This is a genomic window from Paraburkholderia sp. GAS206C, assembly GCF_050435645.1.
GTDB lineage: Bacteria > Pseudomonadota > Gammaproteobacteria > Burkholderiales > Burkholderiaceae > Paraburkholderia > Paraburkholderia phenazinium_B.
Map to the genome: position 1 here is coordinate 284948 of NZ_JBNDKR010000009.1, position 57671 is coordinate 342618.

The following is a 57671-nucleotide window of genomic DNA, read 5'->3' on the forward strand; positions in this document are numbered from 1 at the left end:
AACCAAGTATTGTGCTGCCGGCCGCAGACTTCGCTGGTGCCCGTGATCATTTTGTGAACGTGTGTGCGCTCGCAAACGTAGTAACGGACTGCAAAGTGCATTAATTGCGGCAGGTTCCGGCGGGGTCCGGAAAAAGCGGCTCACCTCGGGGGCGGGTGCCTGCCGTGCGCTCGATTCCCGTACACCATAATTCCAACAAGCAGGCGATTCGTAAACCAATATGCTCCGTCAATTCATCAACGGCTTTGACTCGGCGATACTGACCTTCCTGACGCACGGTGCGATGCACTCAGCGACTTACGGTCATGCGGTCAGTCACGTTGCGGACTTCTATCTGTTCAAAGGCGTGCTGCCATTAGCCATGCTGTGTGCCGTCTGGTTCGACACAAGCGAGCGCCGGCAGTGGCAACGGGAAATGGTCATCGCCACCGTCCTGAGCGGTGTGCTGGCACTTTTCATTGGCAGGGTTCTGGCGCACTATTTGCCCTTCCGCCAGAGACCGCTCTACGACAGCAGCCTGCTCCTGACGTTTCCAATAGCCGCCACTCCGGAGGCAGTTCTTCGGACCTGGAGTTCGTTTCCGAGCGACCATGCGATGCTGTGGTCTGCCGTCGCGATCGGCATCTTTCTCGTCTCCAGATGGATGGGCGTGCTTGCGCTTCTGCAATGTGTCTTTCTTATCTGTCTTCCGCGCGTTTATCTGGGCCTGCATTATCCGAGCGATGTTCTGGCCGGAATTCTCCTTGGCGTTAGCGTTACGTGTGTTGTAACGCGAAAACCGATCATGGAGCGATTTGCGCCGGCCATCGTTCGACTCATCGATAGGTATCCAAACTTTTCGTATGCGGGCTTGTTTGTCATCTTGTTTGAGCTTGCGACCACGTTCGACGAGCCGCGGGAGCTTGCGCAATCCATCTTTCGACATGTGCTTCACGGATAACGCTGTATCACCCGCGTCCAGGATAGTTAGCGCTTCAACCGCAGCTTCCGGCGAATAATTACTTCGCCGCGACGGTCGAGTTACCGAGTTCAGCCCACTGCCCATTACGCACCACGAGGTCAATGCTCTTGACGCCGGCAATCCGACGCGTATTCGGATCGAAGTTCGCCTTGCCGAACACGACGCTCGGCACGTCGTGCAGTTTCGGCAGCGCATCCCTCACGCCTTTACGATCGAGGCCCCCCGTGCGCAGCGCGTAGGCCGCAATGATGGTGGCGTCATACGCGAACGCATTGAACGCATCCGGTTCGCGATGATATTTCGCCTCGAAGCCGTGCACAAAGCGCTGCACCTCAGGGCGCGGATCGCCGGGGAAAAAGTTGGTATTGGTCGCTACTCCGTTCACCGCGTCGCCGCCCAGTTCGAGGAATTTCGGCGAGTACACCGAACCCGCAGCCACCACCGGCAGGTGGATGCCGCTCTCGCGCGCCTGCCGCACGATCTGCGCGCCGTCGGCGTAATAGGAGATCAGCACGAGCCCGTCCGGATGCGCGCCGTTCACGCGCACGAGCGTGGCGCGGAAGTCCTTGTCGGTCGTCTGATAGCCTTCTGCCGCGACCACCTGAACGCCACGCGAGGCCGCAGCCTTGACGAACACATCCTTGCTTGCACGGCCCCAATCGGTGTTCTGGTACAGCACCGCGACGTGATGGAGGCCTTCTTTCGCGGCGAGATCCGCGATCAACGGCTGCGCGTCGGCCTGGCTGACCGATGGACTCCAGATGAAGTCTCCGCCCTTGGTAAAGTCCGGATGCGAATTCGTGAAACCGAGCTGGACGAGACCGGCGCGCTGATAAATCGGCGATGCCGCCATCGAAGCGGGGCTGGAGAAATCACCGAGTTCGATCAGGATCCGCGGATCGGAGACGAACTTTTGCGCGATCGTCACGGCTTGCCGTGGGTCGCTTTGGCTGTCTTCGAAGACGTATTGCAGCGGATGACCGTTGATGCCGCCATCCGCGTTGATTTCGTCCAGCGCGAGGTCGAAGCCTGCTTTCCATTGGGCGCCGTACTGGGCATTGGGCCCCGTCAGCGGTCCGCTCACGCCGAAGTACACCGGCGTACCGGTTGCGCTGCCCGCTGACGCGAGCGGCGCGTGCAAAACGCCAATGGCGAGGGTGGAAGCTGCAAGCCAGCGCAGCAGTTGACGGCGCGAGCCGCTCGTACGCAACAGGTTCATGAGAACATCTCTCCGCAAGTTCGAGGCAAAACAACGAGTCTGCGATGCGGGCGGCGTGGACTCAACGAATCGATTCAGATATCGATATTCGCGCCGCAGCGTAGGCGCATAAGTATTTCAGACCAAAAAGAATAAGCATTCGCGCGAATCTTGGTTGGCGGGTTTTTTTCCTCGTGTTTAGATGGACGGTTTGCGGCCCGCTGCGTCACGAAAGGGGAATGAAATCGCTATGGGCGCGTGGCTCGAATACACCATCAACGGACTGATCGTCGGCAACATCTATGCGTTGCTGGCGGTGGGGCTCGCGCTGATCTTCGGTGTCTCCCATCTGATCAACTTCGCCCACGGCTCGGTGTACATGATCGGGGCGTTCGTCGGCTGGTTCTGCCTGACGAGGCTGGCGTTGCCGTTACCGGTTGCGTTCGCGGCGACGATCGCGGCCTGCGCGCTGCTCGGCATTGCGATCGAGCGCATCGGCCTGCGGCCGCTGCAGGGCGCGGCGCGCATTGCGCCGCTGCTCGCTACGATCGGCATCAGTTTCGTGCTCGACCAGCTCGCGCAACTGGTGTTCGGCCCCGATCCCCGCCCTGTACCGGCTGCGTTGCCGAACTGGACGGTTGTGATAGGCGGCGCGACGATCGGCTCACTGGACGTGCTGATTGCGCTGATCGGCGGCGGCGCGGCATGCGTACTCTACGCGTTTCTGCGCTACACGCGGCTCGGCTGGGCGGTGCGCGCCACCGCGCAGGATCGCGACGCGGCGCAGCAGATGGGCGTCGACGTGAACGCCGTGAACCGCACGGTGTTTGCCATCGCCTGTGCGCTCGGCGGCCTGAGCGGCCTGCTCGTCGGTATGTACTACAACAGCATCGACCCTTCGATGGGTTTCCAGGCGACGCTCAAGGGTGTCGTCGCCCTGCTGATCGGCGGCCTCGGCAATGTGCCCGGCGCGATCGCGGGCAGCCTGCTGCTGGGCCTCGTCGAGAGTTACGGTGTCGCCATGTTCGGCACGAGCTACCGCGATCTGTTCGCCTTCGTACTGCTGCTCGCGTTTCTGGTCTGGCGCCCGAATGGTCTGTTCAGCTCGAACCGCCGGCTGCCGCCCGAGCCGCTTACGGGCACCTTCCTGTCGAACCGGCTGGCGCTGAAGCTGCCGCGATCAGTGCTCATCGTGCTGGTGCTGGCGGCGTTTGCGCTGCCGTTCGTGGCGCCGTCGGCCTATGTGCTGCAGACGCTTACCAACGGCTGGATCTACGGCCTGCTCGCGCTGAGCCTGACGCTGGTGGCGGGCACGGTCGGGCAGATCTCGCTCGGACACGCGGCGCTGCTACTGATCGGCGCCTATGCGTCGGGCTTGCTGTCGGTCGATCTCGGCTGGTCGCCGGCGGTGACGATTCCGCTCGCGGGCGCCTTGACCGCGGTGCTGGGTACATTGCTCGTGTACCCGTCGTTCCGCCTGCGCGGGCACTACGTATCGATCGCGACGCTCGGCATCGGCGAGATCGTCGGTCTCGTGGTGCTGAACTGGGACAGCCTGACGCGTGGTCCGATCGGCGTCTCCGGCATCCCGCCGCTGTCGCTATTCGGCTGGGCACTCGACGACGCACGCTCTGCCTACTGGTTCACGCTGACGATTCTGGTTGGCTTCGCACTGGTTCAGGTCCGTCTGCTGCATTCGCATCTGGGGCGCACGTGGCGGGCCATCCGCGAGGATGACGTCGCGGCGCGCGCCTACGGCATCCGGCCGAATCGCTACAAGGCGATGGCGTTCGCCTTTGGCGGTCTCGCTGCCGGTGTCGCGGGTGCGATCGCCGCGCATCAGTACAGCTACATCAACTATCAGACCTTCGATTCGCAGGTGTCGATCCTCGCGCTGACGATGGTGATTCTCGGCGGCCTGGGCAACGTGATCGGCGCGATTGCCGGTGCAGCGGCGCTCATCGGGCTACCCGAACTGTTCCGCTTTGCCGCCGAGTACCGGATGCTGGTCTACGGCATCGTTCTGCTGTTGCTAGTCCGCTTCAGGCCGCAGGGCCTGTTCGGCACCGTGTGATGGAGGCGGCGATGGATCATCCGGCCGGGACATCCCCCGACATTCTCTTCGACGTGCGGCGCGTGACGCGCCGTTTCGATGGCGTCACGGCTGTGGCGGATGTGAGTTTCTCTGTCGCGCGTGGCGAATGCGTTAGCGTGATCGGTCCGAATGGCGCCGGCAAATCGACGCTCTTCAATCTGCTGAGCGGCGCGGACGCCCCCGACGAAGGCGTGATCCGCTTCGACGGCGAAGATGTGACCGGCTTCGCGCCGGAGCGCTTCGCGGCGCGCGGCGTCGCCCGTACGTTTCAGCACGGCCGCGTTTTCGGCAACCTGAGCGTGCTCGACAACGTGCTGATCGGTGCGCACGCGCGGCTCGAACTGGCGCGGCGCGGACTGCCAGGCGTGGGGGCGGTGGCGGAGCTGCTGCGCGCGCTGTTTGCGCCGCCGGGCGTGCGCCGCGAACAGGAGCGGCTCGATGGCGAAGCGCGCGCCATCCTCGCGCGTTTCGGCAGCCGCCTGATGCCGCGTATCGATTCGCCGGCGCACAGCCTGTCGTACGCAAACCGGCGACGCGTGGAGATTGCCCGGGCGTTGATGCTGCAACCGCGCATTCTGCTGCTCGACGAGCCGACCGCCGGCATGAACGAGTCCGAAACCGCAGAAATGCTCGCGCTATTGCTGGAACTGAAGGGCGAGGGCACGACGATCCTGCTGATCGAACACAAGCTCGAACTCGTGATGACGTTGTCCGACCGTGTGATCGTGCTGGATGACGGCCGCAAGATTGCATCGGGTGCGCCGGATGCAGTGCGCAACGATCCAGCGGTGATCGAGGCTTATCTCGGGCACCGGCAGGTCGGCCGCGATGCATCGCAGCGCGCGGTGGTGGCGTGAATGTCGAGCGAGTGTCTCGCAGACCGAAGCATGCAAATCATCCAAACCACGCGAACCGTATAAACCGTACCATGGCAGAACCCTTACTGAAGCTTGACGGCATCGATACGTTCTACGGACAGAGCCAGGTGCACTTCGGTGTCACGCTGGAGGTGCCGCGGCACGAGATCGTCTGTCTGCTCGGTGGCAACGCGAGCGGCAAGTCGACCGCGATGAAGGTGATCCTCGGCTTGCACAAACCGCGCGCCGGTACGATACGATTCGAATCGCAGCCGCTCGACGGGCTATCGACCGCACAGATCGTGCGGCGCGGCATCGCTTCGGTGCCGGAGGCGCGGCGCCTGTTCGGCGACATGACAGTACGCGAGAACCTTTTGATGGGCGCGTTTACACGCCGCGACCGCAAGGCGATCGACGAAGATTACGAGCGCATGCTCGAGCTGTTTCCGCGCGTGAAAGAGCGTCTGTCACAGCGCGCGGGTACGCTGTCCGGAGGCGAGCAGCAGATGCTGGCAATGGCGCGCGCGCTGATGAGCCGCCCCTCGCTCGTCTGCATGGACGAGCCGACGATGGGCTTGTCGCCGCTTTACGTCGACCGCGTGCTGGAGCTGATCCGTACCATCAACGCGCAAGGCGTGACGTTCTTCATGGTGGAGCAGAACGCGAGCCTCGCGCTGCAGATCGCGCATCGCGGCTATGTGCTGCAGACAGGACGCGTGGTCCTGTCCGGCGACGCGCAGTCGTTGCTTGGCGACGAGCGGATTCGCGACGCCTATCTTGGCGGTCCGCTCGCGGCGAATACAGCATCGTGAATCAACCTCAGTCAATACTACTCAAGACCATCCAGCACCCAACCAGACCACTAGAGACCATCATGACGACTGGAAAGAAGACGCTTCGATTGCTGCTTGCCGCTTCGCTGCTAGCAGCCGGATTCGCCCACGCGCAGAGCACTGGCACGCTACGGAAAATCAAGGAGAGCGGGACGGTCGTCCTCGGCGTGCGCCCCGCCGTGGTGCCGTTCTCGTATTTCGACGATCAGCAGAAGCCCCTCGGCTATTCGCAGGACGTCGCATTGGCGATCGTCGACGGCATCAGGAAGAAACTGAATCTGCCGAACCTCACCGTGCGCACGGTTGCGATCACGCCGCAGAACCGTATTCCGCTGCTGCAGAACGGCACGATCGATATCGAATGCACGACCACGACGAACAACGTAGAGCGGGAAAAGCAGGTGGCTTTTTCCAATACGATTTTCGTCATCGGCACGCGCCTGTTGACGAAGAAAGACTCGGGCATCAAGGACTTCGCCGACCTCAAGGGGCGCACGGTCGTCACCAACGCCGGCTCGACCTCGGAGCCGATCCTGCATAAGCTCAACACCGAGCAGAACCTGGGCATGACGATCACGACGCAGAAGGATGTGGCGGAATCGTTTCTTTCCCTGTCGACGGGACGCGCCGACGCCTTCATGCTCGACGATGCGATGCTCGCGGGCGAACGGGCAAAGTCGCCCGATGCAAACGACTACGTGATCGTCGGCAAGCCGCAATCGAGAGAGGCCTACGGCTGCATGTTCCGCAAGGACGATCCGGACTTCAAGCAGGTGGTCGACGATGCCGTCACACGCCTGCAGACCTCGGGTCAGGCCGATGTGCTCTACAAAAAGTGGTTCGACGGGCCGATTCCGCCGAATGGGCTCAACCTGCATCTGCCGGAGAGCGACGATCTGAAGACGCTCTTCAAGGCTCCGAACGACAAGCCGCTGAGCTAACCAGAGTGCGTGCGCGATTCGCCGGTCGTCCCGGCCGTCATGACGTGGAGCGGGCATGAGCTATCGTTGGGATTGGGCGGTGTTCGTGCAGCCTGTCGCAACCGGCGAGCCGACCACGTATCTCGGCTGGATTGCCGCCGGGCTGGAAGCGACCGTCGGTATCGCGCTGGCGGGCTGGATCATCGCGCTGGCGATCGGCACGGCGATGGGCATCGTGCGGACGTTGCCCGGCAGGTGGCTGTACGGGTTCTCGGCCACCTATGTGGCGGTGTTCCGCAACATCCCGCTGATCGTGCAGTTTTTCATCTGGTTCTGGGCGGTTCCCGAACTGCTGCCGGGACACCTTGGCACCGCGATCAAGCATATGCCGCCCACGGAATCCGCCGCGCTGGCGTCGGTTGTCTGCCTCGGCCTGTTCACCTCGGCGCGCGTATGCGAACAGGTGCGCGCGGGTCTGCAGGCGCTGCCGGCCGGGCAGTGGGCGGCAGGGCTGTCGCTCGGGCTCAGCCGGTTCCAGACCTACCGCTATGTGCTGTTGCCGGTGGCAGCGCGTAACCTCGTGCCGCCGCTGACGTCCGAATTTCTCAACATCGTCAAGAACTCCTCCGTTGCTTCCACGATCGGTGTGCTCGAACTCACCGCGCAGGCGCAGCGCATGGTCGATTACACGTCGCAGTCGTACGAATCGTTCCTCGCCATCGTCGTGGGCTATGCGCTGCTGACCGGCATTATCATGTTCGCGGGGCGGCGCATCGAGCGGTCGGTCCGGCTCTCTTTTGGTTCGGATGGTCGATGATGGCTTATCGCTTCCACTGGTCAGCCATCCCGAAGGATTTGCCCGAACTGAGCCGCGGGTTGCACATCACGCTGGAAATCACGGTGGTCGCCCTGATCGCGGGGTTTTGTCTTGGGGTGCTGCTGACGTTGTGCCGTCTGTCGCGTTCGCGGCCGCTTGCGGCGTTTGCGCGGGCCTACGTGACGGCTTTTCGCGCGGTGCCCCTATTGGTCGTGCTGCTCGGCTTTTTTCTGGTTGCGCCGCAACTGCTGCAGGCGTTGCTGCATCTTCCCGCGAGCACCGACATTCGCCGCGTGTCCGCGCTGATCGCGTTCTCGCTGTTCGAGGCCGCCTACTACGCGGAGATTATTCGCGCGGGAATCAACAGCATCCCAGCAGGACAGAATCAGGCCGCACTGGCGCTCGGCATGACGCCGTTGCAGGGCATGTTGCTTATCGTGCTGCCGCAGGCGTTGCGGGCGGTGGTGCCGCTGCTGCTCACGCAAGCCATCATCCTCTTTCAGGACACCTCGCTGGTCTATGTGATCGGACTCGGTGACTTCTTCACGATCGCATCGAACGTCGGCGCACGGGATGGGACGACGGTCGAGTTGATCCTGTTCGCTGGTGCATGCTATTTCGTTGCATGCACGGTGATGTCGGCCGTGGTCCAGCGTTTGCATCGCCGCCTTGGCGTCGCTGCGGATAGCCTGACGTTGTGAGCCGGCATGCCGCCGCCGCGCGACCGTAGCCGCACTGCGGATTGCCGGCGCGCATGGTTATCCGGCAGACGTTTTCAGATTCAAGCCGCGCATTCCGCGTAGTACCGGTTGGGTGCTGGAAAGACACCGGTCACTACTTCGATCAGGAATGGACCGTCGGATTGCGCGGCCTCGTTCAGCGCATGTTCCAGGTCGTCGAGGTGCTCGACGGTACGCGCCGCAACCCCGAGTGAAGAGGCAAAAGCGGTCCAGTCGTGACGCGGGAGCCGGGTGAATTGCTCCGAAATGGAGCCGTTGCTGATCGCGTCGATATGGATCGCGCCATGCGCGGAATTATTCAGCACGACGTAAAGTATCTTTACCCCGTAGCGGGCGGCGGTCTGGATCTCCATTCCGTGCATCAGCATGCATCCGTCTCCGGTCACGACCGCACACGGGCGCTCGGGGGCAGCGAGCTTGACTCCAATGCCGGCGGCGATTGCCCAACCCATCGGGGCGAGGGTGCTGGAGGAAAAATAGTTGCCCATACCCGACGAGAGCCAATAATGGGCCATGTATATCCGGTGGGCGCCGGAATCCACGACGACGTTTGTGTCCTTTGGCAGCAGTTGACACAAACGTTTGACTACGTCGCCAGGGTAAAGCGATCGATCGCCGCTTGAACCCGCAACACCGATTCTCTCGAGCTGATGGTCGTACAACGGGGTTTGGTTGACCTCGGCGACCCACGCTTTTCTTCTTTCCAGCACGGTGTGAAAGTCGCTGCTCCGGTCCGTGTCCATCTGGCCCAGCAAGCGGAATGTAGCGCGAATCCCGGAGAAGATTCTGCCGCGCGCGAGGTGCCCCGTCGCAGGCGCCTCGAAGCTGTCGTCGAAGATGATCAGCTCCTTGTGGGCAGCCAGCTTCTCAGTCCAGTTCATGCTGTCGCGCTGATTCAGGTCGCTGCCAAAGACGACCAGCGCATCGAGTTCGTCCGAGTTGATTACGCGAACGGCCCGCGAATGGCTTGAAAATCCGTAGATGCCGAGCGAAAGCACATGGTCCTCGGGAAACGCGCCTTTTCCCGCGAGGGTGGTTGCAACGGGGATGCAAAATTTCTCCGCCACCTCGAGGAGAACTTTGGCGGTTTCCGCGTCATTGCCGCGGCTACCGATCAGGAAAGCGACTCGCTTCGATTTGAGCAGATACTGGTTGCACAAGGCATCCAGCGCGGCGCGGTTCGCAGGCACCTCGCATGCATTGAAGTCACCGTGATCGTACGGTTGCCGTGTTACGTCCTGGCCCGGCAGAACTTCCTGCTGCTGAACATCGACAGGAATGCTGACGAAAGACCGCGCCCGACGCATCCAGTTCAATCCGTCAGTTGCACGGCGCATTTCGGCCTGCAGATTTTCCCTGTTCTTGAGTTCGACGACATCTCCCACCAGGCTTCTCACCACGCCGCTTTCGAAAATGCCGCTCAGCGTAGCGTCCTGGAACGCACCTTTGCCTTCTGCGCGCGACGAGACACCTCCGGCGAGATAGAGCATGGGAATCCGGTCTGCCTGAGCCGCCGCCATACCGGGCACGAAATTCATGGTGCCGGGCCCGGAAATCGCCACGCACACGCCGAATTTCCGGCTGGCGCGCGCATAACCGTCGGCCATGAAGGCACTCCCGGTCTCATGAGCGCAAATGATTCCGCGAATGGACGGCGAGTTGCCAATGGCGTCCAGCAGCGGATAGATCATCTTTCCCGGGACGATGAAGACGTAGTCGATGTTTGCCGACTCCAACGACTTCACAACCGTTTTCGATACGTTTGATAGCGAGTGTGATTCCATATTTTTCGAGTACGATCCGAGCAGAAACCGTTAATCGGATCTCACTATCCCTCATCCGGTCGTCACGTCTGGTCATCGGACAGCAACGTGACGAAGCCGGTGGCAACCGGCATGTGGAGACGGCGAGACGGCCCTGAACGCGCTGCAGGTCGGCTGCAACCGCGTCTCGTGCTGCTTCGTCGGGCCCGTTTGCAGCGGACCCGTGTCTCCATCCGTGAGTACTCTTCGCTGGCTATGACGTCGCTCGCATTGACTGCCCCAATGGCTGGGGCGAGAACTGCGAGGTGTTATTCGGCGTTCAGACCGTTCAGAATGTCTGCCAGCCGGAAGACTCACCGGCGCTCGTCGTGATTCCGGCTTTGCTGCTGGCTGTCTGAACGGGGGGCGTGGTCGGCTTTGGCAACATCGCAGGGGCAGACGCGCGAATCCGCGGCTCCGCCCGACGCGGTTCTTTCCGCGGCACGCTCGCGCGCGGCAAAGCGATTTGACGGCCGTCGAGCTTGAAGAAGGCGACCGCGTTGCGCAGCCCCTGGGCCTGTTGGGCCATCGACTGGGCCGCCGCCGAAGCTTCTTCCACCAGCGCCGCATTCTGCTGGGTGACCTGATCCATCTGGTTGACGGCCTGGTTGACCTGCTCGATGCCGGTGCTCTGTTCTTGCGACGCCGATGAGATTTCACCCACGATGTCGGTGACACGCCTGACCGAGTCGACGATCTGCTTGATCGTATCGCCCGCCCGCTCGACAAGCGACGAGCCCGTTTCCACCCGGTTGACCGAGTCGGCAATCAGGTCCTTGATCTCTTTTGCCGCACTCGCACTGCGTTGCGCGAGCGCGCGGACTTCACCGGCCACTACAGCGAAGCCCCGTCCCTGTTCGCCGGCGCGAGCCGCCTCGACCGCTGCATTGAGCGCGAGGATGTTGGTCTGGAAGGCGATTCCCTCGATCACACTGATGATCTCGGTCATTTTGGTCGAGCTGATGGCGATCTCGCGCATCGTCTCAACCACCTGCCCGACGACCTCGCCGCCTTGTTGAGCGATGCCGGAGGCCGTACCGGCAAGCGTTGCTGCCTGCCTGGCGTTGTCCGTGTTGTGACGGACTCCGGCAGTCAGTTCTTCGATGCTCGAGGCGGTTTCTTCCAGCGACGCCGCCTGTTCCTCAGTGCGGCTCGACAGATCCAGATTCCCTTGCGCGATCTGCGCACTCGCGGTGGCCACGCCCTCGGCGTTTTCGCGAACTTCCGCCACGACCTGCGAGAGGGCATCGCGCATCGCCTTCAGCGATGCCATGAGGCTGTCGGTGTCGCCAGGCCGCAGCTCGATGCTGACGCTGAGATCACCGGCTGCCACGCTTCTGGCCAGATCGGCAGCCGTGGCCGGCTCGGATCCCAGTTGCCGGGTGAGACTGCGTGCCTCCCAGACACCGACTCCCACGCCGATCAACACAGACAGGGCCACCAGAACAAGCATCAGATTGCGGCCCTGGGCGTACACGGCGTCATTAGATCCAGCCGTTGCCTGTGCGTCGGCCTGCTTTACGTCAACCAGGTTGCCCATCAGGACCAGGGTCTTGAAACCCTTCTCGTGATATTCGCCCAATAAATATCCAGTCAGACCGGCCTGATCTTGCAGTCCCGCGGCGTTGATCCGGCCTTTCATTTCATCGAAGGCCTGAATGTAGTCGTGCCAGCTCTGATCGAGATCGGCGAAGGTCGCTTTCCCTTTCTCCGTGTAGACAAGGGGCTCGGCCTGATCGAGGTGCCCGCGTGCCGAGGCCAGGGCCTTTTCGGCCTGAGCCAGAGAGGCTGTCCGCTGATCGGCCGTGGAGGCCAGAATGGCGTTGCGCAGATAGGTGCCGACCCGCAGCACATCGGCATTCGCCTGCTGGATCAGATTAAGCCCAACGAGATCCTGCCGATAGGTCGTGTCCGCGTTAGCGCTGATTTGCCCCATATTGCGGACGCCGATCACGCTGACGATGGCGCTAAGGGCGGATACCAGAATAAAGGCGCTGATCAGTTTGGCGCCGAGTTTCATCTTGCCGAAATTCATAGTCGCTGTGTCGAGTGGAAAAAACGAACAAAGAAACAGATCCAACGGCGCTCGCGCGTCGCCGGATAGTCGGCAATGCCGTTGCCCCGCTCAATCCGGATCGGACTTGGTGGGGTGACGGGTGCTTCATACTAGGGTTAACGGCAACAGAAATGGATTCTTCAGAGGAATTGTTTCTGGCAAACGATTGCGTCTGACTTTTTGCTTTCAGGTTATTAATTTGTAAGCGATTGGATCGATGCCATTGCGACACCTCATCCTGCGCGAAACAACTCCCGCGCCAGCGAACAGAGCAACGTAGTCGCCGGCGATTCATCCTGCAGTCGCCGGCTCATGATGATCGGCGACACAGCATGCGCTGCCGGAATCGCCCGGTAGACCACCCCATGCGCGCGCAACCCTTCTACGCTCTCCGGTACGAGACACACCCCAACCTGGGCTGCGACCAAGCCCAGTGCGGTTTGCAATTCCCTCACTTCATGAACCGCTTTCGGCTCCAGCGCGTGATCATGCATTGCCGATAGTTGCTGATCCGCGTAACTCGGCCGCGGCGTGCTCGGATAGACAATCAAGGTCTCCTGCGCAAGCGCGGCGAGCGTCAAGGCTTTCTTCTGCCGCGCGAGCGGATGATCTTGCGGCAGCGCGGCGATCATCCTTTCTTCGACGAGGACTTCGCGCGCAAGCTGCGCGTCATCGAAACGCAGGCGGCCAAAGCCCACATCGATACGTCCGCCCTTGAGCGCACCGAGTTGCTCGATGGTGAACATTTCGATCAGAGACAGTTCGATCAGCGGCGCCGCTTCGCGAAACGCGCGAATCACCGCGGGCAACGCCCCGTATAGCGTCGACGGCACGAAGCCGATCACGATCCGCTCGGCCAGTTGCGCGAGCCGCCGCGTCAGCGGTGCAAGCTCGTCAGCCTCGCCGATCAGCCGCTTCGCCTGCGTATAGAAAATGCGCCCGGCTTCGGTCAGCCGCAACGGCCGCGCGCCACGCTCGAACAGCGCGAGCCCCACGCTTTCCTCGATCTGCTGGATCTGCCGGCTCAACGGCGGCTGCGTCATATGGAGGCGATTCGCGGCCCGCGTAATGTTCATTTCTTCCGCGACCGCAACGAAGTAGCGGAGTTGGCGAATTTCCATGCATACCCCTAAGGTATGAAAGTAGTCGGAATCGGTGTTGGACTGCTACGTGGCTTTGTTCCTAAGATGGAGACCTCAGCAAAGCAGTGCAGGAGTGCAACGAATGATAGCAACACCCGTGATGATCGAGAGCGTCGAGACGATTCTCGTCGATGTACCGACGATTCGGCCCCACCGGCTCTCGGTTGCAACGATGAATCACCAGACATTGGTGCTGGTTCGGATTCGCTGCGCCGACGGCGTGTCAGGGGTAGGCGAGGGCACCACCATTGGTGGCCTCGCGTATGGCGAAGAGAGCCCGGAAAGCATCAAGGTCAATATCGATACTTACTTCGCACCATTGCTAAAAGGTATGGACGCGACCCGGCCGGGCGTTGCCATGGCGAAGCTGCGTACGCTGTATCAGGGCAACCGGTTCGCCAAATCCGCCGTTGAAACCGCGTTGTTCGACGCCCAGGCGCAGCGCCTCGGCGTGCCCCTGTCCGAACTGTTCGGCGGCCGCGTACGGGATGCGGTAGACGTCGCATGGACGCTCGCAAGCGGCGACACGCAGCGCGATATCGAAGAGGCCGAGCGTGTCTTCGAAGCGAAACGTCATCGTGTATTCAAGCTGAAGATCGGCGCGCGTGCGCTCGCCGATGACGTGGCGCACGTCGTTGCGATAAGGAGCGCGCTGGAAGGACGCGGTGAAGTGCGGGTCGACGTGAATCAGGCATGGACCGAAACCGAAACGATCTGGGCTGCCCGACGTTTCGCGGATGCCGGTGTGGCCCTGATCGAACAGCCGGTCGCCGCGGAGAATCGCGCCGGTCTCAAACGCCTGACCGATCTGGCTCATGTGCCGATCATGGCTGATGAAGCGCTGCACGGTCCCGCCGATGCGTTTGCTATCGCCAGCGAGCGGGGCGCCAATGTGTTCGCGGTGAAGATCGCCCAATCAGGCGGCCTCATCGGCGCGGCGCACGTAGCGGCGATCGCGGCCGCTGCGGACATCGACCTGTATGGCGGCACGATGCTCGAAGGCGCGGTGGGCACGATCGCATCCGCGCAACTCTTCAGTACGTTCGGTGAACTGAAGTGGGGCACCGAACTGTTCGGCCCTTTGCTGCTGACCGAAGAGATTCTCACCGAACCGTTGCGCTACGAGAATTTTTCGCTGCAACTTCCAGAAGGGCCAGGTCTCGGCATCGTGCTCGACTGGAGCAAGATCGAGCGACTGCGGCGCGATACGTCCAGGGGCGCCAGCGTCGCCATGAGCTAGCGTTTTTGAAACACATTAGTCATCCATAACATTGAACCAGGAGATACCCCATGAACAGGCAAGCCATCGACGCGCTGCTGAACAAGATCAACGACAGCGCCACCAGCGAAGGAAATCCGCGCACCAAGGAGATCGTCAACCGTATCGTGCGCGATCTGTTTTGCACGATCGAAGAGCTCGACGTGCAGCCCGACGAATTCTGGACCGCGCTGAACTATCTGGGCGATGCGGGCAAGAGCGGCGAGTTGGGTTTGCTGGCCGCGGGCCTTGGTTTCGAGCATTTTCTCGATCTGCGTCTCGACGAAGCGGAAGCGAAAGCCGGTATCGAGGGCGGCACGCCGCGTACGATCGAAGGCCCGCTCTATGTGGCCGGCGCGCCGGTGTCCGATGGCCATGCACGGCTCGACGACGGCACCGATCCCGGTCAGACGCTGGTGATGCGCGGCCGGGTGCTGGGCGAAGACGGCAAGCCGCTCGCGAATGCGCTGGTTGAAGTGTGGCACGCGAACCATCTCGGCAACTACTCGTACTTCGATAAATCGCAACCGGCCTTCAATCTGCGCCGCTCGATCCGCACGGACGCGAGCGGCAACTACAGCTTCCGCAGCGTGGTGCCGGTCGGTTACAGCGTACCGCCGCAAGGCCAGACTCAACTGCTGCTCGATCAGCTTGGCCGTCACGGGCATCGTCCGGCGCATATCCACTTTTTCGTCTCGGCACCGGGGTTTCGCAAGCTAACCACGCAGATCAACATCGACGGCGATCCGTATCTGTGGGACGACTTTGCGTTCGCCACGCGCGATGGTCTGGTGCCGGCCGTCAAACAGGCCGAAGGTGTGCAAGGCAAACCGTATGGCGTGGACGGCAACTTTGCGCTGATCGATTTCGACTTCACGCTCTTCAAGGACCGCGATAACCTGCCGGGCGCCGAAGTCGAGCGCTTGCGCGCCGAGGCTTGAGGCGCACAACCACCGCGTTGATTTTTATCGGCCCCGCCGCATGCTTCGCCGCGCAATCGGGGCCGTCTGCACATCAAGGAGCTAACGATGCTGTTCCACGTAGAGATGACCGTCAATCTGCCGCATGACATGGACGCCGAGCGCGCGGCGCGGTTGAAGGCCGACGAGAAGGCGATGTCGCAGAAGCTGCAGGAAGAGGGGGTGTGGCGGCATCTATGGCGGATCGCCGGCCACTACGCGAACATCAGCATCTTCGACGTGGAGAGTCCCGCGCATCTGAACGACGTGCTCAGCCAGTTGCCGCTCTTTCCGTATATGGATGTGGACGTGCGGGCGCTATGCCGCCATCCGTCATCGGTTCGCGACGATGACCGTTGATCGGGCGTCCTGAGTATATTCTCTACCGCAACCAAAGATCGGCAAACGGCGCGAGCCCGAACGCCAGGTTCTTGACCCCGCCCACGTGCGCTGCGGCCTGAACACGCAGGATTTCATGTGAGATCGGTATCAGCAGTCCTTCCATCACCAACTGCTTACCGATCCCGGCATACGCTTGCATGCGCGCTTCGCCATCGGCGGTTGCGCGGATCGCCCGCAACTGTTTATCCATGAGCAGACGGCGCGCTGGCGGGCTCCATTTCTGGAGAATAGGGTTCGACGAGAACCACCCATAGCAGTCCAGATCGGCGTAATTGTTGAGCGGTTCGATTTGCAATACCAGGTCGGCGGAGTCAAGCCATTCATACCGCAGATATTCCGGAACGCTCAACGCGACCACGTCCAGTTCAATCTTTGCTTCCTTAAGCCTTTCCTTTATTGACTCGGTCAACGCCGCCAGACGGCCGATAATTCCTATCGTCACCATGGTCAACCTGGTGTGTTCGGGGATGGGTGGCCGGCCTCGCGGAGCGGCTACCCGATGTTGCCAGTCTGGAAGCAAACCTGACGCAGGCTGTCGTGACTCGTCGTCGGTCGCGATCAGAACGCTCGGGGCGAGCCAGTCAGCCAGCGCCAATCGTTGCTCGGCGGATGCCAGAAGCGGGCGGCTGGAATTGCAACTCACACTGGTACACCCGGGCAGAACTTGTGCAACCTGGTGCTCTGTCTTCGAGCTGGAGCCGGTGTAGCCGAAATGGAGATCGAATGCCGATCTTTCTTCCGATGGCGCAATGACCCAAAGGTCGATCTCATCGAGCAGCGCACGCTCACGATAGTAGTCTTCGAACACCGTTAGCGTTAGCCGGTACTCGCTACGGCGCGTCACTTTGAAGGGGCCACTGCCCACCGGCATGAGCGAGAAGTCGCTGTTCCGGTTTCTCGGGATGATCGATGCCGAGGGGGCAGCGAGCGAGTGGGGCCACAGATAGTCGGTGAATTTCAGATGGCACGTGACCCTTCGGCCGTCGCCAATCTCTATCGCGTCGAGATGCTCGTAGAGGTAGGCGGCATCTCCCGCTTTGTCGCGTACGCGCAATAGGGTCTGTCGTACGTCTTCCGCTTCCACTTCGCTGCCGTCGTGGAAGCTGAGGCCCGGTCTTAGCCAGAAGTGCCAGGTTTTCGCGTCGTCTTCGGGTTCCCAGTAATGGGCAAGCCCGGGCATCAGTTGCTGCGTAGTCCGATCGAATTCGGTGAGTCGCGAGAATATCTGGCCGACCAGATGACCTTCCATGTTGGTGGTAATGCCGGTTGGATCAAGCGCCTCGATGGGGTAGCTCAGGGGTATCCGAAGCCGGTTACGCGAGCCGCTGGCCTGCGGTGCATGCAGGAAGTCCGGAAGTCGTGCCATTAGCAGCTTGCGCTGTTCGCCATCGAGGCTTGCGAATGCTTCTTCCAGTTCACCGTCGGCCAGCAAGCCCGATAAATGATCCAAAGCCACCTGTTGGGGCGAGGCGAGCATCGTCAGGCGCGAAAAATGGCCCCGGCCACGCGCCGCTTCCCAGTGCAACCAACCCTTCTCCTCCATCTTGCGCAGCAACAACCGCGCGTTGCGCTCGCTGCAGTTCAAGGTCTTTGCGAGCGCGGGCAAGCCGGGCTGCTCCGGCGTTTTTGCCAGCAACGTGTGTAGTTTCTGGAACTGGTCGATAAGGCGCATAAAAGAGGAAATTAATTTCCTGAAGTCGTCCGTTTTTATTTTCCTCTTTGTCGACCATGATGTCGATACCGTCAACAGGCAGTGGGTTCGAAGGCGGCGAGCGTGCCGCAAAGCGACGCGTGGCCAACTGCGATGTGGGTCTTCGCGCGGTGGAAAAAGGAAAGGACACGATCATGAATCGGCAAGAACTCTACATTGACGACAAGAGCGGCGTCGCCCGGAGCGCGCGAGGCCCCCTAGGTCACGAGATTCGCAGCGCGAGCGTTACGCGCATCGGAGCGTGGCTGACCTATGGTTTTAGCCTCGCCTGTGCGCAACCCTTGATGTGGCTTGCAACGATTCTTGCCAGCGCCGATCTCGCAACGGCGCTTGCACTTGCCGCGCCGTTTCAACGGCTAGCCGTGCTGCTGCCGGCGGTGCTTGGCGGAGCAATCCTGCTCACGCCGGCAGGCATCGGTGGTGTGCAACGGCAGCGCTTTGGCTCGACTCTGGCGGCGCTCGTACGTCATCGCGATGCGCTGCTCACCGTGGTGCTGGCTGCCGCGGCGATTGTGGCAGTGGGATATGTGCTTTCCTTCGCACTGCTTCATGTGAAGCTGACGGCGTCGATGATGCCAGGCGGCGCGCACAGCCTGTCGATCATCTTTGGCCATGCTAACGACCGGACGGCTGCGCTCTGCCCGGTTCTGCACGCGGTCGCTTTTGCAGTCGCCATTGCGGCAGTGTGGTTTGCGCCGGCGCTGATCGTTCTGCAGCAACGTCCGCCGTTCGAGGCGATGCTGACGAGCTTGCGCGCCATGTTCCATAACGGGCCGGTCGCCCTGATGTACGCCGCAGTACTGGCTGCCGACGCGATGCTCGTGCCGGTTGCGCCGATGCCGATCCGCGCGCTCGTGCTGACACCGCTGATCAGCGCGTTAATCCTGCTATCCATGCACGGCAGCTACCGCGACATTCTGTCAATCGACCCTTCGAGAGAGGACTAACGCGGTCGACGGTCTTCCGAAAGGCCGTCGACGCAGCGACCCGCGCCACTCACGCCGAACCCCAACCTAAAGTATCCTCTATCGCTTCGAGACCTTTTCCAGCGATAGTCAGAATGCCTTCTTTCCCCTTCGACGCGGTACTTTTCGATTGCGACGGCGTGCTCGTCGACTCAGAACTCATCACTAACCGCGTGCTCTCGCAGATGCTCGGCGAGCTTGGCTGGCCCATCAGCGTCGCAGAAACGATGCGCGTGTTCATGGGCAAGGCGGTGCGCGACGAGGCGTCGCTTATCGAGGCCAACACGGGCGTCGCCATCTCGGAGGCGTGGCTGACGCAGTTCAGGGAGCGCCGCAACGCGGCGCTTGAGCTGGAGCTCGTGGCGATCAATGGCGCGGCAGCGGCGGTAAAGGCCCTCCACACAGCGTTGGATGGCTGCATCGCAGTTGCGTCCGGCGCGGACCGGCACAAGGTCGAGATGCAATTGCAGAAGACCGGCATGCTCGATTACTTCGAAGGCCGCGTCTTCAGCGGACACGAAATGCCGCACACCAAGCCTCATCCCGATGTGTATCTGGCGGCGGCACGCAGCCTGGGGGTGGACCCCAAACGCTGCGCGGTGGTGGAAGACACGGTGACCGGTGCGACGGCCGGCTTGGCAGCGGGCGCGACGGTGTTCGGCTACGCACCCTCCAACGTTGGCCACAGCACGCCGGACGCGTTGCGCGAAGTCGGCGTCGCGCTGGTGTTCGAGGACATGGAGCAGTTGCCGGCCTTGCTTGCGCAATGGCGGCTGGTGAACGCCTGACGGATAACAAGGAACAAAGGAATAGCCTCCATAAGAAAACCCGGCGTCTGAAAACTGGAATCGTGGACGACGGGATCGGGATTGCCGGGCGGATGGGCAAAAGGCATCCTTGGCATGCAGCGAACTCATAATTGTTTCTAGGGTTAACCCTTATTATGTTGCTTTCTGCAACGATCGCCCGGGGAATTGTGACCACGGCCGCGATTGATGTGCCGCTCCAACCCAGTTCTTCGATTCCAGGGCGCAATGTTTGGTCATTTTCAGCGCAGGGCAAAGCATGCGGCTAACCGCCGGTTGAATACCTTGCATGCGGTCGCTGACTACGCGTCGCGGCGGCGCCCGGTGTGGATGGTGTCGTTCGCGGTGGACGAGGCGAACCTGTCCGAGGGCCTGCGCGCCGCGTGCGCATCGACTGCGATGCTGGTGCTCGGCAATCTGCTGCATGACCCGTTGTTTGCATGGGCGGCCATCGGCGCCTTCTGGACCTGCCTCGCCGACGCGGCGGGGACCAACCGCATGCGCTTCGCCTCGATGATGAGCTTCGCGCTGCTCTCCACGCTGTGCGGCGGCCTCACGGCATTCGCCTCCGGCGCCGGCACATTGGCCGCGACGGCGGCGATCCTGCTATTCGCGACGGCCGGCGCGCTCGCCCGGGTGTGGGGCGCAGCGGCCTCGCAAGTGGGCATTCTCGCGGCGACCGCCTGCGTGGTGATGGTCGACAGGCCGATGCACAACCTGCAGCACGGTCTTCTGTTTCTCTCTATCTATCTGTTCGGATGCCTGTTCGCGGTGGTGCTGAGCCTGACCGTGTGGCGCATCCATCCGTTTGGACCCAGCCGCATGACGTTGCGCGCCGTCTACAGCAGGCTCGCCGATATCGCGCTCGATAGCGCGCGTCTGCTCCGACGCGACACCGCCGACTTCGGGCAATGGGCGCGCCATGCCGCCACCTATCGCGGCCAGGCACGCGCGGCGCTCGAAAGAGCCCGCAAGGTGCTGGCCAAGGTGCCGAACCTGCGCGTCGACAAGCGCGAAACCTACGAGCACCTGCTGCTCGCGCTCGCGGATACCGAGCGCGTGTTCGCCTACCTGATCGCCGTCACCGACGCGTGCGAGCGCGGCCACCACAATCTGCGCGAACCGCAGCGCGCCGCGCGCACGCTGTCGGCAGTGGCCGAGGTACTGCTGCGCATTGGCCGCGCGGTCAGCGAAGACGCCAGCACCCAGGCGGCTCGAAGCAGCCGCGCGGACGATCAGGCCGGCAGCGACGCGAGGTCCACGCCGGCCGCGCTGCAACGCCGTCTGCACAAGCTGGCCCGCGCGCTCGAAGTGGCGCTCGGCGAGCCGCTGGCGCTCAAGCTGCGCTCGGGCTCACTGGAATTCGAACCGCCCCCGCGGCGCGAGACCGGCTGGTTCGAGGCTGCCGTCGGCAACCTGTCGCGCGCCTGGATGACGCTCAAGGCCAACGCATCGTTCGAATCGATCGGACTGCGGCACGGCGCGCGCGTCGGCGTGGCCGCCACGGCAGGCTTCGTGATCGTGCGGATCCTGCACGTGCCGTTCGGCTACTGGGCGACCATGGCGATCCTGCTGATCCTGCAGCCGTCGATTGCCGGCACCTGGCCGCGCAGCATCGAGCGGGCGGCGGGCAGCATCGCCGGTGGACTTCTGGCAGCGGCGATCGGCCTCGCGATTCATGCACCGATCGGCATCTCGCTGGTGGTGTTTCCGCTCGTCTGCGCGACCATGGCGCTGCGTACCGTCAGCTACAGCCTGTTCGTGCTGTTCCTCACACCGACCTTCGTGCTGGTGGCGGACTTCGCCGCGCCAGCGGGCCACGAGTGGATGTATGCGGTGACCCGGCTCGGCAATAACGTGCTTGGCTGCCTGATCGCACTCGTCGCGACGTTTCTGTTATGGCCGAGCCGCGAGCCGGTGGATTTTCGCGTTCGCCTCGCCGACGCGGTCGGGGCAAACCTGAACTATCTGGTGAGCGCGCTCGAGCATGCGGGCGGCGAAGATACCGAAGTGGAGAAAATGCGTCGTGCAGCGGGCCTCGCGAGCAACAACGCGGAAGAGGCGTTCAACCGCCTGCGGCTCGAGAAGCTGGAAAGCTCGCTGGCCGACCGTGCTGCGATCACGGCACTCGCGCTGTTGCGGCGCGTTGCAGGAACGGCGACGCGGATGCGGCTTGCCGCCAACAAGACCCAGGCGGACGGTGCGTTGATCGCGTGGATTTCGGCGGTAAGCAAGGAGCTCGACGCGTATTTGCTCGACCGGGCGCAGGTCGAGCCGCGCTCGGAGTTCGAAGCGTTTCCGCGCCGGCACCTGTCGCTGGTCGAAGCGGACGCGGTGAATCAGGTCTCGCATCTGCGCCGCCTGCTGGTGGAGAACACGGGCGTCATCGAAGAGGTGGCAGGCAAACCGGTGCTGTCCTGAGCGTTTGTGCGGGACGCACGCCGATGCAAACGGTGCGCGAGGGATAGGCTGTGCCGGATTGGCCTCTGAGTCGCGCGCGGTAGCCCCGCAGCGCGCGCCTGCCCATACGCTCAACGATCCCCGCTCTTCACCAGCTGCAAAGGCGTTTCAACAAGAGGCGTCAGGTCCTCCTGGCGGGTCATCTCCGTAAGCGCCTTGAGCGCCACGTCGATGCCGAACACGGCCTGGCGTGCCGCGAACTGATCCACCGTGGCGAGAATCTTGCCGCTATTGAGCAGCGGCCTGATGTCCGGGTTGTTGTTGTAGCCAGTGATGTACACGCTGCCGGTGCGATGCGCAAGGCGAACCGCGTCGACCGCGCCCGTGGCCATATTGTCGTTGGCGCACAGCAATGCGCGAAGTCGCGGATGCTGCGCCAGCATCGTCGCAGCGGCCGCTTTGCCTTTGGCATAGGTATAGTCGCCCGGCGCAACCGCCACGACTTTCATGCCGGCCGCGTCCATGGCAGCCTTGAAGCCCTCGGTGCGTTGCTGTGCGTTGCGGTCGGTCGTGACACCTTCGATGATCCCCACTTCGTCGCCGCGAGCGAGCTTGGTGGCCACGTAATCGCCTATCGTCTCCGCACCCTTGCGGTTGTCCGGACCGACGAACGGCACCGAGAGGTGGAGCGCATCGAGGGCCGCTTCGTCGAGCGGATTGTCGATAGCGATCACGATGATGCCCGCGTTGATGGCGCGCGCTACCACCGGCACCAGCGCCTTCGAATCGGTCGGAGCGAGCACGATGGCGCTGGTGTGCGCGCCGATCAGATCGTCGACCATGCGAATCTGGGTAGCGGTGTCGAGTTCCGTGGACGTGCCGAGCACGTTCAGGTCGAACTGCGAGGCAAAGTGCTTCTGGTAGTTCTGCGCGGCGCTCGCCATGGCGACCGTGAACGGGTCCGCGAGCGACTTCAGAACGAGGGCGATCGTCAACTTGCCAGTCGGTATGGCCTCGGCAATTTTCGCAACTGTCAGGCCGGCGGCTGCGAGCGCGCCGGCTACGAGCACGCGCCGGCGTGTCTTCTGTACCATTGGCTTCCTTTTGTCGTGCGCGATGGTTAGCGCACAGGAATGATACAGCCTAGCCCGGCGTGAGCATCTCCGGCAAAACCTCGGTTCTTGGCTCGATCGACTGGTTGCTGATATAGGCCCACAACTGCTCGGCTGCCTGGCCGCGTTGCTTGACCGGCCGGTACAGGCGGATTTCAAGTTCGGTCGCCCAGGCGTTGGAGCCGGCTCGCACCAGCGTGCCTTCGTGCAACTCTTTGGTGATACAGCTTTCGGGCAGCCAGCCGATGCCATGACCCGCTACCACCATGCCTTTCAAGGCCTCGGACATGTGGGTTTCAAAGCAGCGGTACAGCGAATAGGGCTCGGTGGCATTCATCAACAGCATTTCCACGACGTTGCCGAGGAACGCACCCGACGAATAGGCGAGCAGCGGCAGCGGCCGCCCGGTCTTGCCGGGCAGCTCGAACAGCGGTTTGCCGTCGGGACCGGCGGCCGACACCGGCACGATCCGTTCGACTCCGAGCGTCAGAAACGGAAAGTGATTGGGGTCGAGCGCAATCGGCAATTGCGGGTGGTGATAGCCGATCAGCAGATCGCAGTCGCCCGCCACCAGATGCTGCACGCCCTCCGGCACATTGACCGCCTGGACCCGCGCCATGATGTTGCCGAACTCGTTGGTCAGGCGTTTGAGCCAGTCGGGGAAGAGCGTGAACACAAGCGTGTGGGCCACCGCGAAGTGCACCACGTGATCGTTCTCCGCAAACTGCTCATAGCCGCCCACCAGATTGCGGGCCGCGTGCATGCTGCGCAGGATGTCCGCGGCCAGGCTGCGAAACATCCTGCCGGCGGGCGTGAGGGTGATCGGATTGACGCTGCGGTCGAACAGGCGCGTGCCCATCCACGTTTCGAGCGCCACGATTCGTCTACTGAATGCTGACTGGGTGAGATGGCGGCTGCGCGCCGAACGGGAAAAACTCTTCGTGTCAGAAAGAGAAAGAAAGTCTTCCAACCACTTTGCTTCCATATTTATCACTTTTATTGGATCAATCGACAACCGCCATCCGTCGGATACCGGCGACTCTCTAGCCTACCGCCTCGCGCTTCCAGCATACCGATGTTTTTTTTCGATGGGTGTTAGTCGAAATATGCATGAGCGTTGCCGCCATAAATTGGGCTACATACCGTTCGACTGCCTGCCCATGTATTACGCAGTGCTGACACGAGGCAGTGCCGACATGATAAATGCGCGCTGAATGGATTCTGTAACCGGCAATTGTTAATTCCGGTAAGAGACGCCGTGCCGGTTCGTTGAAATTCATCTGTGCGCCATTGCCTATCAACCCGACGGACTATCTCCGGGATTCCGAAACAGCGAACCCGCCTCAAAGGATGGAACTGATTATGTCCACACTGGAAAACCAACCGCATCCCCCCGGCAGCGGTGAATTGGATAAGAAAAGCTGGCTGGAATCGCACGAAGCGGGATATCACAAGACTTTGGGTAACCGTCAGGTGCAGATGATCGCGATTGGCGGCGCGATCGGCACGGGCCTGTTTCTCGGCGCCGGTGCGCGTTTGCAGATAGCGGGTCCGTCGCTGGCAATTGTTTATCTGGTGTGCGGCGTATTCTCGTTTCTGATTCTGCGAGCGCTCGGCGAACTGGTGATGCACCGTCCGAGCAGCGGCAGCTTCGTATCGTATGCGCGCGAATTTCTCGGCGAAAAGGCTTCGTTCGTGGCCGGCTGGATGTATTTCCTGAACTGGGCGATGACCGGTATCGTCGACATTACGGCCGTCGCGCTATATATGCATTACTGGGGCGCCTTTACGTCGGTGCCGCAATGGGTGTTCGCGCTGATCGCGCTGTGCATCGTCGCGGCGATGAACCTGATCGGTGTGAAATGGTTCGCCGAGATGGAGTTCTGGTTTGCCCTCATCAAGGTGGCCGCCATCTCGCTGTTCCTCGTGATCGGCACGATCATTCTCGGCACAGGCGTGCACGTGGCCGGCAACAGCACCGGCGTGCATCTGATCAGCGAGAACGGCGGCTTCTTTCCGCACGGTCTGCTACCTGCGCTCGTGCTGGTGCAAGGGGTGGTGTTCGCCTTTGCCGGCGTCGAACTGGTGGGCACCGCCGCGGGCGAGTGCAAGGACGCGCGCAAGGTGCTGCCGCGCGCCATCAATAGCGTGATCTGGCGGATCGCCTTGTTCTACGTAGGCGCGGTGGTGCTGCTGGTGTGCCTGCTGCCGTGGAGCGCGTACAAGGCAGGGCAGAGCCCGTTCGTCACCTTCTTCGGTCAGCTCGGCGTGCCGGGCGTGGGTTCCGTGATGAACATCGTCGTGCTGTCCGCCGCGCTGTCGAGTCTGAACTCCGGCCTGTATTCGACCGGCCGCGTGCTGCGGGCGCTGTCGATGGGCGGCTCCGCGCCGAACTTCCTGTCGCGTATGAGTTCGCAGTCGGTGCCGTATGCCGGCATCCTCGTGACCGTGGCGATCTACATCGTGGGCGTGGTGCTCAACTACTTCGTGCCGTCGAGCGTGTTCGAGATCGTGCTCAATATCGCTTCGCTCGGCATTCTCAGCACCTGGGGCTTTATCGTGGTCTGCCAGATGAAATTCCGTCAGGCGGTAGCGCGCGGCGAAGCGGAGCCGGTGACCTTCCGGATGCCCGGTGCGCCGGTCACCTCGTGGCTTACCCTGGCGTTTCTGCTGGGCGTGCTGGTGCTGATGGCCTTCGATTACCCTAACGGCACGTGGACGGTCGCCTCGATCCCGGTTGTGGTGCTGCTGCTGGTGGCCGGCTGGTACGGCGTGCGCCGCCGCGCGGGAGCGATGATGAAGCCGACGATCCCGTCGGTCACCCTGACACAGAGCGTTCTCGAGGACAACCCCCGCTAGTCGCGACCACTATTTCGGCCAATTTCGCTATGCCGCCAGACCCGCTACACTGGCAATACACGCACGACCTGCAATAACGACGGAGAACCGAAGTGACGCCATTCGACGAGATGCTGATCTCAGCTGACGGAGTACGCGCGCCGTATGCACGGCTCAAGCAATGGCTCGATGCCCAGAATCCCGCGAACCTCGCACAAAAGGCGCAAGACGCCGAAAGCGTGTTCCGCAGGACCGGCATTACGTTCGCCGTGTACGGCGAGGAAGAGGCGGCCGAGCGCCTGATTCCTTTCGACATCATTCCACGCATCATCTCCGGGCAGGAGTGGACGCGCCTGTCGCAAGGCATCGAGCAGCGCGTAATGGCGCTCAACGCATTCCTCGACGATATCTACCATCGTCAGGAGATCGTGCGGGCCGGCAAGATTCCCAAGGAGCTGATCTCGCAGAACGAGGCGTTCCTGCCGGAGATGATCGGCTTCCGTCCGCCGGGCAATGTTTATACGCACATCATCGGCGTCGATATCGTACGCACTGCCGAGAACCAGTTCTACGTGCTCGAGGACAATGCGCGCACCCCCTCGGGCGTGTCCTACATGCTGGAAAACCGCGAGACCATGATGCAGCTCTTCCCCGAGCTGTTTCAGCAGGTCAAGGTGCAACCGGTGGAGGCGTATCCGCAGTTGCTGCGCCAGTCGCTCGCGGCCGTCTGCCCGCCAGGCGGCAATCACGACAATCCAACCATCGCGGTGCTCACGCCCGGCATTCACAACTCCGCCTACTACGAGCATGCGTTCCTCGCGGATCAGATGGGCGTGCATCTGGTTGAAGGCAGCGATCTGCAGGTGGTGGACGGTCATGTGGCGATGCGTACGACTGAAGGCTTCCGCGCAATCGACGTGCTTTACCGGCGCCTGGATGACGCCTATCTCGACCCGATGACGTTCCGCGGCGATTCGGTGCTGGGTGTGGCCGGCATCATGGATGTCTATCGCGCGGGCAATATCACGATTGCCAATGCGCCGGGTACCGGCATTGCCGACGACAAGGCGATCTATTCGTATATGCCCGAGATCGTCGAGTTCTATACGGGCCGCCAGTCGATTCTCGAAAACGTGCCGACGTGGCGCTGCTCCGAGCCGAGCAGCCTCAAATACGTGCTGGACCATCTCCACGAACTGGTGGTGAAGGAAGTGCATGGCTCGGGCGGCTACGGCATGCTGGTGGGACCGGCGGCATCGAAGAAGGAGTGCGAGGACTTCGCGGCCAAGCTGCGCGCGCGGCCCAACAACTACATCGCGCAGCCGACGCTTGCGCTCTCCACCACGCCGATCCTGACCGACAAGGGACTCGCCCCGCGCCATGTGGATCTGCGGCCGTTCGTGCTCGTGTCGGACCGGATTCGCATCACACCGGGCGGCTTGACGCGCGTGGCGCTGAAAGAAGGTTCGCTGGTCGTGAATTCGAGCCAGGGCGGCGGCACCAAAGATACGTGGGTGCTGGCCGACTAAGGGCCGACTAAGGGCCGACCAGGGGCCGCGAGGCCGGCAGGAAGCACGCAAGGCATCAGGCAGGCAACAGGCAGCAACAAACAGAAACAGGATCGGGACAGCACATGCTTCTTGGACGCACAGCAAGCGGGCTCTACTGGATGCACCGCTATATCGAGCGCGCGGAAAACATCGCGCGGGTGGTCGATGCGGGACTGCGCATGTCGCTCACGCGTAGCACCGACGCGCCGGCCACGTGGTCGTCGGTGGTGGTCACCTCCGGCACGGAAGCGGGCTTTCGACAGAAGCACGACGTCTGCACGGCCGAGACGGTTTCCGATTACCTGCTGCGCGACATCGACAATCCGTCGAGCGTGCTGGCGAGTATCGAAGTGGCGCGTTCGAATGCGCGCATGGTGCGCACGGCGCTCACGCGCGAGACGTGGGAAAGCGTGAACGAAGCGTGGATGACGATCAGGCGCCTGCTGGCCGCGCCGGTTCCGTCCAGCGAATTGCCGGGCACGCTCGACCGCATCAAACGTCAGGCCGCGCTGATCCGTGGTTCTTTTCACGGCACCATGCTCAGAAACGAGATTTTCAATTTCGCGCGCATTGGTACTTTCATCGAGCGCGCCGACAACACTGCGCGCATCCTCGACGTCAAATATCATCTGCTGCTGCCCTCGGTGTCGTACGTCGGCTCGACGCTCGACAACTACCAGTGGGAGTCGATCCTGCGCTCGGTCGACGCGCACCGCTCGTACCGCTGGGTCTACGACGTGCAGTACAAGCCGGTCAACATCGCCGACTATCTGATTCTCAACGGCCGCATGCCGCGTTCGCTGAACTTCTGCTACCAGAACATCGTCGAGAACCTGCGATTCCTGGCGCAGGACTACGGTGCGACGCACAGTTGCCATTCGACCGCCGACAGGACTCTCGCCACGCTCAGGGACAACTCGGTCCAGCGGATTTTCTCGCGTGGCCTGCACGAGTTTCTCACCGGCTTTATCGCGCAGAACAACCGGCTCGGCTTTGAAATTGCCGAGACCTATAACTTCGATTGAGTACGGCCATGCGTATCGCCATTCGCCACACTTCTCACTACCAGTACGACCAACCGGTTCCTTATGCCTTGCAGCGGCTGCGGCTGCGTCCGCAGTCCGGCCCGGGGCAGAACGTGCTCGACTGGCGCGTGACGGTCGACGGCGTCGAACCGAACGTAAGCTGGACTGACGGTCTGGGCAATCGCGTCGATCTCGTGCGGCACGAGCGCAACAAGAGCGAGATCGTGATCGTCGCCGAAGGCACGGTCGAGACCCAGGACATGGCCGGCATCTACGGCTTCATCAACGAGATTGCGCCGCCCTGGATCTTCGAGCGCGAGACTCCGCTCACCCAGGCAGGCGAGCGCGTGCAGGCGCTCGCCGCTACCGTGCGCGCGGGCGACGGGCAACTGGACATGTTGCACAAGCTGACCAACGCCATCCACCAGCAGATTGCCTATGTGCCCGGCGCCACCGGGGTCGGCACCGATGCCGAGACGGCGTTGCGCGAAGGACACGGGGTTTGCCAGGACCATACGCATGTCTTTATCGCCGCGGCGCGCAGCCTCGGCGTGCCGGCCCGCTATATCTCGGGCTATCTGCTGATGGATGACCTGGAGCAGCACGGTGCCAGTCACGCGTGGGCCGAAGCGCATGTGGACGGTCTGGGATGGGTGGGGTTCGACGCGGCTAACGACAAATGCCCGGACGACCGCTACGTACGTATCGCGACCGGCCTCGATTACCGCGATGCGATGCCGGTGTCGGGCGTGCGGACGGGGCAGGGGGCGGAGTCGCTAACCGTCACGGTCACGGTATTGCCGGCGTCGGGCCAGAGTCAAAGTCAGAGTCAGGGCTGAGCGCATCAACGCGGGCCGCGTCTGGGCGGCCCCGTCAAGCCGACCTCATCAACACCAAACGAAGCAAAGATCGGCAATTCCCCGTACGCTTACGCCTGACGATTTCACACTGAGCCGTCATGCACCTGCCTACTGCATAGGGGAAGAGTGTCGTGAAAGATCCGCTCGTTATCGGTTTCGCGCTGCTGGCGGTGGACATTGCGCTCTGGCGCGCCGGCTTGCCGCGCCAGGGCACGCTGCGTCTCGTCTTACGCCTCGTGATCTTCGCCTTCTACAGTGCCGTGCTGTTCGGCTACGGCATGAATCCGCTATCGCCTGCACCGTGGCCGGAGTCGTGGCTGCGTCATCTGGGCGCGCAGATTCTGGAGGTGCTCTGGTGGCTCAATGGCGCGCGCCTGCTCACGCAGTCGCTCGACGCGGTGTTCGTCTCGCGTAGCTGGCACAAGGAACGGCTCTTCCAGGACGTACTGGGCGCGCTGGTGTTTCTCGCCGCCGCGGTCGCTTCACTCGCCTTTGTGCTGAACATTCCGGTGCGCGGCCTCGCGGCCACCTCGGGCGCGCTCGCGATCGTGGTGGGTCTCGCCATCCAGAGCACCTTGAGCGACGTGTTCGCCGGCATCGTGCTCAATACGACCGAGCCCTACCACATCGGCAACTGGGTGAGCGTCGACGGCGTGGAAGGCCAGGTCATGGAAATGAACTGGCGCGCCACGCACCTGCTGACGTCGCAGGGCAACATCGTGATCGTGCCGAACAGCGTGGCCGCCAAAGCCAAGATCGTCAACAACAGCCGGCCTTCGACGTTGCATGGCGTATCGATTACGCTGGAAATTTCTCCACAGGAGCGCCCTGCGCGGGTGCTCGGCGCGCTGGAGCAGGCTCTCGTGGGCATCGGCACGGTGCTGAAAACGCCTGCGCCGTACGCGCTGGTCAAGTCGGCCTCGGTCGATTCGATTCGCTATGAAGTGACGGCATACGTCGACGACATGGCGAAAAAATCCGCTGTCACAAACGAACTCTACGATCTTTGCTACCGGCATCTCGATGCAGCCGGCATCGAACTGCGGCCATTGGGCGTTCCTGCACCGCCGCAATCGGGTGTCGACCGGTTGCAGCGTCTGCTTGGACGCGTCGAACTGTTTCGCACGCTGCAGGTCGATGAACTGGCGGGGCTGTCGAGCAAGATGTCGCGTCACGAGTACCAGGCCGGCGAGCTGGTGGTCGGATCCGACGCGGTGACCGATTATCTGATGATTGTCGAATCGGGCGTCGTGTCGGTGGAAGTGACCACGCCTTCGGGCGTCGTCGAGCCGGTCCGTCTCGGCCCGGGCGACGCCGTCGGAGAGGCCGGCGTGCTGGCAGGACTGCCGGTGCGCGCCAAACTCATCGCCTTGACGCAGACTGTGATCTACCGTCTGAACAAAACGGATCTCACGCCCGTGTTGAAGCGCCGCCCTGATATCGGGCAGCAGATGTGTCAAGTGCTGTCACAGCGGGAAGACAAACTGCTTCAACTCGGCAGCCCGCCCGAAGCTCAGGTGGTGACCGAGCGTTCGCTATTCGACTGGTTGCGCGACGGCATGCGCAAGTTGCATGATCTGACGATCTAGGAACCCCGCAAGTACTCTGAAGGTAGCAAGGTGTGAAGTTCCCGGGCCGGGCGGCTTTGCTGTCGGCCCTTCCTTACCATCCACTAACAGGGCCGCCCACATCAGGCGCGCGGGTTGATTCGCACGGCTCGATCGACGCGGTCGTCAAGGAGTAGCTTATGGCCCGCCACACCATCGCCGACTATCTGGCGAAAACGCTCGCAGCCGCGGGCGTCGAGCGCATCTGGGGCGTGACTGGCGACAGTCTCAACGGACTGGCGTACAGCCTCGACCAGCTCGGCTCGATCCGCTGGATGCATACGCGTCACGAAGAAGTCGCTGCATTCGCAGCGGGCGCAGACGCCGCCTCGACCGGCAAGCTCGCTGTCTGCGCCGGTAGCTGCGGCCCCGGCAATCTGCATCTGATCAACGGGCTGTTCGATTGCCACCGCAATCATCAGCCGGTGCTGGCGATCGCCGCACATATTCCGTCGACGGAAATCGGCCTCGGCTACTTTCAGGAAACTCATCCGCAGGATCTGTTCAAGGAGTGCAGCCACTTCGTCGAACTGGTCTCCAACGCGTCGCAGTTTCCGCGCGTGCTGGAGCGAGCAATGCGCACCGCCATCGAGGAACGCGGCGTGGCCGTGATCGTGTTGCCCGGCGATATCGCGCTGAGCGAAGGGCCCGCCGAAACGCCGCGCTGGAGTACCAGCGAACCCTCCACCATCGTGCCCGCGCAAGCCGATCTCGAGCGGCTTGCGGGTATGCTCAACGGATGCGAAGCCGTGACGATCATGTGCGGCAGCGGCGTGGCGGGAGCGCATGACGAAGTGGTTGCGCTGGCCGACACGCTCGGCGCCCCGATTGTCCACGCGCTGCGCGGCAAGCCTTTTATCGAATACGACAATCCGTACGACGTCGGCATGACCGGCCTGATCGGCTTCAGCTCCGGCTATCACGCGATGATGTCGTGCGACACGCTGCTTCTGCTGGGCTGCGATTTCCCTTATCGGCCGTTCTATCCGCCCGAGGCCAAGGTCGTGCAGATCGACCACAAGGGCTCGCAACTGGGCAAGCGTGCGCCGCTCGCGCTCGGCCTCGTGGGTACCGTCAAGGAAACGGTGAGCGCGCTGTTGCCGAAGCTGCAGCGCAAGACGGACCGCAAGTTTATCGACAACGCGCGCAAGCACTATGTGTCGGCCCGCAAGGGGCTCGACGAACTGGCCACGCCGGCAGGTCCGGGCCGGCCGATTCATCCGCAGTATCTGGCCAGAATGATCGACCAGGTGGCGAGCGAGGATGCGATCTTCACCGCGGACGTCGGTACGCCGACGCTATGGGCAGCGCGCTATCTGACGATGAACGGCAAGCGGCAACTGCATGGCTCGTTCAACCATGGATCGATGGCCAACGCCATGCCGCAGGCGCTCGGTGCGCAGGCGGGCCATCCGCAGCGCCAGGTGGTGTCGCTGTCGGGCGATGGTGGTCTGTCGATGCTGCTCGGCGATCTGCTCACCGCGCGCCAGCTCGACCTGCCGATCAAGGTGGTGGTGTTCAACAACAGCCTGCTGGGCTTCGTTTCGATGGAGTTGAAGGCGGGCGGCTACCTCGATACCAATGTCGATCTCAGCAAGACCGACTTCGCTGCGATCGCTCAGGGCGCGGGTATTTTCAGCATTCGGGTGAACGAGTCGGAAGGCGTCGAGGCGGCCTTGCAAAAGGCGTTTGCGCATCCGGGACCGGCACTCGTCGACGTCGTCACGTCCAAACATGAGCTTGCCATGCCGCCCACCATCGAGCTGTCGCAGGCGAAGGGCTTCAGTCTGTATATGCTGCGCGCGATTCTGAGCGGACGCGGTGACGAGATCGTCGAACTGGCAAAAACCAACTTGCGTTAATACGACGGGGCGGGTGGTAGTACATCCGAACATTAATCCAGACGAAAGCGGACACCGGGTTGTCATGCTGGGAGTACAGCCTATACTGAACTTGCTGGCGCCTGACAAACCGGCGCAAGAATCGTAGCCGTTATCACGCTTTCCCTGCTTTCCGCGTTTTCCACCGTTGCCAATGCCACCGGCGCCGCCTTGAACGGCGGCGCCGGCCATCACCTCGCACACAGGAGTACGTTCCATGAATTACGTTACTACCAAGGATGGCGCAAAGATTTTCTACAAGGACTGGGGCACGGGGCAACCTGTCGTGTTCTCGCACGGCTGGCCGCTCAACGCGGATGCGTGGGATGTGCAGATGTTATTTCTGCAGCAAAAGGGCTACCGCGTGATTGCCCACGATCGCCGCGGCCACGGCCGTTCGAGCCAGACTGGCACCGGTAACGATATGGACACCTATGCGGACGATCTGGCCGCTGTGATCGACGAACTCGATCTGAAGGATGCGGTGCTTGTCGGCCACTCCACCGGCGGCGGAGAGATCTCGCACTATGTAGGCCGTCATGGCACGAAGCGTGTCAAGAAAATGGTCCTGATCAGCGCGGTCCCGCCGCTCATGCTCAAGACCGAAGCCAATCCGATTGGCCTGCCGAAGGAGGTCTTCGACGGTATCCGCGCCAGCACCGCCAGCAATCGCTCGCAGTTCTTCAAGGATCTGGCGATGCCTTTCTACGGCTATAACCGGCCGAATGCAAAGGTCGTGCAAGGCGTGATCGACGAATTCTGGCGCGAGGGGATGCTCGGTTCGGTGCTCGGCGAGTACGAGTGCATCAAGCAGTTCTCGGAAGTCGACTACACCGCCGATCTCCAGAAGATCGATGTGCCGACGCTGATCCTGCAAGGCGACGACGACCAGATCGTGCCGATCGATGCTTCGGGCCGCAAGTCCGTCGAGATCATCAGGAATGCCACGCTCAAGGTGTATCCGGGCGCATCGCATGGCATGTGCACGACCGAAGCCGACAAGGTGAACGCCGATCTGCTCGCGTTCCTCCAGTCGTAAACCGACATAAGCAAGTTCAACGCAGCATCGACCGTGCTGTGCCGTATTGTCCGCATTAGCGTCAAATGATCGGCGGCCGGAGGAGTCCGGCCCATTTCCCCTTGGTTAACTGAGAGGCATACCGACATGGAACAAGTTACCCCGTGGAGCCAGGTCGTCTCGCTTCTATCGCATGGCATCAATGATGAAATGTTCGCGGCGCAGCCCTGGCACGCAGGCTGCGGTTCACACCCGGCCAACGGTGTGGGCAAACCGCGCGGCGCGCAGCAGGGTGCACCGGCCGCCGACTGCGATAGCAAGATTACGTCGATCGAGCGTCAGGACGAGGGCCTCGCGCTGGTGTCCTGGTGCGATCCAACAATGTGCCATTACATCGATCAGGTCTGGAATCAGGTCGTGGCCCGCAGCTCCGGTTATTGCGCGTTGACAGGGCAACGGATCGAGCGGGGCGACACGGTCTTCAAGCCTCGCGCGCGCGGGCGCAACCGCCCGGCCAACTGCAACGAAATGGTGCTTGCCGCAGCACTCGCGCAGGACGACGGCACGCCGGCCTGACAAGGTGTGCCCTTTGGTTGTGTCCTCCAGTTGTGATGCTGTGACGTCCTTTTTCTATCAGGAAGAACGATGATGAAAAAATCGAAACTCGCGATGGCTCTCCTGCTTACTTCCACGCTGAGCGTGGCATGCCTTCAGGCGCATGCCCAGGTGGCGGGCTCACAAACGGTCGGCATCAGCGTATCGGAGTCGGAGTTGATCGTACGCGGATGGAGCGTGAAGAAGGCGATTCTCGGCAAGCCGGTAGTCAACGACAACGGCGAGCAGATCGGTGTGGTGCACGACATCATCATTGCGCCGGACAAGTCGGCCTCGTTTGCGATTATCGCGGCGCATCAGTTTGCCGGCGTCTCACAACACGATGTGGCGATTCCGATCGACCAGCTCGACTTCGTGAAGGGCAAGCTGACGCTGGCGGGCGGCACGCGTGAAGCGATCAAGGCGATGCCTGCGTTCCAGTACGCGCACGTCGCTTCGATGCCGGTGACACGTTCCGAGTATTCGGAGCACCACTGAGGCGGTGTATCGGTGAGGGGTGGACGGCCCGGGTGCTTCAGGCAGCCCGCGTGATCCAAGCTTATTTCGCGGGCGTCTGCTCTGGCTCCGACTCTGGCTCCCAGCCACCGCCCAGCGCGAGGAACAGATTGGCCTGATCGACCGCCACCTGTCCCTCCGCTGCTGCGACCTGGGCGCGGGTCGAGGTCAGCGTGCGGGTTGCATCGAGGTCCGAAATAAACGACTCGCGGCCGCCGACATACAGGCGATGCGTTTCACCCGCCGACTGCGTAGCCGACTTGAGCGCCGCCCGTAAAGCCTCGGCGCGCGTGTAGTCAGCCACGTAGGTGGCGAGACTCGTCTCCGTTTCACGCAGTGCATTGAGTACCACGCCGTCGAAATGCGCGAGCGCCGCTGTGCTGGCGTCCTCCGCTTCGCGCACGCGCCCACGCGCACCGTTGGTCGGGAAGGTCCAACTGATCAGGGGTCCAAATCTCCAGTAATCGGTTTGCGACGTCACGAGATCTTCAGCGAGGCCAACTGTTCCAGTCGAGGCGCCGAAACTCACGGTGGGATACAGCGCGCCGGTAGCGACGCCGATCCGCGCTGTCGACGCCGCAAGCTGGCGCTCGGCTTCGCGCACGTCTGGGCGGCGCTTGAGCAAAGCGGCGCCATCGCCGACCGGCAGCGCCTGCTTGATCTGCGGAACCTTGTTGCACGCGAGGACAGCAGGCGGCAGATCGGAGGGGGCGCGCGCGAGCAGCATCGCGAGCTGATATTGGGCGATTTTGCGCCGCGCGGTGTAGCGCGGAATATCCGCTGCCAGCGACTCGACCTGCGTCTGTCCGCTGGTCACGTCCGGCTGATTGCCGCGGCCGGCATCGCGCAGACGCCGCGAAACGTCCACGCGTTGCTTCTGCAGCGCCAGCGATTGCTGCGCGATAGCCAGCTCATCCGCCGCCGAGCAGTTCTCGATGTAGGCGCGCACCACTTCGGCCACCACGGTGATACGCGCGAGATCGCCGGCTGCCCGGGTCGCTTCGCTCTCGGCATTCGCTGCTTCCACGCCGCGGCGCAGTTTGCCGAACAGATCGAATTCATACGAGACACGAATGCCTAAGTCGCCTTCGTTCGAGACCGGGATCTTGCCGAAGATCAGGTATTGCTGTCCGGACTCCTGCGCCCGTGCGAATGCGGCCTCCGCGCCGCCGGAGAAACCGCCTTGCGCCTCGGCAACGCCGAGCGCTTCCTGCGAACGCGCGAGATTCGCGGCGGCGACGCGCAGGTCGGTGTTCGATTTCAGCGCGTCGCTCACGAGCTGTTCGAGAACCGGGTCGTCGTACAGATGCCACCAGTCGGACGGCACCGGTTGTTGCGAAACGTGCTGACCGTCGACGTCGGGTAACGCCGCGTCGGCGAACGGCGCGTTGATGACCGCAGCCTTTGGCAACGAATAGTTTGGACCGACGGTGCATGCGCACAAGGCCAATGCGAACAACGGCGCAAGTGCCGCCAGCGGTGCCAGCGGCAGAGCGGGTAGGGTGCGCAACGGCTTCATCGCGCGGCGCTCGCGGCGGATTGCGCGGCCGCCGCCGAGGCGGGCGGAACTGCAGCGGGCTGCGCCGGAGACGGCGGTGTCGAAGCCAGTTGTGATGCGGCTGGCTGTGATGCGGCCGGCACACCCGAAGCAGTCCTATGGTCCACCGCGCCCTGCGAACCGATGGACGGCGCGAGTCCGCGCACGGACACGGTCGCCGTGCGTCCGGCGATCATGCGGAAGTCTTTCGGCACATCGTCGAGCGCGACGCGCACGGGGATGCGTTGCGCGAGGCGCACCCAGCTAAAGGCCGGGTTCACGTTCGGCAGCAGGTTTGCTCCTTCGCCGCGGTCGCGGTCTTCGATCGCGGACACGATGCTCGCCACGTGCCCACGCAGCACACCCGGCTCGCCCATGATCTTGATATCGACGGCCTGGCCGATATCGATGCCGCTCAGCTTGGTCTCCTCGAAGTAACCGTCCACGCGGAACGAATGCATGTCCACGACCGACAGCACCGCCCGGCCTGACGACGCGAATTCGCCGGTGCGCGGCGCGCGGTCGTTCAGATAGCCGTCCACCGGACTGACGATGTGAGTGCGTTGCAGATTCAGACGCGCGGTATCGACGGCGACCAGCGCATCGTTGAGCGCCGCCTCGTCCGTTTCGACGCGCGAGCGGCTTTCTTCCGCTACTTCGCGCGCGACGAGGTCACCCAGCTGACGGTTGCGCACGTCTTCGCGACGGGCCTGATCGAGCGTCGCGCGCCGCTGTTGCGCCGTGGCCAGTGCCTGCTGCAGCGCGAGCGTGTAACGCGCCTGATCGATCACGAACAGCGTTTGCCCCTGCCTGACCTGCTGATTGTCGACGACGTCGACCTCGGTGATCAGACCGGACACGTCGGGCGCCACCTGGATGATGTCGGCACGGATGCGGCCGTCGCGTGTCCATGGCGAGAACATGTAGTAGTTGATCATCTTCCACAGCACGAGGCCCGCGATCACGACGACGATCAGGGTCAGCAGGATCTGACCGATGGAGAACCATGTTTTTTTCACGTTATGAACCGGTGCGAAACGAGGACGACAAGACCCAGCAGCAGCACATAGATGCCGAGATCGAAAATGGAACGGTGCCACACAAGACGATAAAAGCCGGTACGCTCGAGCACCGTGCGAATCGCGAGGCCGAGCACATAGGCGACGAACATCAGCACCAGCACGGCCGGCACGAACACGCCGAAGACATCGACTTCGCCGATCATGGTTCGTAATCCTGAAGTGAGGTCAGTGGTCGCGTCATGTGGCAGCTTCCTGGTTGGGCGCGGCAGGTGGGCCAAGCGAAGCGATCGTGGCCGGAAACAGTGACAGGCGCAACCCGACCAGCGCATGCTGCGCATCGCGCAACTGCTTGGTATAGAGGGCCGTGCTGTTCGCTGTATTGAGGAGCCCAAGGGCGCCGACCCGAGCGAGCGCCGTGTCGATCGCGGACATCAGGCTCTCGGGCACGGGCTGGCGCTTGCGGCGCGCGACACAGGTTTCGAAGTGACCGCGGATGCCGTCGAGCACGTGGTCGATCGAAGCAGACGTCTCGCTGCCCAGCTTCAGACGCAGACGGCGCAAGTCGACCGCGTTAAAGGCAATGCGCAGATCGCGGAAGCTCTCGATGGACGGATGGCGGTTGTCGTCAGTCGCGGCGAGACGCGGGATCAACTGCATCAGGCGGTCCAGCATGCGCGCCGCCAGATTGCGTTGGTCTTCAATCGGCCTGGTCGAGGCGCTCAACACCACGTCGGCCCAGCTCGAACGCATCAGACGGGAGGCCGCAAGCTCGGCGCCGAACGGCCGCGTCACGCGGGTCCACAGATACGCGTACAACAGACCCGCGAGGCCCGCGAGGTTGCTGTTCACGAAGATAAAAAAGTCGGCATCGTAGGCGTCCTGAATGCTGATGAAGGTCGCGGTATTGACGGCCACCAGCATGGTCGCGAGATTAAACTGCGGACGCGGGATCAGCGTGCCGACGAGGATGAACGGCCCCGCGAACAGGATCACGAGCATCGGGAAATCGTGCACGTTCGGCAGCACAACGAACAGATAAAGTCCCGCCAGCACGACACTGGCCGAGGTCGCAGTGAAGAATTTGAACACTTGCGGCGCGGGCTCGTCGAGCGCCGCAAAAAAGCAGCATGCGATGGCGGCGAGCGTGACCGCGCCGGCGCCGTCGTTCCAGCCGGAACTGATCCACAGTACGCAGCCAAGAACGATCGCACCGACCGCCGAACCGGTGGAGAACAGCATCATGCCGCGGTCGAAATAGCGCTCCGTTCCGCCCACCCGCCAGTGCCGGAAGCGCGGCTGCCAGGTGCCGTCCTCTTCCACGACGATGCGCCGCAGCGTCCGGCAGTCCTGCCAGACGTCGATGACCTGCTTGAGCCGCCACAAGGCATTCGAAAGGACCGCGCCTTCCCAGGTGGCGAACGCCGCAGGCGGCGGCTGCAACGCGGCGATACGCTCGCGCAGGAGGTCGGCTTCGAGGTCGGGCCGCTCATGCTCCTTCGGGGGACGCAGCGGCGTGTTGAACCACTTGACGACATCGGCGAGCAGCGGCTCGAGTCCGGCAGGAGGCGTGCGGTGGTCGCCAAGCAACGCTATCAGAGGATCGGCCAGCGACGACATGATGGGCAGCAGCAGTTGCATGCGGCCGCGCAGGTCTTGAGCACGGCTTAGCACGTCGGGCCGGGTGTGATCGTAAGCGAGCTGGCTCAGCAGCAGTTCGAGGCTATTGACGGTGGCGGCGAGGCGCTGGCGGCAGGCCGAGATCGAGGCGCCCGCAATGCGCCCCGACAGCGTCTCGGTGGCGTAGATGGCGGCGTCGCGGAACCAGCCTTCGGTGCGCTCGATGATGGTCGGCGCGAGGCGGTTCGGCAGAACGACGCCGCCTACGACGCTCGCGCACACGATGCCGAGCAGGATCTCCTCGGTGCGGGTGACGGCGAGGTCGAAGACGGCGGTGGGATTGAAGACCGCCGGCAAGGCGATCAGCGGCATGGTGTAGCCCGCCAGCATGAAGACGTAGCTACGCGCGGTGCGGTCCGAGATCGCGAGATACAGCAGCGTGCCGGTCCACAGGGCGACGACCACGCTGAACAGATACGGGGATTCGACGAACGGCGGCACGAACAGCACCGCCGCCGATGCTCCAAGGGCGGTGCCGAGCGCCCGGTACAGCGCCTTCGAACGGGTCGCGCCCACGAAGGGATTGGAGACGATGTAGACCGTCGCCATGGCCCAGTAGGGCCGCGGCAACTGGAAGGCGAGCCCGAGGTAGAGGGCGAGCATGGCTGCCGCAAAGGTCTTGACCGAAAACAGCCAGTCGCGCAGTGAGGGGTAGACCATGGCTTGTTATGCGGTGGCACGCCGGGTGGAGGTGCATGAAGCTTGCATGATAAATGAGTCTGTCGCGATCGTGCGACATTGCAGCTAATGGAGGGCAAGCTGGTCAAGTTCTCCAGCGGTAATGTATCCGGTAGCCGCCGGGGCCTCAAGGGTACTGAAGACCTGGGCGGCGGCCTGGCGGCAGGCGATTCGTCCGCCGCGCGGTGTAGACCACCTGAAGGGTCGCAGACTACACTCTCATGCGGCGAACAAGGCGGCACGCTATCCCTCCACGCTGTATGGCTCGAAACGCGCATAGGCATTTAACAATGAGCGACAGGACTGCCCAATCCATCTGGCAACGCTGTATCCAGCTTCCAGGCCTGAGCGTGCGCTTCATGCGCTGCTGTGGTCTTCTGCTCGTCATGGCGAGTGTGCCTCTGCAGGCATGGGCGCAGCAGGCGCCGGCGAATGCCTCGTCTGACGAAACCGCGCTATTGCCGGGTCTCGTGCGTGAACCCATCGCACTGCAGATCACCTTGCCGGATGGCACGAAGCCCAACCTCGAAGCCCTGGTGGTACGCCCGGACCGCCCCGGGCGCTGGCCGCTGGTGCTGATGACGCCCGGCACGCCGCGCGTCGCTGCGACGGGTGTTGGAGACCGTGCGCCGGAACTGCTGCTGACCGCCGCGGTGGCGTTTGCGCAACGAGGGTACGCCGCCGTGATCGTCTTGCGCCGCGGCTTCGGGCACTCGGACGGTCCGTATGCAGAGAGCGGAGGTCCGTGCCGCAGCCCCGACTATCTCTCGCCCGGTAAGGCGTCGGCCGACGACTTGCTGGGCGCGCTGGACTCGTTGCGTGCGCAACCTTGGGTAGACGCTCAGCGCGTGCTGTTGCTCGGCAAATCGACCGGCGGTCTTGCCGTGCTCGCGGCGTCGGCGCGCAATCCGCAAGGCGTGGTTGGAGTGCTCGATTTCGCCGGCGGCCGTGGCTCGAGCCGCCCTGACTTTGTGTGCCGGCCGGATCAACTGATCGAGGCGGTCGAGCAGTATGGCTCGACGGCGAAGATGCCGAGCCAGTGGGTGTGGTCGGAGAACGATCATTATTTCAACCCTGATCTCGCGCGGCAAATGCTTGCGGCCTATACCTCGCACGGCGCGTCGGCGCAGCTTGCGGTGTTGCCACCGTTTGGCGACGACGGTCATGAACTGCTCTACGATGCCCCCGCTGAAGTCTGGTGGCCGACGGTCGAACCGTTCCTGAAGACGTTGAATCTGCCGACCCAGATCGTCGTGCAGTTGCCTGCCCCCGCTGCGCTGCCGCAACCGCCTGGTCTGAATGAGGGCTGCCGGGACCGGTTTGCGCTGTATGGCGCCTCGCGCAACGAAGGCAAGGCATTTGTGATCGCCGCAGGCGGGCATTGCTCGAATACGCTGATCGAGCGCACACCGCAGGAAGCCGCCGAGCATGCATTGGCGTATTGCAGATCGAGGTGGTCGGAGTGCGAGGTTTATGCGCTGGGGCAGCGGGTGGTTCAGTAGGGACGCGTGGCGGTCTGGCCCGTACGCGGCCCGTCTCCCTCGTGCTACGATGGCTCGCCAAGCTCGACGGAGAGATCGATATGAATCCGGAGACCGTAGCCAGGTTCGACCACGAATTCGCCCCCCGCATTGCAACGACCATCGCCGCCTTGTTCGACACGGGTGTGCACGCGGAAGTGTTGCCGTATCACGGCCACGGCCATCCGACCAGCGTCAGGGTATGGGCCGAACCGATCGAAGTGGTGCGGCATTATCCGCACAAGCTCAATCTGCATCTGACCTGGGACAGCGACGAAATCGAGCGTCTGATGGGAGAGGGCGGCGAGGCGCGCTTCGCCAGTTATCTGAATGCGATTCCGCGTAAGCTCGATGCATGGCACAACGCGCGCGAGGTCGATTTTCGCTCGCATACTCAGGCCGAGCCCGAGATATTGATCGGCGGTCTGGATTTCGAGTCCTGACGCCGGTGCTGTGAAGCAACCGGCGCCGTACCCGCCGGGTCTGTCGGGTTCAGAGGACGAGTCCCGTCCTCCTGGGCCCGTTAGAACCGATTCCCGTTCGTGGCAATGCTACCCGGCGTGAACGACACGCCACGCAGCACTTCACCGAAGCCGGCACTACGCAGCGTCACGAACTTCTCCCTGGCGGCGCCAGCGGCGGTCGTGTTCTTCAGCACATCGCGCGTCACCACCAGGCGGTTCGGATCAGCGCCAATATCGCCATTGCCGCTGACCGTCGACGTAATCGCCCAGATCGTCACCGTGCCGTCGCTTTCGACGCGGCCGGTCAGATTGCGCAGGCCGTCGGTAGCAGGCGCCCATGGCAGGCCTGTGGCCGAATTCGAACCCGTCGGATAGCCCGGTACTGTGTACTCCGTACCAAGATTCAGACCGGCCTGAAGCGTATAGGCCAGCGTCCACTTTTTCGCCGAGGCGTTGTAGATCCATTTCTGCAGCCCTGCACCCGTTTGCGCGGCGGCATGCGTGAACAGATCGGTGCCGCCGGTGTAGCCGTCGCCTTCATCCGCAACGTACAGCGTCGTGGCGTTGGCGAACCACATGCCGAAGGGGAAGGCGGGCGTCGTCAGCTCCTTGGTGAGCGTCGTGGGGAAGCCTGCCAGGATACACATATTGCTGGGCAGGCCGCTCGTTTGCAGCGTCGCGAAATCAAAGGAAAGCGGCGTGGTGGGCAGCTTCGCGTTGGCCGCCGGCACGCCTGTGCCGGACGGGCAGGCCTTGCCGGTGGTGTCGAGGAAGTACACCGTATTCACGCCGTTGCTGCCGCTGCCCTTCGTGTAGTACAACACATTGTTGTAGATCGTGATGCCGCGGAAGTTGTCGTCCTTGCCGATCTTGTCGGCTTTGGCGCCGAGTTCGGTGACGGAGAAGCTGCCGAGCGGTGTCGGTGCGCCCGGGTTTTGCTGCGCCTCGGACTGGTTCGACGCTTGCACGATCTGCGCGCCTGTGCCGATGATCACGCCGTCGGGTTGCGGGTTCGAACCGTTGCCGGCATTGCCGGTGGCGTAGAAAAAGTCGTGGCCGTTGCTGTCGTTCAGAATGGCGGCGCGTCCGTTATCGCCGCTGAAGGCATTCGTTTCGGTGAAGCGGAAATTGCCCAGACCATCCACGCGTGCAATCCCGCGAAACACGTTCTGCCCATCCGGATTGGTCGGGTCGACTTCGCCGGGCGTATTCGCGTTCGAGGCATCGATCGCGTTCACGGGCGCAACGTAGCCGACAAAGCTCAGGTAGCGGCCGTCGGTAGACAGATGCAACGCCAGTTCGGATTTCGAACTAAAGCTCGTGACCAGCTGGCCGTTCGAATCGCGCTGGGGATGCAGACTGTTGGGGACTTCGAGTGAGCTGACCATTTCGCCCGAAGGCGTCAGCTGATCGAGATAGATGCGCGACGTGATACCGAAGTTCGAGTCGGACAGCACGTTGTTCCAGACGTACGGATAGGTGCCGTCGACCGTGGCGCCGGTGCTGCAGCCTCCGGTCGTGTTGGCACAGTTCGGCGGCAGGATCGTGCCCACCTGGACATTGCTCGACAGATTGTCATACACACTGCGGCTAACCACCAGCAAGCCGGGAAAGAACGGGGTTTGGCCGCCAAAAGGAAATTGCTGCGCACATGCACCGGCGCTTGCAGCGATCAGCGTGAGCGCTACCAATGGGTTTCGCGCTTTGAGAACAGAACGGGAATTGAAGCGGGAAAGAGCGCCGGTGAGCAGGCGCGAGCGGGCAGCGGTTTGCATCTGTAGTCTCCGTACAGCATTGGGGGAATATTAGTGACGGACCTGCAGGACAACCGCGCTACCGTAGCAGCGCTTCGTGAACGATTATTGACGTAGCGCTTTCAGATTCGTCAGGCAGTCTCTCCCAATCGAAAGAAACTGACGCTTTCCACGAGGCCAGACGCCTTGTTCTGCACTGCATCGGCGGCCGCGGCGGCCTGCTCGACGAGTGCCGCGTTGCTTTGTGTGACCTGATCCATCTGGTTCACAGCGTCGTTCACCTCGGCAATGCCGGTGGCCTGATCGACCGTAGCGGTTGCAATCGCTTCGACAATGCGCGTGACGCTACCCGCGCTTTCCACCACGCCATCCATCGTGTCGCTCGCGCGATGGATCAGTTGTGTGCCGACTTCGATGGTCGACACCGAGTCGCGAATCAGTTCCTTGATCTCGCGCGCGGCGTCCGCCGAGCGCTGCGCGAGACTGCGCACTTCGCTTGCGACCACGGCGAAGCCGCGTCCCTGGCTGCCCGCGCGAGCCGCTTCGACTGCGGCATTGAGCGCGAGAATGTTGGTCTGCGCTGCAATGGCTTCGACCACACCGGTGATGTCGACGATCCGCTTCGACGCCGCGTTGATCTGCGCCATCGTGCGCACTGCGTCGCTCATCACGACGCCGCCGTCACGCGCCGCTTGTGCCGCGGTTTGTGCAAGTGTGGTTGCGTTGCGTGCATGACTTGCGTTCTGTTGGACAGAGTCTGTGAAATGCTGCATCGATGCGGCGGTTTCTTCGAGCGACGCCGCCTGCTGCTCAGTGCGTGCGGACAGATCCAGATTGCCCGCGGCAATTTGCTGGGTGGCGGCAGAAATGGTCGTGGCGCCCTCGCGGATTTCGCTGACGATATGGCGCAGCCGGTGATTCATGTCGTTAAGTGCAATCAGCAACTGGCCTGTTTCGTCGCTGCTCTCGACGATCACGTCGGCACGCAGATCACCTGCGGCCACCGCTTGCGCTACGCCCACGGCTTGCCTGACCGGCACGGTGATGCTGCGGCTCAGAAACCAGACCGCCGCGGCGCCGGCCACGAGTGCCGCCAGCACGACGACCAGCAGCAGGGTGCACGCGAGGTGGTAAGCGTTGAGGGAGGCCTGTTCGATGCGCTGGTTCGAAGCCTGCGCCTGTTGCATGACCGAAGCGACAATCGCGTCGATCGCATTGGTCGGCGCACGGTCGATGCCTTTGACGAGTGCGTCGACAATATGCGGGCTGTTGGGGTTGGCGACGTCGAAATGCTGAAGTGCGCCAAGATAGCTCGTCTGCAGCGACTCATGCGTGGCAATCGCATTGTCGACGCCATCGGGATTCACGCTCAACGCAGCCAACTGGCTTCTGAGTTTTTGCAACGCGGCGGTGGTCTTGTCGCTCTGTGCGATGAACGCCTGCCGATGAGTGGCGAGCGCGGTCGCATCGGCGCTGCGCAATAGCAGATCTTTCCATTCCTGAACCTGCTTCTTGAACTCGACCTGGGCGACGCGGGCGGTGTCGGCCGCCTGGCTGTATTGCTCGAGGGTCAAGGCGGATTCGGTCTGCAGCGTGTGCGTCTTCGAGAGCGCATGCCATCCTTCCAGCCCGACCACCATCGTCGCCGCCAACAGTACGGCGCCTAGCAATGCCAGCTTGGCGGCAATTTTCAGATTTCTAAAAAACGACACAACTACTCCTGGATACGTTAAACGGATTGCTGCTTGTCGCCCACGCTTGTGGCATCGGCGCAGCAGCTGGGACCGGTAGGGGCGGTCGGATGTTACGGCACGGTGAAGTGCGCCGCGAGTCCGGAAGGGCCGTGATGAGTATTTGAACTGTTTATGGCGGGGCGGTAGCGTCACGCCCTGCAGCGAGTCAATCTTCAGACTATTGAGCGTGTCTTGCATCGTCATTGCTGATGCGAGGCACGACGTCTCATGCGGGTATACGGCGGCGGCGCCGCAAACTTGAGCGGGCTTGGACGTGGCCCACTTTCGGCGTGTTACGGACGCGGCCTTTTGATTGGCTTTCGGCGCTGCGTTTAGCGCCTCTCTTTGCGCTCGCGGCTCACATGATTGCTGAATGCAGATGATGCGGATGCTCGAGCGTTTCGGCGATGATGCGCAACGCTTCCTCGCACTCTTCGCGATTCTTCGAGCCACCAAGACACACGCGCACTGCATTAGGCGGATTGCCATCGGTCGAAAACGCGGCGCTGGCAACGGCCGCGATGCCCTGGTTGCGCAACTGCAGCGCCAGCTCGGACGAACTCCAACCGTCGACGCCCGGAATCGGCAGCCACAGATGAAAGCCATCCGCATGCGCATCGTAAGACCAGCCATCGAGGACGCGTGCCGCGATCGTCTGACGGGCTCTGGACTCGCTGCGAATGGCGTTGAGCATCTCTTGCGCAGTGCCGTCGATCACCCATTGGGTCGCGAGCGACACCGTAAACGGACTTGCCATGACAGTGGTTGCGCGCAGTGCGCCGGCGAGGCGTTGCGTCTGACGTGGCGTAGGCGCCTGCAGATAGGCGACCCGCAAGCCTGCCCCAAGGCTTTTGGAGAGACCTGTGACGTAGTAGGTCAATTCAGGCGCGAAACTCGCCAGTGTGTCGGGCGCCTGCAGGGGCAACATGGCGTAGGCGTCATCTTCGATGATCGGCACGCTGTAGCGTAGCGCCACATCCGCGAGCGCTTCGCGGCGCTTGTTGGTGAGCGTGAGGGTACTGGGATTCTGCAGCGTCGGATTGCAATAGAACGCACTGGGTTTGTCGGTCTTGCAGAGTGCTTCGAACGCATGCGCAAGCGGCCCTTCGTCGTCGCGTGCAAGCGCCTGCAGGCGCACGCCTAGTTGCGCGGCGATCGCCTTGATGCCTGGATAGGCGAGCGTGTCGAGACAGATCATCGCCCCTGGCCGCGCGAGTTGCGAAACGAGCGCCACCAGCGCGCTATGAATGCCGGGGCACACCAGCACGTTTTCCGCCGGGCAGTCGGGCAGGCGGCGTTTGAGCCACCCGGCGCCGGCTGCCTTGTCGGCCGGCGAGCCGCCGAAGTCCTGATAGCGCAGCAACTGATAGGGATCGCTATCGGCCATTAGACGGGCGGCCGATTCGCGCAAACGCGCGGCGTATTCCGCCGGCTCGGGTGGCGTGTTCATCGTCATCTCGATGCTGCTGCCGCCGGAGAGTGGCAGCGTGGCGGTGCGGCCGCGCACGAAAGTGCCGCTGCCGGCGCGCGAATCGAGCAGGCCGCGCTTCTTCGCTTCGGCGTAGGCGCGTGCCACCGTGGTGTAGTTGAGCGACAGCTCGTCGGCCAGATCGCGCAGGCCCGGCAGCCGGTCGCGTGGCCGCAGCCGCCCGGTGGCGAGATCTTCTTCAATCAGATCGGGAATCGCGAGGTAAGCCGGTTTGCGGATTTCGGCGAGGCGTTTGATCCAGTGATGTGTCGGGCTACTCATCGTTTTTGTACGGCTAAAAAGTGATCGCTTTCAATGATCGGATTGATCGTTTCTGGTGAATGACTGCACCGGCTGTGCGCATTTACATCGTGCTATTGCCCCTGGCTGGTGCGGTCAACGCGGTAAACGGCGCTTCTATTGGCTGCGCTCGCTATACGCAAGCTTCAGGCCAAAAAATTTTTCGGGGCGCTTAACGAATGATCGTCTGTTTGATTGGAAAGTGATCGCATCGGCCCACGCTTTCAATGGCACGGCCGTTGCGTTAGTAAGCGCGGCGCAGACGTCTTGTGGCGCCGTGCGACCACGCGACATTTACCGTTCACGCAAACCACATTGGAGAGTGCCATGCCTGCCGTCAACAAACCGCTGCATCAGAAGGGCGATTACCTCGTCGACTACGAAGAGAAGGTCTTCGAGGATGTGAAGGCCGAGCCGGGCGAAAAAGCGCTGGTCACGTTTCACACGGTGGCCTTTGAAGGCTCGATCGGCTTCGTCAACCTGCTGCAGGCCACCCGTTTGCAACGCAAAGGCTTCGAGACGTCAGTGCTGCTCTACGGGCCAGGCGTCACGCTCGGCTTGCAACGCGGCTTTCCTACGCTCGGCGACGAAGCCTTCCCTGGTCATCTGAACTTCAACAAGCAGTTGACCAAGTTCATGGAAGAGGGCGGCAAGGTGTATGCGTGCCGTTTCGCGCTGCAGGCGCTGTATGGACACGGTGAGGCTTCGCTGATCGAAGGCATTCGCCCGATCAGCCCGCTTGACGTGCTCGACATCCAGCTTCTGCATCGTAAGGACAACGCGCTGATTATCCACACCTGGACGGTCTGAGCACGGGCGGCCATCACCATGTCTGAAAAACGCATCGTCCGTGCCGCCGCGGTCCAGATTTCACCGGACTTCGAGCGCAGCGACGGCACACTCAACAAGGTCTGCGAAGCAATCGATCAGGCAGCACGCGAAGGCGTGCAACTGATCGTGTTTCCTGAGACCTTCGTGCCGTATTACCCGTACTTCTCGTTCGTGCGGCCGCCGGTGGCCTCCGGTGCCGATCACATGAAGTTGTACGAAGAGGCGGTCGTGGTGCCGGGGCCTGTGACACAGGCCGTCGCCGAGCGGGCGCGCTTGCATCGCATGGTGGTTGTGCTCGGTGTCAACGAGCGCGATCACGGCAGCCTCTACAACACGCAGCTGATCTTCGACGTGGACGGCCAGTTGCTGCTGAAGCGCCGCAAGATCACGCCGACGTTTCACGAACGGATGATCTGGGGGCAAGGCGATGCGGCAGGGCTGAAGGTGGTGCAGACTGCCTATGCGCGTGTCGGTGCGCTCGCTTGCTGGGAGCACTACAACCCGCTCGCGCGCTATGCGCTGATGACGCAGCATGAGGAGATTCATTGCAGCCAGTTTCCGGGCTCGCTGGTGGGGCCGATCTTTGCTGAGCAGATCGAAGTAACGATCCGGCATCACGCACTGGAGTCGGGCTGCTTCGTCGTCAACGCGACGGGATGGCTGACCGAAGCGCAGATCGCTTCGGTCACCAGCGACACGGGTCTGCAGAAGGCGCTGCGCGGCGGCTGCAATACGGCGATCGTCTCGCCGGAAGGGCAGCATCTCGCGGCGCCGCTGCGCGAAGGCGAAGGCATGGTGATCGCAGATCTCGACATGGCGCTGATCACCAAGCGCAAACGCATGATGGATTCGGTGGGCCACTACGCGCGGCCCGAACTGCTGAGCCTCGCGATCAACGAACGGCCGGCCACGACCGTCTCGCCGATGCCTTCATGGGGCGCTTCTGCCAGCGCTTTTGCCCCTGAAACAGCCACTGATTTCAACTCAACCATTGGATGCCGCGATGAACGCCAACGAGACCCTGCCAGCCGCGAGCCGGCAATTGATGACTGAGTTGCAATCGGTGGGCCTGCGGCTCGCCGATCCGGGTACAGGCGTCGCCAGCCGGCGCGGCGGCGCTGGGCCGTCGGACCACAAGGCCGTGACGGTGGATGGCGTGACGATCATGGTGCCGGTGCATACCAACACCGCGTGGCATTCTCCCTTCGTCGCGGCGCCCGCCGACGCGAGCGGTACCAGTTCGCTGCTGCGCGGCACGATTCCGATCGCCAATATCAGCTTCCCGAAGGCGCCGCGTTTCTATGGCATGCAGACGCTCGATGGCGTGCCGTATTCGCACATCGCCACGCTGCATAGTGCCGACGTGCTGGCGACCACGGTGCTGCAGACCTGCATCCGCTACGAGAGCCGTCGCAAGACCTGCAAGTTCTGCGCGATCGGCCAGTCGTTGGCGGCAGGCCGCACGATTGCCCGCAAGACTCCCGAGCAGCTCGCCGAGGTGGCGCGCGCGGCCGTGCTGCTCGACGGCGTGAAGCATATGGTGTTGACCACCGGCACGCCGCCCACCAGCGACCGCGGCGCGCAGATCCTGTGCGAAAGCGCGTTTGCGATCCGCGCGGCAGTCGATCTGCCGATTCAGGCGCAATGCGAACCGCCGGACGACGACCGCTGGTTCGCCCGCATGAAAGCGAGCGGTATCGATACGCTTGGCATGCATCTCGAAGTGGTGACACCTTCATTGCGCGAACGCATCATGCCCGGCAAGTCGAGCGTGCCGCTGTCGCGCTACATGGAGTCGTTCAAGGCGGCTGTGGCCGTATTTGGACGCGGCCAGGTCAGCACTTATATCCTCGCCGGACTCGGCGATACGGCTGAAGCCATTCTGACGATGTCGCGCGAGCTCATCGAGCTCGGTGTCTATCCGTTCGTGGTGCCATTCGTGCCGATCAGCGGCACGCCGCTCGAGGATCATCCGGCGCCTACGCCTGAATTCATGAAGTCGGTTCTGCAGCCGCTCGGGGCGATGCTTTCGGAAGCGGGCCTTCGCTCGAGCGACATCAAGGCGGGTTGCGGCAAGTGCGGCGCGTGTTCGTCGCTCTCTTCGTACGAGGTGTGATCATGTTTGGCGAAGCGATTGCGGGCGCATCCGAAGAACTCGATCTCACACCGGTGTTGTACACGCCGACCGAATTTCGCATCAAATGGACCACGCTGCCGTGGGAAGCTGAGGAAGCCTACAAGCTGCGGCGTGCGGTGTTCTGCATCGAGCAGGGCATCTTTGTCGGCGACGATCGCGACGAGGTCGATGAACGTGCCCAGCAACTGGTGGCGGTGAGCTGTATTGCGGGAATGCCCGAGCAGGTAGTGGGCACGGTGCGCATCCATCAGGAGGCGCCAGGTGTGTGGTACGGCTCACGGCTAGCGGTGCACGCGGCGTTTCGACGTCACGGCAAGATTGGCGCGACGCTGATACGGCTTGCCGTGACGAGCGCTCATGCGCTAGGTTGCGAGACGTTTCTCGCGCACGTGCAAAGCCAGAATGTGCCGATGTTTCAGACGCTGCATTGGGATGCGCTGGCGCAGGAGACGATGCTTGGACGTCCGCATCATCTGATGCAGGCGCAACTCGAGCACTACCCGCCGTGCACCACTCCGCGCAGCGGCTTTGTTGCGAAATCGCGGAGCGCGTCATGAGCGTGGCGGATCTCGTCGCCAGCTTGCGCGAGAGCCGCGGCTTCCGGCACAAGACCGATATTGCCGGCGTGGTGTCGTCGCTTGCGCGTCAGCTGCCGGGCGGCGCCGGCGATCTCGGTCAGGCGGTGGCCGTGGGCGACGATTGCGCGGCCTTGCCGGATGGTGACGGTTATCTGTTGTTCGCCATTGAAGGGATGGTCAGCGACTTCGTGCAGGCGATGCCGTGGTTCGCGGGCTACAGCAGCGTGATGGTCAACGTCAGCGATATCTACGCGATGGGCGGCCGTCCGCTCGCGGTGGTGGACGCGCTCTGGAGCAATGGCATCGAGGCGGCGCATGAGGTGCTCACGGGGATGGCGGCGGCTTCGGTGGCGTACGGGGTGCCGATTGTGGGTGGGCACACCAATGCACGCAGCGATCAGGCGCAACTGGCGGTGTCGATCCTCGGCCGCGCCAAGGCGCTGCTGTCGAGCTTCAACGCGCGTCCCGGCGATCGTCTGCTGATGGCGGTTGATCTGCGTGGCCGCTTCGAAGAACCGTATCCGTTCTGGAATGCTTCGGTGGGCGCGCCGGCTGCGCGTCTGCGAGACGATCTGGAGTTGCTGCCGCGGCTGGCGGAGAGCGGACTGTGCGACGCGGCCAAAGACATCAGCATGGCAGGCACGCTTGGTACGGCATTGATGTTGCTCGAATGCTCGCGGGTCGGCGCGCGTATCGATCTCGATGCAATTCCTAAACCGGCTGACGTGCCGCTGGCACGCTGGGTTACCGCGTTTCCGAGCTACGGCTATCTGCTCGCGGTGCGCGAAGAACACGTCGAGCGCGTGCAGGCCCAGTTCGTGGCGCGTGCGCTTGATTGCGCCGTGATTGGAACGGTGGATGCAACGCGCGAGGTTGTTGCGCATCGCGGCGATGACGCCGCCGTGTTGTGGGACTTTAGCGGTGAGCCGTTTATCGTCCCGACGGATCAGGTGCTGCAATGAACACGGGCACATTGCGCATCGGGCTGCTGACGCATTCGGTCAATCCGCGCGGCGGCGTTGTGCATACGCTCGAACTCGCGAGCGCACTCAGCGCGCAGGGCCACGATGTCACGGTGTTCGCGCCAGCAACGAACGGCGAGATGCTATTTCGTACGCCGCCTTGTCGTGTGGTGTATGCGCCCGTGATCGGGTCGCAAGCCGGTACGGTAGCGCTGGTCGATGCGCGCATTCGTGCCTTGAAACGCAGTGTGCTTGAGCACGGCACGACCGCGTTCGATGTCTTGCATGCCGAGGACAGCATCAGCGGCAACGCGTTGGCGGAACTCAGGGAAGAAGGTGCGATCCGCGGTTTCGTGCGCACTGTGCACCACCTGGATCACTTCGACGATCCACGCCTCGCGGCATGGCAGGAGCGCGCGTATCGCGACGCGGATCAGGTTTTGTGCGTGAGCGACACATGGACGCGTGAAATGCTCAGCCGTTATGGAATTACTGCGGTCACAGTACCGAATGGCGTCGATCCAACACGTTTCACGTCATATACATCGTCTGCCGACGAGGTCATGCAGCAGCAACTCGGACTCGGAGCAGGCCCGCTGATTCTCGCGGTGGGTGGCGTCGAAGCGCGCAAGAACACGCTCGCGCTACTTCATGCATTTGCCGCAGTGCGCACAGTGTTTGCCGAGGCGCAACTGGTCGTCGCGGGCGGGGCCAGTCTGCTCGATCACGATGCATACACGCGGCGCTTTATCCAGCGAGCAGCGGAACTAGGTTTATCTATCGGACCGCAGGAAAGCATCGTCGTCACCGGGCCTCTTGAAGATGCTGCGATGCCCGCGTTATTTCGCAGCGCCGACGTGCTGGCGATGGTATCGATACACGAGGGCTTCGGACTCGTTGTCCTGGAGGCGCTCGCCTGCGGCACGCCGGTTGTTGCGTCGGCGATCGCACCGTTCACGGAATACCTCGATAGCGCCACTTGCTGCTGGGCTACGCCGACCGACACGAAGTCAATTGCCGCAGCGCTGCTGCACGTGCTCAATGGCGAGCATGCCACCGATTTCACCCATGCGGTACCCGCGCTGCTCGCCCGCTTTAGCTGGGCCGCGAGCGCGCACCGTCATGTCGACGTCTACCGCGCATGGCTGGCACGCCAGCCGCTAGCGATGCACTAAAGTCACTTGCACAAAGGAATTCCCATGCCTGTCATGCACTTTCGCATTCAATGGCCCGATGGCGAGGAAGCGAACTGCTACTCGCCGTCACGGGTAGTCAGCGACTTTTTTACGCCGGGCCATATGTATCCGCTCGACGATTTCGTCAAACGCTCGCGTGAGGCGCTCAACATTGCTTCGGAGCGGGTGCGGCAGAAGTATGGTTTCGCGTGCTCGGCAGCGATGGATCAACTCGCGCAGATCGAACACGACGCGCAGCGCTTTCGCGATCACGCGGACGCCACCGTGAAAGTCATCGAACTGGTCTGAACGTTATTATTTGCAAGGACGCATCATGTCGAACACAGCGCATTCCATGAGCGCGGGTCCACGCGGCAATGGCCATTACAGCGTGCTCGTCGTTGGCGGCGGGCAGGCGGGCCTGTCGGTCAGCTATTACCTGAAGCAGGCCGGCGTCGATCACCTCGTGCTCGAAAAGCAGACCGTCACGCACACCTGGCGCAAGCAGCGCTGGGATGCGTTCTGCCTCGTCACGCCGAACTGGCAATGCGCGTTGCCAGGCTACCCGTACTCCGGCGACGATCCGCATGGCTTCATGAAAAAGGACGAAATCATCGCGTACCTCGATGGCTTCATTGCGATGGTGGATGCACCGCTGCTCGAGCACACGCAGGTCAGCCGCGTGAAGCGCCAGGAGGATGGCAGCTATGCGGTGGCCACCTCGCAGGGTGATTTCACGGCTGACCACGTCGTGGTGGCTTCAGGCGGCTACCACACGCCGATCGTGCCACGCATGGCAGAGCGTCTGCCAGTGCAGATCGTGCAGCTGCAGTCGTCTGAGTATCGCAATCCGCAGGCGCTACCAGAAGGTGCGGTGCTGGTGGTAGGCTCAGGGCAGTCCGGTGCGCAAATCGCGGAGGACCTGCATCTGGCCGGCCGCAAGGTGGTGCTTGCCGTAGGCGAGGCGCCGCGCTGCGCACGCTTTTATCGCGGGCGCGATGTGGTGGATTGGCTCGCGGATATGCAGTACTACGATATGCCGGTAGAAAAACATCCGTTGCGCGAAGGGGTGCGCGACAACACCAATCACTATGTGACCGGCCGCGACGGCGGACGCGATATCGACTTGCGCCGCTTTGCCGCCGAGGGCATGGAATTATACGGGCGGCTCGAAGATCTGCGCGATGGGCAGTTGCATTTCCAGCCGAATCTCGCGGCCAATCTCGACGATGCGGACGACACGTATAACCGCATCAATGCAAGCATCGACGCTTTCATCGAAAAGAATGGTATCAGTGCGCCGCCAGGCGTTCCCTACGAGCCTTTATGGCAGCCTCCGCACGAACGCGCGACGCTCGAACTTGCAGCGAGCGGTATTACATCGATCATCTGGTGTATCGGCTTTACGCCCGACTTTAGCTGGATCGATGCGCCGGTGTTCAACGGGCGCGGTTATCCGGCCCATCACCGCGGCGTGACGCCGGTCGAAGGATTGTATTTCGTCGGCTTGCCGTGGTTGCATACATGGGGCTCGGGCCGCTTCTCGGGAATTGCGCGCGATGCGGAATACGTCGTGCAGGCGCTTCTTGCAAAAGAGCGTGAGCGGGCCGCGACGTGTGCGTCGATGGCGGCTTGAGAGGCGTGACAAAATAAAACTGCCTGGACTGCGCAGAAGTCTCGCAGTTCAGGCAGTGTTTCGACGGTTAGCGATTTAAGCGTCGCTATCCGATGCTCAAGCGCCCAATGCCGGATCGCTAAAGCTGCTGTGTCCCGTTTCGACGTGGCCACCAAGGCGCCGCGTGAAGGTCGGGTCCGTATCGACGGTCACCGTCAGGTCGTACCAGCCATAAGCGGCGCGCAGGTCGAGATAGATCTCGTCCGTCTTGCCGCCGGCCACCTTTTGCCGGATCACCATGCTCGGATCGTACGCATTGGTGATAGTGAACTCGCAATGTGCCGTGCCCTGGTTCTCGAGACGCAACTGCAGATTGCCGTTGGCGACGTCGTAGCCTTCAGCCACTTCCGGATTGGCCACTTCCGATTTGCTCCACCAGTTCGACGCTGCCACGGGCTTGCCGGCGAAGCGGCGCAGATAGCCGTTCGGGCCGTACACGGTGTAGTCGTAGGTGCCGTTGGCGTTGAGCGGCAACTGGTCGTCAAGGCGCTTGCCCGCTTCGACGGTGTAGGTCAGCGGTGCCGTGCTGCTGTTGGTCGAATAGACGAGGAACGCTGCGCCGGCCTGTCCGCTGTTCACGAAGCCCAGCGCGATCTTGCCTTGCGATGCGCCGCTGCGCAGCCGCACGAAGAATTCGTAGGGCAGTGCGCGCGCCGGGCGCACGCCAGGTTCCTGCTTCGGCACGGCCTGCACGAGCGGCGGAACTGGCACATAGTCCGGATGACGCAACTGGTCCGGCGGAGCGTAGCCAGTCGTGCTCGGCAGCGTCGGCGTGGCGTCGTTCGGATTGACGAAGTTGAATGCCGACATCAGGTCACCGGACACCGCACGGCGCCACGGCGTGATATTCGATTCGCCGAGGTCGTGATTGTGGCCGAAGCGCTTTTCGATAAAGCGGATCACCGACGTGTGGTCGAACACTTGCGAGCACACATAACCGCCCTTCGACCACGGCGACACCACGATCATCGGCACGCGCGGACCCATGCCGTACGGGCCGTTTACATTTTCGCCGGCCGGATATTGGCCGTTGCCCAGATAGATCTCGTTGGTGTTGGCGACAGTCGACAGGCCGTTGGCGCTCGAAGCCGGTGCGAACGGGGGCGGCACGTGATCGAAGAAACCGTCGTTCTCGTCGTAGTTGATGAGCAGCACCGTTTTGCTCCACACCTCCGGGTTGGAGGTCAGAACCTGCAGCACCTGATCGACGTACCATGCGCCGTAGTTCGCGGGCCAGTTCGGATGCTCGGAATACGCTTCCGGAGCGACGATCCACGAGACTTGCGGCAGCGTATTGTTGGTCACATCCTGCTTGAGGATATCGAAGTAAGTGCCGCCGTTTGCCACGTTGGTGCCGGTGCGCGCCTTGTCGTACAGCGGATTGCCCGGCGTCGCGTTGCGATACTGGTTGAAGTAGAGCAGCGAGTTGTCGCCGTAGTTGCCGATATACGCATCGGAGCCCCAGCCCCACGAACCGGCCGCGTTCAGGCCGGTGCCGATGTCCTGATAGATCTTCCACGAAATACCGGCGTTTTGCAGCACTTCCGGATACGTCGACCAGCCGTAGCCGAGCTCGGAGTTGTCGATCACCGGGCCGCCGCCGCTGCCGTCGTTACCCACCCAGCCGGTCCACATGTAGTAGCGGTTCGGGTCGGTCGGTCCCAGCAGCGAGCAGTGATACGCGTCGCAAATCGTGAATGCGTCGGCCAGCGCGTAATGGAACGGAATGTCGTCGCGCGTCATGTACGCCATCGTCGTGGTGCCCTTCGCAGGCACCCACTGGTTGTACAGGCCACCGTTCCATGCCGTGTGCGTGGTGTCCCAGTCGTGCGCCAGATCCTGCAGGAACTGCAGGCCGAGATTCGGCGCGCTCGGACGGAACGGCAGCACGTAGCCCGCGTCAGCGGTAATGCCTTCGGTGAGCGGTTGGTACCACACCGGGTTGCCGGTGGGCAGCGTGATGGCGCGCGTGTCGCCAAAGCCGCGCACGCCGCGCAGCGTGCCGAAGTAGTGGTCGAATGCGCGGTTTTCCTGCATCAGGATGATGATGTGCTCGACGTCCTGGATATTGCCTTTGGCGTTGTTGGCGGGAATCGCGAGTGCGTTGCGAATGCCGAGGGGCAGCATGCTCAACGCGGTTGCAGAACCCGCAGCCGAGGCGGCTGCGCGCAGAAAATCACGGCGATTTTTTGATGTCATGTTGGGCTTCGATCTTCAGGGAAGGAATATGCGCGACGGTGAGCAAACGGGTAGAACCGGCGCGGGGAGTCGGACGACCTCAATCAACGGTGTGAATCACGGGTGTTACAAGACTGTCGGACGCCGCGGCTCCGACCTGGGCGGCGGTCGGCGGCGGTGTCTGGAAGGCGTTGGGCGGCAGCCCGGCTGCTGCCGCCGGCGCCGCCTGGGTGGCAACGTTTTGCGGCATCGCGTAGGGCGCGGGCGGCGCGGAGTTGACCTGATCTGAGGTCGTCGTTGCCGTTTCAGGTGCCTTGTCGTCGTCGTTGCTGCATGCGCTCAAAGTGACGCTTACGCAGGCACACAACGACGCCGCCAATGCCGCTCTTCCGAACGTGTGCAGCCGCGCGCGTGGTGCTGCCGCCAAACGTTTACCCGGGGGTTGGGATTCGAAAAGCTCGCTTCGCTCAGACCTGGAAGACATGGGAGGCCTTTGACGGTATTGGGGGGACATTGGCCAAGGTGACGCACCCCGGCTCAGCACCGTCGAAGGATAACTACTTACCTGTGTAAGATTTATGAACGTTGGGGAAGAAGTTGTAATTGTGTATGTTTGCGCAATTAACCACTTTGCGTGGTCGCGACAGACCTGACAAACGCGACGATCGCCGCGTTGAGCGCGTCAGGCGTGTCGCGATGCGGCGAGTGTCCGCAGGCATCGAGCTTGAGGAGATGTGCCTGAGGTACGCACGTGGCGATCGTATCGAGGTGCGCCATCGTGCCGTAGTGATCGTCGTGCCCCTGTGCTGCAAGCAACGGGCAGCGGATCGCGCGTAATTCCTCGGCAATGCTCCACGTTCTGTAAGCTGGACTCAACCAGATGTCGCTCCAGCCGTAGAACGCCGAATCGACATCGGCGTGAAAGCGACTGAGCTTCTCGCGCAGGCCGGCGTGCTCGTAGGCCGCTTTGGTCTCGGCGATTCCTTGCAGCGAAATATCTTCCGCGAACACATGCGGCGCGATAGAGATAGCGCCTGCCAGCAGGCGCGGAAACGAAGCG

49 protein-coding genes (1 of these 49 cut by a window edge) are annotated in these 57671 nt (G+C 62.6%); 32 read left to right on the top strand and 17 right to left on the bottom strand.

Annotation, left to right across the window (positions count from 1 at the left end; translation table 11 throughout):
• The first annotated feature begins 220 nt into the window (after positions 1 to 220).
• Positions 221 to 940: a phosphatase PAP2 family protein gene (locus P3T20_RS25945; protein WP_367946952.1), complete on the top strand. Its 720-nt coding sequence runs from the start codon at positions 221 to 223 to the stop codon at positions 938 to 940.
• 58 nt (positions 941 to 998) lie between these two features.
• On the opposite strand, the gene P3T20_RS25950 is transcribed toward P3T20_RS25945, so the two are convergent.
• On the bottom strand, positions 999 to 2180 hold the full coding sequence (locus tag P3T20_RS25950) for an ABC transporter substrate-binding protein (RefSeq protein WP_074263982.1): 1182 nt from the start codon (positions 2178 to 2180) through the stop codon (positions 999 to 1001).
• A gap of 229 nt (positions 2181 to 2409) precedes the next feature.
• Between P3T20_RS25950 and P3T20_RS25955 the strand changes: the two genes are divergently transcribed.
• The 6 genes from P3T20_RS25955 to P3T20_RS25980 all read left to right on the top strand — a co-directional run bounded on the left by P3T20_RS25955 (position 2410) and on the right by P3T20_RS25980 (position 8382).
• Positions 2410 to 4233 (top strand): ABC transporter permease, encoded by a 1824-nt coding sequence (locus P3T20_RS25955; protein WP_074263983.1) that lies wholly within the window; start codon positions 2410 to 2412, stop codon positions 4231 to 4233.
• An 11-nt stretch (positions 4234 to 4244) separates the two neighbouring features.
• Positions 4245 to 5111: an ABC transporter ATP-binding protein gene (locus P3T20_RS25960; protein WP_429288238.1), complete on the top strand. Its 867-nt coding sequence runs from the start codon at positions 4245 to 4247 to the stop codon at positions 5109 to 5111.
• A gap of 71 nt (positions 5112 to 5182) precedes the next feature.
• Positions 5183 to 5923, top strand: a complete 741-nt coding sequence (locus tag P3T20_RS25965; RefSeq protein ID WP_074263985.1) for an ABC transporter ATP-binding protein — start codon at positions 5183 to 5185, stop codon at positions 5921 to 5923.
• A gap of 62 nt (positions 5924 to 5985) precedes the next feature.
• Positions 5986 to 6885, top strand: a complete 900-nt coding sequence (locus tag P3T20_RS25970; RefSeq protein WP_429288239.1) for a glutamate/aspartate ABC transporter substrate-binding protein — start codon at positions 5986 to 5988, stop codon at positions 6883 to 6885.
• A 55-nt stretch (positions 6886 to 6940) separates the two neighbouring features.
• Positions 6941 to 7681 (top strand): amino acid ABC transporter permease, encoded by a 741-nt coding sequence (locus tag P3T20_RS25975; protein ID WP_429288240.1) that lies wholly within the window; start codon positions 6941 to 6943, stop codon positions 7679 to 7681.
• Positions 7681 to 8382 carry an ABC transporter permease subunit gene (locus P3T20_RS25980; RefSeq protein WP_429288325.1) on the top strand — a complete coding sequence of 234 codons (702 nt, stop codon included), beginning with the start codon at positions 7681 to 7683 and terminating at the stop codon, positions 8380 to 8382. The genes P3T20_RS25975 and P3T20_RS25980 overlap by 1 nt, the downstream gene beginning before the upstream one ends.
• A gap of 80 nt (positions 8383 to 8462) precedes the next feature.
• Here the strand turns inward: P3T20_RS25980 and P3T20_RS25985 are convergent, their stop codons facing one another.
• The 3 genes from P3T20_RS25985 to P3T20_RS25995 all read right to left on the bottom strand — a co-directional run bounded on the left by P3T20_RS25985 (position 8463) and on the right by P3T20_RS25995 (position 13400).
• Positions 8463 to 10205 (bottom strand): thiamine pyrophosphate-binding protein, encoded by a 1743-nt coding sequence (locus P3T20_RS25985; RefSeq protein WP_429288241.1) that lies wholly within the window; start codon positions 10203 to 10205, stop codon positions 8463 to 8465.
• A gap of 307 nt (positions 10206 to 10512) precedes the next feature.
• The gene (locus P3T20_RS25990) at positions 10513 to 12258 is read right to left on the bottom strand and encodes a methyl-accepting chemotaxis protein (RefSeq protein WP_429288242.1); all 1746 of its coding nucleotides are present in this window, start codon (positions 12256 to 12258) and stop codon (positions 10513 to 10515) included.
• Between the two features lie 254 nt (positions 12259 to 12512).
• Positions 12513 to 13400, bottom strand: coding sequence for a LysR family transcriptional regulator (locus P3T20_RS25995; RefSeq protein ID WP_074263991.1), 888 nt, complete (start codon positions 13398 to 13400; stop codon positions 12513 to 12515).
• A 103-nt stretch (positions 13401 to 13503) separates the two neighbouring features.
• On the opposite strand from P3T20_RS25995, the gene P3T20_RS26000 reads away from it, so the two are divergent.
• The 3 genes from P3T20_RS26000 to catC all read left to right on the top strand — a co-directional run bounded on the left by P3T20_RS26000 (position 13504) and on the right by catC (position 15998).
• Entirely contained in the window at positions 13504 to 14661 is a 1158-nt protein-coding gene (locus tag P3T20_RS26000; RefSeq protein WP_429288243.1) for a muconate/chloromuconate family cycloisomerase, read from the top strand.
• A gap of 50 nt (positions 14662 to 14711) precedes the next feature.
• Complete coding sequence (catA, locus tag P3T20_RS26005) at positions 14712 to 15620, top strand: catechol 1,2-dioxygenase (protein ID WP_429288244.1); 909 nt, start codon at positions 14712 to 14714, stop codon at positions 15618 to 15620.
• Positions 15621 to 15707: 87 nt separating this feature from the next.
• Positions 15708 to 15998, top strand: coding sequence for a muconolactone Delta-isomerase (catC, locus tag P3T20_RS26010; RefSeq protein WP_429288245.1), 291 nt, complete (start codon positions 15708 to 15710; stop codon positions 15996 to 15998).
• A gap of 22 nt (positions 15999 to 16020) precedes the next feature.
• On the opposite strand, the gene P3T20_RS26015 is transcribed toward catC, so the two are convergent.
• Entirely contained in the window at positions 16021 to 17787 is a 1767-nt protein-coding gene (locus P3T20_RS26015; RefSeq protein ID WP_429288246.1) for an ABC transporter substrate-binding protein, read from the bottom strand.
• A 98-nt stretch (positions 17788 to 17885) separates the two neighbouring features.
• Here P3T20_RS26015 and P3T20_RS26020 point away from each other — a divergent pair, with 98 nt between their 5' ends.
• The 3 genes from P3T20_RS26020 (at position 17886) to P3T20_RS26030 (ending at position 21943) form a co-directional block, all read left to right on the top strand.
• Positions 17886 to 18698: a hypothetical protein gene (locus P3T20_RS26020; protein WP_429288247.1), complete on the top strand. Its 813-nt coding sequence runs from the start codon at positions 17886 to 17888 to the stop codon at positions 18696 to 18698.
• A 113-nt stretch (positions 18699 to 18811) separates the two neighbouring features.
• Positions 18812 to 19504, top strand: coding sequence for an HAD family hydrolase (locus tag P3T20_RS26025; RefSeq protein ID WP_429288248.1), 693 nt, complete (start codon positions 18812 to 18814; stop codon positions 19502 to 19504).
• Positions 19505 to 19750: 246 nt separating this feature from the next.
• Complete coding sequence (locus tag P3T20_RS26030; protein ID WP_429288249.1) at positions 19751 to 21943, top strand: FUSC family protein; 2193 nt, start codon at positions 19751 to 19753, stop codon at positions 21941 to 21943.
• 110 nt (positions 21944 to 22053) lie between these two features.
• On the opposite strand, the gene P3T20_RS26035 is transcribed toward P3T20_RS26030, so the two are convergent.
• Positions 22054 to 23016 carry a substrate-binding domain-containing protein gene (locus P3T20_RS26035; protein ID WP_429288250.1) on the bottom strand — a complete coding sequence of 321 codons (963 nt, stop codon included), beginning with the start codon at positions 23014 to 23016 and terminating at the stop codon, positions 22054 to 22056.
• Positions 23017 to 23065: 49 nt separating this feature from the next.
• Entirely contained in the window at positions 23066 to 24019 is a 954-nt protein-coding gene (locus tag P3T20_RS26040; protein ID WP_074264000.1) for a LysR substrate-binding domain-containing protein, read from the bottom strand.
• Between the two features lie 377 nt (positions 24020 to 24396).
• On the opposite strand from P3T20_RS26040, the gene ansP reads away from it, so the two are divergent.
• The 9 genes from ansP to P3T20_RS26085 all read left to right on the top strand — a co-directional run bounded on the left by ansP (position 24397) and on the right by P3T20_RS26085 (position 34904).
• Positions 24397 to 25893: an L-asparagine permease gene (gene ansP / locus P3T20_RS26045; protein ID WP_083611373.1), complete on the top strand. Its 1497-nt coding sequence runs from the start codon at positions 24397 to 24399 to the stop codon at positions 25891 to 25893.
• 92 nt (positions 25894 to 25985) lie between these two features.
• Positions 25986 to 27401: a circularly permuted type 2 ATP-grasp protein gene (locus P3T20_RS26050; RefSeq protein WP_429288251.1), complete on the top strand. Its 1416-nt coding sequence runs from the start codon at positions 25986 to 25988 to the stop codon at positions 27399 to 27401.
• A gap of 104 nt (positions 27402 to 27505) precedes the next feature.
• Positions 27506 to 28447 carry an alpha-E domain-containing protein gene (locus tag P3T20_RS26055; protein WP_074264002.1) on the top strand — a complete coding sequence of 314 codons (942 nt, stop codon included), beginning with the start codon at positions 27506 to 27508 and terminating at the stop codon, positions 28445 to 28447.
• Between the two features lie 8 nt (positions 28448 to 28455).
• On the top strand, positions 28456 to 29286 hold the full coding sequence (locus P3T20_RS26060; protein ID WP_074264003.1) for a transglutaminase family protein: 831 nt from the start codon (positions 28456 to 28458) through the stop codon (positions 29284 to 29286).
• A gap of 152 nt (positions 29287 to 29438) precedes the next feature.
• Positions 29439 to 30896, top strand: a complete 1458-nt coding sequence (locus tag P3T20_RS26065) for a mechanosensitive ion channel domain-containing protein (RefSeq protein ID WP_429288252.1) — start codon at positions 29439 to 29441, stop codon at positions 30894 to 30896.
• Between the two features lie 158 nt (positions 30897 to 31054).
• Positions 31055 to 32776 carry a ubiquinone-dependent pyruvate dehydrogenase gene (gene poxB / locus P3T20_RS26070; RefSeq protein WP_429288253.1) on the top strand — a complete coding sequence of 574 codons (1722 nt, stop codon included), beginning with the start codon at positions 31055 to 31057 and terminating at the stop codon, positions 32774 to 32776.
• 235 nt (positions 32777 to 33011) lie between these two features.
• Positions 33012 to 33833: an alpha/beta fold hydrolase gene (locus P3T20_RS26075; protein ID WP_429288254.1), complete on the top strand. Its 822-nt coding sequence runs from the start codon at positions 33012 to 33014 to the stop codon at positions 33831 to 33833.
• 126 nt (positions 33834 to 33959) lie between these two features.
• The gene (locus tag P3T20_RS26080) at positions 33960 to 34388 is read left to right on the top strand and encodes a DUF3331 domain-containing protein (RefSeq protein ID WP_429288255.1); all 429 of its coding nucleotides are present in this window, start codon (positions 33960 to 33962) and stop codon (positions 34386 to 34388) included.
• A gap of 69 nt (positions 34389 to 34457) precedes the next feature.
• Complete coding sequence (locus tag P3T20_RS26085) at positions 34458 to 34904, top strand: PRC-barrel domain-containing protein (protein WP_429288256.1); 447 nt, start codon at positions 34458 to 34460, stop codon at positions 34902 to 34904.
• 61 nt (positions 34905 to 34965) lie between these two features.
• Here the strand turns inward: P3T20_RS26085 and P3T20_RS26090 are convergent, their stop codons facing one another.
• The 4 genes from P3T20_RS26090 to P3T20_RS26105 are packed head-to-tail and all read right to left on the bottom strand — an operon-like array spanning position 34966 to position 39818.
• Positions 34966 to 36441, bottom strand: coding sequence for an efflux transporter outer membrane subunit (locus P3T20_RS26090; RefSeq protein ID WP_429288257.1), 1476 nt, complete (start codon positions 36439 to 36441; stop codon positions 34966 to 34968).
• Positions 36438 to 37478, bottom strand: a complete 1041-nt coding sequence (locus P3T20_RS26095; protein WP_429288258.1) for an efflux RND transporter periplasmic adaptor subunit — start codon at positions 37476 to 37478, stop codon at positions 36438 to 36440. Before P3T20_RS26095 ends, P3T20_RS26090 begins: the two co-directional genes overlap by 4 nt.
• Positions 37475 to 37684: a DUF1656 domain-containing protein gene (locus P3T20_RS26100; RefSeq protein WP_074264010.1), complete on the bottom strand. Its 210-nt coding sequence runs from the start codon at positions 37682 to 37684 to the stop codon at positions 37475 to 37477. Before P3T20_RS26100 ends, P3T20_RS26095 begins: the two co-directional genes overlap by 4 nt.
• Before the next feature lie 34 nt (positions 37685 to 37718).
• Positions 37719 to 39818: an FUSC family protein gene (locus P3T20_RS26105; RefSeq protein WP_429288259.1), complete on the bottom strand. Its 2100-nt coding sequence runs from the start codon at positions 39816 to 39818 to the stop codon at positions 37719 to 37721.
• Positions 39819 to 40126: 308 nt separating this feature from the next.
• On the opposite strand from P3T20_RS26105, the gene P3T20_RS26110 reads away from it, so the two are divergent.
• Positions 40127 to 41338, top strand: a complete 1212-nt coding sequence (locus P3T20_RS26110; RefSeq protein WP_167379380.1) for a dienelactone hydrolase family protein — start codon at positions 40127 to 40129, stop codon at positions 41336 to 41338.
• A gap of 80 nt (positions 41339 to 41418) precedes the next feature.
• A complete protein-coding gene (locus P3T20_RS26115) occupies positions 41419 to 41799 on the top strand; it encodes a DUF5594 family protein (protein ID WP_074264013.1) in 381 nt (126 codons plus the stop codon).
• Between the two features lie 80 nt (positions 41800 to 41879).
• Here P3T20_RS26115 and P3T20_RS26120 read toward each other — a convergent pair whose 3' ends face one another.
• The 3 genes from P3T20_RS26120 to P3T20_RS26130 all read right to left on the bottom strand — a co-directional run bounded on the left by P3T20_RS26120 (position 41880) and on the right by P3T20_RS26130 (position 47057).
• Positions 41880 to 43595: a hypothetical protein gene (locus tag P3T20_RS26120; protein WP_429288260.1), complete on the bottom strand. Its 1716-nt coding sequence runs from the start codon at positions 43593 to 43595 to the stop codon at positions 41880 to 41882.
• A 110-nt stretch (positions 43596 to 43705) separates the two neighbouring features.
• Entirely contained in the window at positions 43706 to 45286 is a 1581-nt protein-coding gene (locus P3T20_RS26125) for a methyl-accepting chemotaxis protein (protein ID WP_429288261.1), read from the bottom strand.
• A 379-nt stretch (positions 45287 to 45665) separates the two neighbouring features.
• Positions 45666 to 47057: a PLP-dependent aminotransferase family protein gene (locus P3T20_RS26130; RefSeq protein ID WP_429288262.1), complete on the bottom strand. Its 1392-nt coding sequence runs from the start codon at positions 47055 to 47057 to the stop codon at positions 45666 to 45668.
• 345 nt (positions 47058 to 47402) lie between these two features.
• On the opposite strand from P3T20_RS26130, the gene P3T20_RS26135 reads away from it, so the two are divergent.
• The 8 genes from P3T20_RS26135 to P3T20_RS26170 are packed head-to-tail and all read left to right on the top strand — an operon-like array spanning position 47403 to position 54394.
• Positions 47403 to 47885: an MSMEG_0572/Sll0783 family nitrogen starvation response protein gene (locus P3T20_RS26135; RefSeq protein WP_074264016.1), complete on the top strand. Its 483-nt coding sequence runs from the start codon at positions 47403 to 47405 to the stop codon at positions 47883 to 47885.
• 18 nt (positions 47886 to 47903) lie between these two features.
• Positions 47904 to 48959, top strand: coding sequence for a Nit6803 family nitrilase (locus P3T20_RS26140; protein WP_429288263.1), 1056 nt, complete (start codon positions 47904 to 47906; stop codon positions 48957 to 48959).
• Entirely contained in the window at positions 48952 to 50022 is a 1071-nt protein-coding gene (locus P3T20_RS26145) for an MSMEG_0568 family radical SAM protein (protein ID WP_429288326.1), read from the top strand. The genes P3T20_RS26140 and P3T20_RS26145 overlap by 8 nt, the downstream gene beginning before the upstream one ends.
• Positions 50023 to 50024: 2 nt before the next feature.
• Positions 50025 to 50600: an MSMEG_0567/Sll0786 family nitrogen starvation N-acetyltransferase gene (locus P3T20_RS26150; RefSeq protein WP_429288264.1), complete on the top strand. Its 576-nt coding sequence runs from the start codon at positions 50025 to 50027 to the stop codon at positions 50598 to 50600.
• Positions 50597 to 51583, top strand: a complete 987-nt coding sequence (locus P3T20_RS26155) for a sll0787 family AIR synthase-like protein (protein WP_429288265.1) — start codon at positions 50597 to 50599, stop codon at positions 51581 to 51583. The genes P3T20_RS26150 and P3T20_RS26155 overlap by 4 nt, the downstream gene beginning before the upstream one ends.
• On the top strand, positions 51580 to 52758 hold the full coding sequence (locus tag P3T20_RS26160) for an MSMEG_0565 family glycosyltransferase (protein WP_429288266.1): 1179 nt from the start codon (positions 51580 to 51582) through the stop codon (positions 52756 to 52758). Before P3T20_RS26155 ends, P3T20_RS26160 begins: the two co-directional genes overlap by 4 nt.
• A gap of 24 nt (positions 52759 to 52782) precedes the next feature.
• Positions 52783 to 53067, top strand: coding sequence for an MSMEG_0570 family nitrogen starvation response protein (locus P3T20_RS26165; RefSeq protein WP_429288267.1), 285 nt, complete (start codon positions 52783 to 52785; stop codon positions 53065 to 53067).
• Positions 53068 to 53092: 25 nt separating this feature from the next.
• Positions 53093 to 54394 (top strand): MSMEG_0569 family flavin-dependent oxidoreductase, encoded by a 1302-nt coding sequence (locus tag P3T20_RS26170; RefSeq protein WP_429288268.1) that lies wholly within the window; start codon positions 53093 to 53095, stop codon positions 54392 to 54394.
• 96 nt (positions 54395 to 54490) lie between these two features.
• Here the strand turns inward: P3T20_RS26170 and P3T20_RS26175 are convergent, their stop codons facing one another.
• The 3 genes from P3T20_RS26175 to P3T20_RS26185 form a co-directional block, all read right to left on the bottom strand.
• Positions 54491 to 56632: a phosphocholine-specific phospholipase C gene (locus tag P3T20_RS26175; RefSeq protein WP_074264024.1), complete on the bottom strand. Its 2142-nt coding sequence runs from the start codon at positions 56630 to 56632 to the stop codon at positions 54491 to 54493.
• A 79-nt stretch (positions 56633 to 56711) separates the two neighbouring features.
• Entirely contained in the window at positions 56712 to 56954 is a 243-nt protein-coding gene (locus P3T20_RS26180) for a hypothetical protein (RefSeq protein ID WP_143787484.1), read from the bottom strand.
• A gap of 278 nt (positions 56955 to 57232) precedes the next feature.
• Positions 57233 to 57671 carry the 3' portion of an alpha/beta fold hydrolase gene (locus P3T20_RS26185; RefSeq protein ID WP_074264025.1) on the bottom strand. The gene runs 416 nt beyond the window's last position, so the window shows 439 of its 855 coding nt (coding positions 417-855); its start codon lies off the right edge, out of view; its stop codon occupies positions 57233 to 57235.

Bases quoted from the DNA above. Each gene is read 5' to 3' on its own strand.
- P3T20_RS26020 (WP_429288247.1), top strand. From the start codon at position 17,886: ATGAATCGGCAAGAACTCTACATTGACGACAAGAGCGGCGTCGCCCGG.
- P3T20_RS26110 (WP_167379380.1), top strand. From the start codon at position 40,127: ATGAGCGACAGGACTGCCCAATCCATCTGGCAACGCTGTATCCAGCTT.
- P3T20_RS26130 (WP_429288262.1), bottom strand. From the start codon at position 47,057: ATGAGTAGCCCGACACATCACTGGATCAAACGCCTCGCCGAAATCCGC.
- P3T20_RS26120 (WP_429288260.1), bottom strand. From the start codon at position 43,595: ATGCAAACCGCTGCCCGCTCGCGCCTGCTCACCGGCGCTCTTTCCCGC.
- P3T20_RS25955 (WP_074263983.1), top strand. From the start codon at position 2,410: ATGGGCGCGTGGCTCGAATACACCATCAACGGACTGATCGTCGGCAAC.
- P3T20_RS26150 (WP_429288264.1), top strand. From the start codon at position 50,025: ATGTTTGGCGAAGCGATTGCGGGCGCATCCGAAGAACTCGATCTCACA.
- P3T20_RS26025 (WP_429288248.1), top strand. From the start codon at position 18,812: ATGCCTTCTTTCCCCTTCGACGCGGTACTTTTCGATTGCGACGGCGTG.
- P3T20_RS26160 (WP_429288266.1), top strand. From the start codon at position 51,580: ATGAACACGGGCACATTGCGCATCGGGCTGCTGACGCATTCGGTCAAT.
- P3T20_RS26145 (WP_429288326.1), top strand. From the start codon at position 48,952: ATGACTGAGTTGCAATCGGTGGGCCTGCGGCTCGCCGATCCGGGTACA.
- P3T20_RS25995 (WP_074263991.1), bottom strand. From the start codon at position 13,400: ATGGAAATTCGCCAACTCCGCTACTTCGTTGCGGTCGCGGAAGAAATG.
- P3T20_RS25990 (WP_429288242.1), bottom strand. From the start codon at position 12,258: ATGAATTTCGGCAAGATGAAACTCGGCGCCAAACTGATCAGCGCCTTT.
- P3T20_RS26080 (WP_429288255.1), top strand. From the start codon at position 33,960: ATGGAACAAGTTACCCCGTGGAGCCAGGTCGTCTCGCTTCTATCGCAT.
- P3T20_RS26075 (WP_429288254.1), top strand. From the start codon at position 33,012: ATGAATTACGTTACTACCAAGGATGGCGCAAAGATTTTCTACAAGGAC.
- P3T20_RS25980 (WP_429288325.1), top strand. From the start codon at position 7,681: ATGGCTTATCGCTTCCACTGGTCAGCCATCCCGAAGGATTTGCCCGAA.
- P3T20_RS25950 (WP_074263982.1), bottom strand. From the start codon at position 2,180: ATGAACCTGTTGCGTACGAGCGGCTCGCGCCGTCAACTGCTGCGCTGG.
- P3T20_RS26040 (WP_074264000.1), bottom strand. From the start codon at position 24,019: ATGGAAGCAAAGTGGTTGGAAGACTTTCTTTCTCTTTCTGACACGAAG.
- P3T20_RS26000 (WP_429288243.1), top strand. From the start codon at position 13,504: ATGATAGCAACACCCGTGATGATCGAGAGCGTCGAGACGATTCTCGTC.
- catC (WP_429288245.1), top strand. From the start codon at position 15,708: ATGCTGTTCCACGTAGAGATGACCGTCAATCTGCCGCATGACATGGAC.
- P3T20_RS26170 (WP_429288268.1), top strand. From the start codon at position 53,093: ATGTCGAACACAGCGCATTCCATGAGCGCGGGTCCACGCGGCAATGGC.
- P3T20_RS25945 (WP_367946952.1), top strand. From the start codon at position 221: ATGCTCCGTCAATTCATCAACGGCTTTGACTCGGCGATACTGACCTTC.
- P3T20_RS26100 (WP_074264010.1), bottom strand. From the start codon at position 37,684: ATGATCGGCGAAGTCGATGTCTTCGGCGTGTTCGTGCCGGCCGTGCTG.
- P3T20_RS26085 (WP_429288256.1), top strand. From the start codon at position 34,458: ATGATGAAAAAATCGAAACTCGCGATGGCTCTCCTGCTTACTTCCACG.
- P3T20_RS25970 (WP_429288239.1), top strand. From the start codon at position 5,986: ATGACGACTGGAAAGAAGACGCTTCGATTGCTGCTTGCCGCTTCGCTG.
- P3T20_RS26135 (WP_074264016.1), top strand. From the start codon at position 47,403: ATGCCTGCCGTCAACAAACCGCTGCATCAGAAGGGCGATTACCTCGTC.
- P3T20_RS25965 (WP_074263985.1), top strand. From the start codon at position 5,183: ATGGCAGAACCCTTACTGAAGCTTGACGGCATCGATACGTTCTACGGA.
- P3T20_RS26175 (WP_074264024.1), bottom strand. From the start codon at position 56,632: ATGACATCAAAAAATCGCCGTGATTTTCTGCGCGCAGCCGCCTCGGCT.
- P3T20_RS26030 (WP_429288249.1), top strand. From the start codon at position 19,751: ATGTTTGGTCATTTTCAGCGCAGGGCAAAGCATGCGGCTAACCGCCGG.
- P3T20_RS26035 (WP_429288250.1), bottom strand. From the start codon at position 23,016: ATGGTACAGAAGACACGCCGGCGCGTGCTCGTAGCCGGCGCGCTCGCA.
- P3T20_RS25960 (WP_429288238.1), top strand. From the start codon at position 4,245: ATGGATCATCCGGCCGGGACATCCCCCGACATTCTCTTCGACGTGCGG.
- poxB (WP_429288253.1), top strand. From the start codon at position 31,055: ATGGCCCGCCACACCATCGCCGACTATCTGGCGAAAACGCTCGCAGCC.
- P3T20_RS26140 (WP_429288263.1), top strand. From the start codon at position 47,904: ATGTCTGAAAAACGCATCGTCCGTGCCGCCGCGGTCCAGATTTCACCG.
- ansP (WP_083611373.1), top strand. From the start codon at position 24,397: ATGTCCACACTGGAAAACCAACCGCATCCCCCCGGCAGCGGTGAATTG.
- P3T20_RS26055 (WP_074264002.1), top strand. From the start codon at position 27,506: ATGCTTCTTGGACGCACAGCAAGCGGGCTCTACTGGATGCACCGCTAT.
- catA (WP_429288244.1), top strand. From the start codon at position 14,712: ATGAACAGGCAAGCCATCGACGCGCTGCTGAACAAGATCAACGACAGC.
- P3T20_RS25985 (WP_429288241.1), bottom strand. From the start codon at position 10,205: ATGGAATCACACTCGCTATCAAACGTATCGAAAACGGTTGTGAAGTCG.
- P3T20_RS26165 (WP_429288267.1), top strand. From the start codon at position 52,783: ATGCCTGTCATGCACTTTCGCATTCAATGGCCCGATGGCGAGGAAGCG.
- P3T20_RS26115 (WP_074264013.1), top strand. From the start codon at position 41,419: ATGAATCCGGAGACCGTAGCCAGGTTCGACCACGAATTCGCCCCCCGC.
- P3T20_RS26155 (WP_429288265.1), top strand. From the start codon at position 50,597: ATGAGCGTGGCGGATCTCGTCGCCAGCTTGCGCGAGAGCCGCGGCTTC.
- P3T20_RS25975 (WP_429288240.1), top strand. From the start codon at position 6,941: ATGAGCTATCGTTGGGATTGGGCGGTGTTCGTGCAGCCTGTCGCAACC.
- P3T20_RS26060 (WP_074264003.1), top strand. From the start codon at position 28,456: ATGCGTATCGCCATTCGCCACACTTCTCACTACCAGTACGACCAACCG.
- P3T20_RS26090 (WP_429288257.1), bottom strand. From the start codon at position 36,441: ATGAAGCCGTTGCGCACCCTACCCGCTCTGCCGCTGGCACCGCTGGCG.
- P3T20_RS26105 (WP_429288259.1), bottom strand. From the start codon at position 39,818: ATGGTCTACCCCTCACTGCGCGACTGGCTGTTTTCGGTCAAGACCTTT.